Genomic DNA, 57,671 nt, shown 5'->3' on the forward strand with positions numbered 1-57,671 from the left:
GATAAGTAAATAAGTGCCTAATGTAATCATTGCATAATTTGATTGCATGTAACGTGATAGAATATAGGAAACAACAGAGCCAAACGGTATTGCAGAATAAATAATCACGTAAGATGCCGAAATAACACTCACCACTTCGTCTTGGTGATAATTAGTCTGTCGTTCAGTATAAAAAACAATTAAGTTGATAGCACTCAACAACATAACAACGCTCCACGCTATTGATGCAATATAGATGTTATTAGCTATAGGTATGCAAATTAAACACAGAGCACATATTACCCCTGTAATAGAAATCAAATGCCATTTGTTAACATTGTTTTTATAAATAATCCTGCCGATCCTTATTCCTATAATTAACCCGACCGTGGATATAGCAAAGAACAATCCTAATTGTATATCCGTTAAATTGAATCTTTCGATTAAAAAATATGTCAGTATAGATTGAAACCCATGTAACGCTATGTTTGAAAAGAAAAAACGCCTCAATAAATAATTAACAAATAAATTATCTTTAATAAGTCTAAAACCTTTGATGGTTTTTAAGATGAAATGCTCACCGTTGGTTTTTATTCTTAATTCTATATTCATTTTAGTTAAAACAATCATAGAAATCACATATATGACACCGATAATAAGAAATACATTATTATAACCTAAATAACTTAATATGGTTGCTCCGATCATTGGCCCTATAGCAGGAAACAGGCTATCGACAAAAGCAATTTTCCTACTCATTCCTTCTACGTCTTCTTTATGTGGCAATATCTCTTTTAATGTACTGTGGATAATGGTTTGATATAAGATAAGAATGGATGATAACAAAAATACCACCATAAAGAAAACAAGGTTACTAAAATTAATCTCAAAGTAAGTATAGGAAAAAAAACATAAAAGCAAGCCAATTAAATTCAGTATTAATAGGCTTGCTTTTTTTGCAAGCCTGTTTTCGAGCAGATTAGCTATCGGAGGTGCAATGATGTTTGGTGTAAATAGCAATCCATAGCTAATCGTCATCATTTGCAATGATTTTGTTTCTGAATAAAGCACTAACGGAGCGATAAATTTAAAAACCCAATTATTCATCGAGTTGAGGATGTATGAAATTAAAAAATATAGTGATTGACTGCTTTTTAATTTAAACATTGGTCAACTCGTTCCTTCATTTCCTTGAATATCGCATAACCCCTTTCTGTTAGGTCACCATACTGTTCTATGATATTGTATGTTTCATTATACCGAGTTAATGCTCTTTCCAAGAACTTCGCATTGTTATTGAGATCGTTATTGGAAGAAACTTTAACAGCCTGTCTGAAATAAGACACGATATTGCCAAGCACATAATTGGCATGATAGATACCTGACATTGGCCTTTTATCTTTTCTAAATGGTGCTGTGTAGAGATTCTCTACCGGGTTGTAGACAAGCTGATCTTTAGTTTGCTCCAAAAATAATTTTGAGTGCGATGCCTCATGAACCAAATCTTCAATGTATTGGTTTATTGAACTAATCTCTTCCTTTGTATTGGGAGAAATGATGATACATCCCAACGTTTTTAATGTTGATCCCGATTTTATCCCCCCACGTTCAGTTTGACCAACCAAGACAATGTGCTTTATTAACGAATTGACAAAGTTGTAGTAATAGGGTGAAACAGATTTCATGAGATCCAATGATTGATGTATTTTGGTTATCTCTTCTTCTGAGTTCCCCATGAATGGGCCGAATGCATAAACACCATCGTCATTGACGTCATTATCCGGTTTGTCATAGATATCTTTTAAGGTTTTTGCTACCTCTTCTGAGATGTTAGCATCAGTAATAACTAATATTTCCGGTCTACCAGGAACCGTTGTATTAGGGCTGTGAGTAGACAAGTTATCCAATGCAGATTTTAAGAAAATTTCTGCATTTTTTTGGTCTTGCTCTTTTATCGCATCAACGCACAAAAAATAGTTGGCAAAAACTTTCCAATTATAATTGATTTTTAACTTATCACTGAAGGCTATATTGAAGTTTTCAGACAGGTATTTTAACGAAGATAACACTTCATCTTCAAAAAACGATTGATTCTTCTCAATGGCAGCAGTCATGACAAATTCCTCATTAATAAAGGTGTTAAAGTGTCCAGATATTTGGACACTTTAATCGCACTAGATGACGCTTACTTTCGATTGATGAGAACAACAGCTGTGTACAAATGACCTTTCGGGGTAAATAATTTAGAGAGATCGATATTGTTCATATTAACGTCTCCATTACTTAGATAAAACTCAGTTACGCTAAATATATGCCAACAAAATACATTGATTTAATTAACACTTTTCCAACACAAAAATATTTAACATTTTATTTTTTAAAAGTCAACTATTTTTTTATGATTCGCAAGTAAATGATACACTACGCCAGTAATTTCATTGAGTTGCAATTAAAAAACCAATAAATTACCAAGCAAAGTGCACCATCTAATATGACAACATCACCAGCAATTACAACGGATCAACCTTCAAACAAGACACTGCATGACGAAAACTTCCCTCCATCAATGGTCGTGTCTTAGCACATTCAGGATCTGCCATTGGGCAACGTGTACGGAAAACACAACCTGATGGCGGATTGATCGGTGACGGTAATTCACCTTCCAATAACTCAATTTGTTTATTGCGTTCTTTATCTGGATCAGGCACCGGTACTGCCGACATCAATGCTTTGGTATAAGGGTGCTGTGGATTATGATAAACCTCATCATAAGTGCCCAACTCCACCGCATGCCCAAGATACATCACCAATACACGGTCAGATATGTGTTTAACCACTGCAAGATCATGGGCGATAAAAATCAGCGATAACCCCATTTCCCGTTGTAATTCCTGCAACAGGTTCACTACCTGAGCCTGAATAGAGACATCAAGTGCCGAGACTGGCTCATCACAAATCACCAATTTAGGTTCAAGAATAAGCGCACGGGCAATCCCGATTCGTTGACACTGACCACCAGAGAATTCGTGCGGGTAACGGTTAATCAGATTCGGCAATAACCCAACCTTCATCATCATTGCTTTTACCCGTTCTTTGATTTCCAGCTCTTTCATCTTAGGATGATAAGTGCGCAGTGGCTCTGCGATAATATCGCCAATCGTCATTCGCGGGTTCAGAGACGCTAATGGATCCTGGAATATCATCTGGATATCACTACGAATATCCCGCCACTGTTTATCATTCATATCCAGCAGGCTTCTTCCCAACCAAGTTACTGAACCACCAGAAGACTTGACCAATCCGATAACTGCACGGGCAAAAGTCGATTTACCGCAACCAGATTCGCCAACCACACCCAAGGTTTCCCCTTCGTACAACCTCAATGTGACGCCATCAACCGCTTTCAGGGTTTTAGCTGGTTGCCAAAACCATTGTTTGCCATCTTTGATATCAAAGTGAACTTTCAGATCGGCCACTTCCAGCAGCACACGTCTTTCTTCAATCGGACTCATACCAATTCTCCCGGTGCTTTAAAACAAGCTCGCAAACGCCCATTGCCAAATGTCTCTAACTTTGGTTCACAATCTACGCAATGGTCTACTGCAAATTGACAGCGAGGCTGGAACGGACACCCTTTCGGCAACCGTAATAAATTGGGCGGATTCCCCGGAATTGTCGCCAATGACTCGTCATCACCATCAAGACGGGGAACAGCATTAAGAAGGCCAATAGAATAAGGATGCGTTGGTTGATAAAACACTTCACGAGCCGTGCCATATTCCATCGTTCTCCCCGCGTACATCACCAGCACTTTGTCACAAACACCGGCAATGACCCCCAAATCGTGAGTGATCATAATTATCGCGGTATTAAACTCCTGTTGCAGCTCATTCAACAAAATCATAATCTGTGCCTGAACCGTAACATCAAGTGCGGTTGTCGGTTCATCGGCAATCAGCAATTTTGGCCGGCATAATAATGCCATTGCAATCATCACGCGCTGACGCATACCACCAGAAAACTCATGAGGGTACATGCTCATACGTTTACGCGCTTCCGGCATCTTGACGGCATCCAGCATCCGAATCGATTCGAGGTATGCCTCACTTTTACTCATACGTTTATGCAGCATCAATACTTCTGTGAGCTGGTCACCAATGCGCATATAAGGATTGAGAGAAGTCATTGGGTCTTGAAATATCATGGATATTTCTTCCGCCCTCATGCGGTTAAGTTCTTTCTCTTGCAAGTTAAGAATTTCCCTGCCATTAAAAATGGTAGAGCCGCCAATTGTGCCGTTTCTGGCAAGCAATCCCATCAGAGCAAAAGCGGTCTGTGATTTCCCAGAACCAGATTCACCGACAATTCCCAGTGTCTCCCCTGCCCGTAAATCAAAATTCAGCTTGTTCACCGCAGTAACATTCCCATCCGGGGTACTAAAAATCACATTCAAATCTTTAACAATTAACAACGGCTCAGAACTTTTCTGGTTTTTAACGCTGTTCATGTTACCTCCTTAACGATCTTTCGGATCGAGGGCATCACGCAGGCCATCGCCGATAAAGTTAAAACAAAACAGTGTCACCACCAGAAAACCGGCAGGAAACATCAGTAACCACGGGGAAACTTCCATTGAATTCGCACCATCACTTAGCAATGCCCCCCAACTGCTTAATGGCTCTTGAGTTCCCAATCCCAGAAAGCTAAGAAATGATTCGAACAGAATCATGCTTGGAACTAATAAAGACGCATAAACCACCACCACGCCCAATACGTTAGGGACAATATGGCGTAACACGATGTAACGGGTTGGCACCCCACATACCAGCGCCGCTTCAATAAATTCCTTACGTCTCAGGCTCAGTGTCTGACCACGGACAATACGCGCCATATCCAGCCATGACACCATGCCAATCGCGACAAATATCAGCAAAATATTCTGTCCAAAGACCGTCACCAGCAGGATCACAAAGAACATGAATGGGAATGAGTTCAGAATTTCCAACAGACGCATCATCACTGAGTCTATTTTTCCGCCCAGATAACCGGATAATGACCCATACAAAGTTCCAACAACGACAGCAACCAAGGCTGCAGCAATCCCAACCATCAATGAAATACGCCCACCAATAGCAACACGTACCAGTAAATCACGACCAGAAGAATCAGTACCGAAATAGTGACCTGATTCAAAATCAGGTGGCATAGACATCATGGCCCAATCAGTATCATCGTAAGTAAACTGGGCCAGCATTGGTGCCAGGATCACAAACAAAGTAATCAACGATAGCAAGCACAAACTGGCAATCGCTGCCCGGTTGTGAATAAAACGACGTCGTGCATCCTGCCACAAACTGCGGCCTTCAATTTCCAGTTGCTCAGAGAAATTTTCCAGAGCTTCGCTGTTTTGTTTATTGACTATCATTGCGCGCTCCAGTCTTAATAACGGATCTTCGGATCGATGACGGCATACAACACATCAACAATCGCATTGAACAGAATAGTCAGGCCACCAACCAAAATCGTCAGGCTTAACACCAATGAATAGTCACGGTTCAATGCTCCGTTAACAAATAACTGCCCTATTCCCGGTAAACCGAAGATTGTTTCAATCACCATTGAGCCGGTGATAATACCGACAAAAGCAGGCCCCATATAAGAGATGACGGGCAGCAATGCGGGTTTTAAGGCATGGCGGAATATAATGATACGTAATGGCAACCCTTTGGCACGTGCAGTACGGATAAAATTAGAGTGCAGCACTTCTATCATTGAACCACGGGTGATACGCGAGATACTGGCGATATAGGCCAAAGACAATGCGACCATGGGTAAGATCATAAATTTTGGCGCTCCGCCATTCCAGCCCCCTCCTGGTAGCCATTTAAGGTGAATAGCGAACACCAGCACCAATAACGGTGCGACAACAAAACTTGGGATAACAACCCCCGTCATGGCGAATCCCATAACCGTATAATCCCACTTTGTGTTTTGGTTAAGTGCAGCAATAACCCCAGCGCTGACCCCTAAGATAACCGCCATCATAAATGCCGATGCACCCAATTTAGCCGACACCGGAAATGCCGTCGCGACCAGATCATTAACTGTGTAGTCCTTATATTTAAAAGACGGCCCAAAATCCCCCTTGGAAAGCTGGACTAAGTAATCAAAATATTGTTTATACATGGGATCATTCAGATGATATTTCGCTTCAATATTTGCCATAACTTCTGGCGGCAATTTCCGCTCACCGGTAAATGGGCTACCTGGCGCCAGCCGCATCATGAAAAACGAAATAGTGATAAGAATAAAAAGTGTCGGGATCGCCTCTAAACAACGACGTAAAATAAACTTAAGCATTGCCCGTTCCTATGTGTTGACCCTAAACCCTGGCCTTAAAATAATCTGACACTAAGGCAGCCCTTTCCGGGCTGCCCTACAACTATTTAGTGTTTGATAATATAAAAATCTTTGGTGTGTAGATTATCCAAAGGATCTTTCCCTGTATAGCCGCCAACATAGGGCTTCACTAACCGGGTATTCACATAGTAATAAAGTGGGACAATGACCGAATCTTTGTCTAGCTGCTCTTCTGCCTTTTGATAAACGACCGCACGCTCATCATCAGTTTTTACTTGCAGGGATTCTTTCATCAGCTTATCAAATTCACTGCTCTTATAATGAGAGGTGTTATTACTGCTGTAAGAAAGCAACATATTAAGGAATGAAGAAGGTTCATTGTAATCGGCGCACCAGCCAGCACGGGCGACATCGTAATTGCCCTGATGTCGGGTATCAAGGAAAGTTTTCCACTCCTGGTTTTCCAAACGAACATCAACACCTAAATTCTTCTTCCAGACAGAAGCTATTGCGATTGCAATTTTTTTATGCAAATCGGAGGTATTATAAAGCAAGTTAAACTTCAATGGATTATCTTTAGTATAACCCACTTCAGCCAGTAATTTTTTGGCTTCCTGGTTACGTTTTTCCTGGTTCCAGTCGGTAAACCAAGCGGGTTTCATCGCTTTCATGCCATCAGTAAACGGAGGCGTAAAACCGTAAGCCGGGATATCACCCTGCGCTTTTACTTTATTTGTCACAATGTCCTGATCCATAGCCAATTTCAATGCAGTACGGACACGAGGATCATTAAATGGCGGTTTTTCGTTATTAATTTCGTAATAATAAGTACATAGATGTGGGTTAATATGCAGCTCGTTAGGGATCTCTTTTTTCAGTTTCTGGAATAACTCAATCGGCAAATTGGTATAAGTCATATCAATTTCACCACTGCGATAACGGTTTACATCTGTTACTTCTGATGAAATTGGCAAGAAAGTAACCTGATCAATAACGGTATTTTTGTTATCCCAGTATGTCGGACTACGCTCCATCACAATACGTTCGTTGACTGTCCAATTTTTCAGTTTGTAAGCACCATTACCCACAAAACTCTGCGGTTGAGTCCATTTTTCGCTATATTTTTCTACCGTGGCTCTATGAACCGGCGACATTGAAGAGTGAGCCAAAAGCTTTGGCAGATAAGGAACCGCTTCACTCAATGTGAGCTGTAATGTATAGTCATCCAGTGCTTTTACACCCAGAGTATCCGGTTTCTTTTTGCCACTGATGATGTCATCAATATTCGTGATATGGGCATACTGGAGATAACTTTCATAAGGAGAAGCCGTATTAGGATCAGCCAAACGCTGCCAACTGTAAACAAAATCATGAGCAGTGACAGGGTCACCATTAGACCACTTAGCCTCTTTACGCATATGGAATGTCCAAACGGTAAAGTCTTTATTTTCCCAATGGGTTGCAGAACCCGGCAAGATTTCACCATGCGGGCCAACGATTACAACACCTTCAAACAGATCGCGGGCCAAATGTGATTCAGGCACCCCTTCAATTTTATGCGGGTCCAGCGATTGCGGTTCAGCCCCGTTATTACGGACTAAAACCTGTTTATCAGCTAATTGAACACCCTCAGGCACTTTTGCAGCAAATACCTGGCTCGCCACGACCATACTTAGGACAGCACTGATGCTGACAGTAAGTAATTTATTCTTAGTTGTGTTTATCATCTTTTTCTACTCCAATTTTATATCGTCAGACTTTTTATCAGTCGACGGCCCAGAAATACGGGTCGGATTATCACCTGCATTCAAAAGGAACGATTTTATTTGCAGGGCCAGTAACTCTTTTGAGTAAAACTAATGTCTAGTTTTTTATCATATACAGTTGCTTAATATCCATATAATCTAATGGGTCTTTCCCTGAAAACCCTCCCACTGATGGGCTAACAAGCCGTACACTCACCCGGTAATAAACGGGAATCAATACCGAGTCCTTATCAAGTTGAAATTCAGCTTGTTGGTATAACTTCTTACGCGCAGCCGCATCTTTAGCGACTAATGCCTGCTCCAGATAGCCATCGAAATTTTTATTCTGGTAGAAAGCCGTGTTATTACTGCTATGTGAAAGCAACGTATTTAAAAATGCCGTAGGTTCATTGTAATCCGCACACCAAGTTGCTCTGGTAACCTCATAATTCCCTTGGTGGCGACTTTCGAGAGAAGTTTTCCATTCCTGATTCTGTAAAATCACATCAGCTCCCAGATTCTTTTTCCACATGGAAGCGGCGGCAATAGCCTGCTGTTTATTTTGATCAGATGTGTTGTATAACAATGTGAACTTTAGCGGATTCGCCTGATTAAAACCCGCCTGCGCCAGTAATTCTCTGGCTCGCTTATTACGCTGTTCCTGTGTCCAGCTAGCCCACTCTGGTTTAGAAAAATCACTACCACCGATAAACGTTGGCGTAAAACCATAAGCCGGTACTTGCCCCTGTCCCATAATTTTTCCCGCAATAATCTCCCGGTCGAGAGTTAACTTAACGGCTTCACGGACTCTTACATCAGTAAACGGGGGTTTATTATTGTTAATTTCGTAATAGAACGTACAGAGATAAGGGCTGACGCGCATTTGATCAGGGATCTCTTTTTTCATTTTCCGATACAGATCCGGAGGGATAGCGCTGTTGGTGATATTTATTTCTCCACTACGGTAGCGGTTAACACTACTGGTTTCAGATTGAAGTGGTAAAAGCGTCGCTTGCTCAATAATCGTTTTGCCGTTATTCCAGTATTGTGGATTACGTTCAATCACAATCCGCTCATTCACCACCCACTCTTTCAGCCGATACGCCCCATTGCCCACATAATTTTCTGGCAGAGTCCATTTATTACCCAATTTTTCAACCAGATCCTTTTTCACCGGTTTCATTGCCGTATGACTGAGCATATTGATGAAATAAGGCACGGGATGCGTCAGAGTCACCTGCAAACGATGATCATCCAGCGCTTTAACCCCCAACTGGTCAGGAGATTTTTTACCTTTCAGAACATCATCAATGTTTTCAACGTAAGCATATTGAAGATAACTGGCATAAGGTGAACCCACATGAGGATCAGCCAAACGTTGCCAGCTATACACAAAATCATTGGCCGTGACGGGAGTTCCATCACTCCATTTAGCATTATCACGCAGATAAAAAGTCCAGACCTTGTAATCCTGGTTTTCCCAATGGCTGGCAACACCGGGAACAGTTTCTCCCTCGGAGCCCGTACTGACTAATCCTTCCAAGAGGTTAAGAATAATGTTGGTTTCTGGCACACCTTCGACTTTATGTGGATCAAGTGACGCAACTTCTGAGCCATTATTGATAATAATCTGCTGTTTATCCGCAAGCTTCACCCCCTCTGGGACCTCAGCGGCAAACACGGGCGTAACAGGAAATACCGATAATAAAAATATACAGGAAACAAACTTATGTAATTTTAATTGTTTGATCTTCATTTTTTACCTCCAGTTTGGTGAACCTGCTCATTCATTTCGCATATATCCTGTAAGGGCCAGTACCTTCACATTATTTAGCTCAAAGTAACGGATTAAATATTAAAGGAGACTTATCATATCAATTGTTAAAATACCCTTCCCATATTGTACAAACCATCCTTAACAAACAACTTAATGCAATCTATTACATTAATTGACAAAACATCCAAAATAACACCGTAACTAACTGATACACATCATTTTATTTACATTTAGCTTAACTAAAATAGTAAACAAAGGTAGACCAGAGATGAAAATAAACATAATTTTAACAAATTGCAATCAATGCAAATTAAAAACCTACATTCATCACAAAACTACGATGGAAGCAACCAGTTACAGATTGCACTAGCAGACAAAAATAGTTTAGAAAAATATTGGGTTATTTGTATAAAATTCAGGGAATACCAGTAAAATAAGTGAGAAAAACCTATAAGACAGGCTTTATAATAAAAATGACAAGAATATTATAATTTATAATTTGACTTGAGAAGAACCTAACACATTTTATCGTCAATCGTATCAGAGTAACCCTGGGAATAATGCTCTGATCCCTGCCACAATCAGTTCGATCCCCAAAGACATCAATAGCAGCCCCATAATTCGGGTGATAACGTTAATGCCTGTTTGCCCAAGATATTTGACGACCAAGGGAGCTGATCGGAATAACAACCAGCAGCAAAAAGCAAACAATGCACTGGTTATCACCAGCCCAATAAAATTCTGCCATCCCTGATAGCGGGAACTCCAAACAATACAAGAGCTGATCGCCCCGGGGCCAGCCATTAACGGCAATGCCAGCGGCACAACACCAACACTCTCTCTAATGGCGGTTTCTGATTTTTCTTGCTTATTCTGTTTGTCTTCCCCAAGTTTACCGTTAATCATCGACATAGCGATTGTCACAACAAGGATCCCCCCGGCAATACGGAAAGAGTCAATGGAAATGCCAAACATCCGCAGTATCGAATCACCCAGCAGCAAAGCTGTCCATAAAATGATGGCAACAGAAATATTGGCAACAAAATTAGTTCTATTGCGGACGGCCTGAGCCTGGTAGTGAGTCATGCTGATAAAAACCGGCAAAATACCAACAGGATTGACGAGTGCAAACAGCCCAACAAAAAACTTAATATAACCAGAAAGATCCAACAGTAAATCACCCACTAATAACCCCCCTTGAGTTACACAGTGTTAACGAAAATATTTTCATATGATTACTTACCCAAAAATCATAGAAAACTTAATTTTTTCTTTACTTTATACGGATGACGTTCCGCTTTCCATCGGCTGAGACTCATTTTTCAATTTAAAATGTCTTATATAACAAATTGTTAACCCAATTTTTTCATTAGGTTAAAAACTCAACCTTACTAACACTTTTATCACTCAACTAACGATAATAATCACTCACCCAAGCTGAAAGGAGTCAGCTTGGGATTTATGTGATTAAGATCAATATCTATTTAATACCGAATGGTAATCTGTAGCCATCATAAAATCACCAAGCTAAATAGTCTAAAAAACCCTTATCCATTGATATTTAAGTATTTTTAATATTTTCCAGGAGTACTTCTCTATGACTGTAACTCATATTACTGAACTGAACGAGCTGATTGCTCGGGTTAAAAAAGCACAACGTGAATTTGCCAACTTTTCTCAGGAGCAAGTTGACAAGATCTTCCGTGCCGCGGCCCTTGCAGCAGCAGATGCACGCATCCCTTTAGCAAAATTAGCCGTGGCGGAATCAGGGATGGGGATTGTCGAAGATAAAGTGATCAAAAACCATTTCGCTTCCGAATACATCTATAACGCTTATAAAGATGAGAAAACCTGTGGCATTTTGTCCGAAGACAAAACATTCGGCACCATCACTATCGCCGAACCTATTGGCTTAATCTGCGGTATCGTGCCAACAACTAACCCAACATCCACCGCGATTTTTAAGGCGCTGATCAGCCTGAAAACCCGTAACGGTATTATTTTTTCACCCCATCCACGCGCTAAAAAAGCAACAAATAAAGCAGCTGAATTGGTTCTGTGTGCTGCGGTGGAAGCCGGTGCACCAAAAGATATTATTGGCTGGATTGATGAACCGTCTGTTGAACTTTCCAATGCATTGATGCACCACCAAGATATCAACCTGATCCTGGCGACCGGTGGCCCTGGTATGGTAACAGCAGCATACAGCTCTGGTAAGCCGGCAATCGGCGTTGGTGCGGGGAACACACCGGTCGTCATCGACGAATCAGCTGATATTAAACGCGCAGTCGCCTCTATTCTGATGTCCAAAACTTTCGACAACGGTGTTATCTGTGCTTCAGAACAGTCCGTTATCGTGGTGGATTCTGTTTATGATCAGGTGCGTAAACGTTTCTTTACTCATGGTGGTTATTTGTTACAAGGTAAGGAACTGAAAGCAGTTCAAGATATCATCCTGAAAAACGGTAACCTGAATGCGGAAATTGTTGGTCAACCCGCAACGAAAATTGCCGAAATGGCCGGCTTTCATGTTCCGGAAAGAACCAAGATCCTAATCGGAGAAGTCAATCTGATTGATAAAGCAGAACCCTTCGCCCACGAAAAACTGTCTCCATTACTCGCAATGTATCGTGGTAACAATTTTGAAGACGCGGTAGAGAAAGCGGAAAAACTGGTTGAAATGGGGGGGATTGGTCACACATCCTGCCTGTATACCGACCAGGACAATCAAGCGGCACGCATCAAATACTTTGGCGACAAAATGAAAACAGCCCGTATTCTGGTGAATACACCCGCTTCCCAGGGGGGTATCGGTGATCTCTATAATTTCAAACTTGCCCCATCTCTGACACTGGGCTGCGGTTCATGGGGAGGAAACTCTATCTCTGAAAACGTAGGGCCAAAACATCTCATCAACACCAAAACTGTGGCGAAAAGGGCAGAAAATATGCTGTGGCATAAACTTCCAAAATCAATTTACTTCCGCCGCGGTTCACTGCCTATCGCATTAGAGGAAGTCGCAACTGATGGCGCAAAACGTGCCTTCATCGTAACAGACCGTTTCTTATTCAATAATGGCTATGCTGACCAGGTCACTGATGTGCTGAAATCCCACGGGATAGAAACCGAAGTTTTCTTTGAAGTTGAAGCAGACCCTACCCTAAGCATTGTTCGTAAGGGTGCGGAACAAATGCACTCATTCAAACCAGATATCATTATTGCCTTGGGTGGTGGTTCTCCAATGGATGCCGCCAAAATTATGTGGGTGATGTATGAACACCCTGAAACGCATTTCGAAGAATTAGCCCTGCGGTTTATGGATATCCGTAAACGTATCTACCGATTCCCCAAAATGGGGATTAAAGCGAAAATGGTAGCGATTACCACAACTTCCGGTACAGGCTCTGAAGTGACACCCTTCGCCGTTGTCACTGATGATGCAACCGGTCAGAAATATCCACTGGCTGATTATGCTCTGACGCCGGATATGGCTATCGTTGATGCCAACCTGGTGATGAATCTGCCAAAATCACTGTGTGCTTTTGGTGGACTAGACGCAATCACCCATTCCCTGGAAGCTTACGTATCGGTCCTGGCAAACGAATACTCTGACGGACAAGCACTGCAAGCGCTAAAACTATTGAAAGAGTTCCTCCCAGCCAGCTATCACGAAGGCGCCACTAACCCAATCGCCCGTGAACGGGTTCATAATGCTGCAACTATTGCGGGTATTGCATTTGCTAATGCTTTCCTGGGAGTATGTCACTCTATGGCACATAAATTGGGTTCGGAGTTCCATATTCCACATGGCCTTGCTAACGCACTGCTGATTTGTAACGTTATCCGTTATAACGCTAACGATAACCCAACCAAACAGACTGCATTCAGCCAATATGACCGCCCGCAAGCCCGCCGTCGTTATGCTGAAATTGCGGATCATCTTGGTTTATCTGCGACCGGCGACCATACAGCAGCAAAAATCGAAAAACTGCTGGCATGGCTGGAAGAGATGAAATCGACACTGGGTATCCCAACATCTATCCGCGAAGCCGGTGTTCAGGAAGCTGACTTCCTGGCAAAAATTGATAAGTTGTCTGAAGATGCCTTCGACGACCAATGCACTGGCGCTAACCCACGCTACCCCCTGATTTCTGAGCTGAAACAATTACTGCTAGATTCATTCTATGGCCGTGAATTCACAGAAACAGAGGTAACGCCAGAACCTCCGGAAAAAACAGGCTGTTAACTGATGTAAACCACTTAAAAGGGGCAAATATAAGCCCCTTTAACTTTACCTCTGCCCCATTTTCCTCACGGTTAATCCAAGCTCTCAAACGGCCTCAGGAAGCTTTACAACAGACAACAGAATTATAAATTGTATACTTATCTTCGTCTTTCCTTAGCCTTACTGATAGCATCCATATAGTGCTTACGGCAAACAGACACATATTTCTCATTACCACCAATATCAACCTGTTCGCCATCATAAACGACCATACCTTCGCCATCAAAACGTAATACACGGCTTGCCTTGCGCCCACAATGGCAGATAGTTTTCAGCTCAACTAGCTTATCAGCCCACGCCAAAAGATACTGACTACCACTAAAAAGCTCTCCGCTGAAATCCGTTCTCAGCCCATAGCAAAGAACCGGAATATCATCGTAGTCAGTCACTTTACATAGCTGTTCAACCTGTGCTTTCGTGAGAAACTGACACTCATCAATCAGCACACAATGCACTTTTTCCCGCATATTTTCATTTCTAATTAACTCACCAATATCTGTCTGTTGGCTAAACAAAAGTGCATCAGCAGATAATCCAATCCGAGAACTGACTTTTCCTTTTTCAAACCGGGTGTCAATTTCTGCGGTAAAAATCAGCGTTCTCATCCCTCTCTCATTATAGTTATAAGAGGATTGCAACAGTGATGTCGATTTTCCGGCGTTCATTGCGGAGTAATAAAAATAAAGTTGAGCCATTGGCCCTGCCTCTTAACAAAATTTATAAAGCCATATAGTCAGATGAGTTTACCATAAACTTTAGTGGTGATTATCCATCTCAGTAAGCTTTACCGATTGATATACAGAAATATTTAGCTTAATGATGTCTTAATGATTCATGACCTTGATCACATCAAATGAGTAATAAAGCGCATTTAAACGACAAATGTTCATGTTTAAATTAAGAAATGAAAGCCAGACTGATTTGTTGCATATTGTATACAAATTAATAATGCGCGTGACTTACTCCCAGAAAATAGTCACAGAAAATCGACGATAACTCATGGATTAGTCATAAGTTTTTTTTAACTTAGTATTATTCTGCCTTAGCAGGTATGATAAGAAACAGTTAAAATTACTTACCGATTTAGTATATGCTTGGTTTATAAATTAGAGAGATAATCATGACCCCCTTTGTTAAAGGTACCCTGAACATGTTATTGTGGAATGACAATCGAAATAGCTGTATAAAAAGCGCTATATAACTTTTGTAAAGAAATTACGTTTAAAAAAAAGAGTCATTTTATCCGAATATGAGAAAATGACTATTGCAGAAAATAAAATAGCATTCTATTATTATATCCACATCAGCCATCATCATTATAATTTGAGACCAGGACAATGAGCGATTTAAAAACCCTAAATAACATCCGTACTTTACGAGCTCAAGCAAGAGAATGTGAACTTGAGTTCTTAGAAGAAATACTTGAAAAACTGACCGTCGCTGTTGAAGAGCGTCGTGAAGAAGAAAGTCAGGTACAAGCTGAATTAGAGGAACGTACACGCAAATTGGAAGAAGTTCGTAAAATGATTCTTGATCAAGGAATTGATCCAAGTGAATTGCTTCAGACAATGAGCGCCGGCAAATCTGCTGGTAAAACAAAACGTCCTGCGCGTCCAGCTAAATACCAATACGTTGATACAAACGGTGAAACTAAAACCTGGACAGGTCAAGGGCGTACACCAGCTGTTATCAAAAAAGCAATTGAAGACGAAGGAAAAACTCTGGAAAGCTTCTTGCTCTAACATGTTGTTTTTAAATTGATTTAATTATAAAAATACCCTCTCACAAGGGTATTTTTATTATATAAACGGTTTAACTGACAAACGTATTAATGCCTGTTATATGAGCTTAAACATCATTGGCAGGCATTTAATCAAGTAACAACCTGTAGGTGTCATTTCTTTGTTGTGAAGCAACGCTAGCTAGTGACTAACTTAGCCAATGCTAAGGCAAATTAATAACCAATCAGGTACAGTTATTTACTTCTCTTGGATCGCTGTCAGTGATTCAATAGAAAAGGAGCCAATGGCTCCTTTTTCTTATTTGGATTGATGATAGAAATTCAAATACCACTCTACAAACTGCTTCACGCCATGCTTTAGCGGCGTATTGGGGGCAAATCCTATTTTTTGAAAAAGGTCACTTGAATCAGCACAGGTCGATAGAACATCACCATCTTGCATGGGCATAAAATTTTTCTTAGCCTGAATGCCTAATGACTCTTCTATCGCCTCAATAAAATCACCTAGTCTAGTTGGTTGACCATTACCAATATTATAAATACAGTAAGGAGCAGAACTGGCAGATATTTGCCCATCCTCAACCATCCAGCGCTCATTTGATGCAGGAATGATGTCTTGCAACTTGATTATTGATTCGACGATATCATCGATATAAGTAAAGTCTCTAACCATGTTACCGTGGTTATAAACCTCAATAGGCTGCCCTAATAACATCGCTTTAGTGAACTTAAATAAAGCCATATCAGGACGCCCCCACGGGCCATATACGGTGAAAAATCGCAAGCCTGTCGTTGGCAACTGATAAAGATGAGAGTAACAATGAGACATTAATTCATCTGATTTTTTAGTTGCCGCATATAGTGAAATTGGGTGATCAACTGAATCGTTTGTCGAAAACGGTTGCTTTCTATTTAACCCATAAACAGAACTGGAAGAAGAATATAATAAATGCTCAACATTATTATGGCGACAACCCTCCAGGATATTGATATGCCCAACTATATTCGAATCAATGTAAGCCATTGGGTTTTGCAACGAATAGCGAACACCCGCCTGAGCGCCCAGATGGATAACCCGCTGGAATTGATGCCGCACAAAAAGATCAAAAATGGCTATTCTGTCAGCTAAATCCAGCTTTTCAAATTTAAAACCCGGTTTATCAAATAATAAATCTAACCGTGCTTGTTTAAGATTCACATCATAATAGTCATTAAGGTTGTCAATACCCACAACCTCATGCCCCATTTTTAATAATCGCTGGCTCACATGAAAACCAATAAAACCAGCAGCACCTGTCACTAAGAATTTCATCGTATTACTCAGATAACCGGGTTAATGGATGCGCCACGACCAATCCCATAATAAGTAAAACCACGGGATTGCAGGCGTTCAGGATCATAGAGATTCCGCCCGTCAAAGATAACGGGCGTCCTGAGAGACCCTTTGATGATATCAAAATCTGGCGCACGGAAACTTTGCCATTCAGTACAGATAATCAGGGCATCCGCCCCATTCAGCGCCGCTTCCTTGGTACCCATCAATGATAAATCATCACGCTGACCATAAATACGTTGAGCTTCCTGCATCGCCTCAGGATCATAAGCCTGTATTTTGGCACCTGCCTGCCACAAGACTTCCATCAAAACACGGCTGGATGCTTCACGCATATCATCGGTATTCGGTTTGAACGATAACCCCCAAACTGCAAATGTCTTGCCGGATAAATTTTCACCGAAATGGCGTTTAACAAAAGAAGGTAATTTACTCTTTTGCTGTTCATTCACTTGTTCTACCGCATGAAGGATCCTGGGTTGATAGCCAATTTGCTCTGCGGTACGAATTAACGCCTGCACATCTTTCGGAAAACATGAGCCACCATAACCACAGCCCGGATAGATAAAATGATAGCCAATACGGGAATCAGAACCTATTCCCTGACGAACATGCTCAATATCCGCCCCCAGCATTTCAGCTAAGTTCGCGATCTCATTCATGAAACTGATTTTCGTTGCCAACATACAGTTCGCGGCATATTTCGTCAGTTCTGCACTGCGGATATCCATCACAATCATACGATCATGATTACGATTAAATGGCTCATACAATTCACGAATCAGGTCAACGACTCTGTCGTTGTCACACCCAATAATAATCCGCTCAGGACGCATACAATCTGCAACAGCGGCCCCTTCTTTAAGGAACTCAGGGTTAGAAACCACATCAAACGGGATATCAATATTGCGTTTACGCAGAGTCTCATTAACAACCGCATTAACTTTATCTGCTGTACCAACAGGAACCGTAGATTTATCAATAATAACTTTATAGCTATCCATGTACTCGGCAATAGTACGGGCAACGGCGGAGACATACTTCAAATCCGCTGAACCATCTTCATCCGGGGGCGTACCTACTGCAATAAACTGTAATTTACCGTGAGCAACACCGGCCTTTGCATCAGTGCTGAAATTCAGGCGGCCTTCTTCATAATTCTTCTTAACCAGTGGCGCTAAACCCGGCTCAAAAATGGGGACTTGACCATTTTTCAGATTTTCAACTTTATTTTCATCTACATCAATGCAAAGGACATCATGCCCTACTTCAGCTAAAACCGTAGCCTGAACCAAGCCAACATAGCCAATACCAAATACCGTAACTTTCATATGATACCTAACAATTTCCACAAGATTATTCTTTAGCTTGATCCTGCAAAGCCACTAACCAATCAGTAAACTCTTTGCCTAACGCATGATGTTTCATGCCATATTGGACAAACGCCTGCATATAACCGAGCTTATTACCACAATCATGACTTACCCCCCGCAAGTGATAGGCTTCCACGGATTCCTTTTCCATTAACATAGCAATAGCATCGGTAAGTTGAATCTCATCTCCGGCACCCGGCGCTGTTTTTGCCAATAATGGCCAAATTTTTTCAGACAACACATAACGGCCAACAATAGAAAGGTTTGACGGCGCTTCTTTTGGTTCAGGTTTTTCGACCACACACCTGATAGGTTTGCTGTCACCGGGTTGCAGATTTTCTCCCCGACAATCGACAATACCATAACTGGAAACATCTTCATGAGGTACAGGTTCTACTAATATCTGGCTGGCTCCCGTTTCATTATAACGAACCAACATCTCACTCAGATTATATTTAGTCAGGTCTGTACTGTACTCATCAAGAATAACATCAGGGAGTATCACCGCAAAAGGCTCATCGCCAATTAAGGGTTTGGCACATAACACCGCATGGCCTAATCCTTTAGCAATTCCCTGGCGAGTTTGCATAATAGTGACGTGACTTGGACAAATAGATTGAACTTCATCCAGTAGCTGACGTTTCACCCTTTGCTCAAGGATAGCCTCCAGCTCAAAACTGGTATCGAAATGGTTTTCAATTGAATTTTTTGATGAATGAGTCACCAGAATAATTTCATTAATGCCAGCGGCAATACATTCATTAACAACATACTGAATAAGAGGTTTATCCACTAAGGGCAGCATCTCTTTAGGAATTGCTTTCGTAGCAGGTAACATCCTTGTTCCCAATCCGGCGACGGGAATAACGGCTTTCTTTACTATTTTACTTACTGATGGCATTAATCTTTTCTCCTGATGTTTTTTGGCTGAAACAAACCCGTCTTCAACTCAAAATCAGTGCTGGCTCTTTAAGAACCTATTCCAATAAGGCGTCATTATTGCAGACCATTCTTATCAATAAATCGAGAGTGCGGACAACATACAAAAACCGACGCATACACAGAACACATCGCTTTGTCCGCCTTTCTGGTCACATTAATAGTACACTCAAAAGTTATCGCTTTTATCTGCGCCGTGCTAAATTCGCTCTTTGCACTAAAGAGCGACAAATAAAATAGCCTGGTAGATTCCAAGCAGAATGAACTGAGTATACCAGCTAATTCTATCCGATAAACAGCGCCATTCTGTCTAATTACATCACCGTGACTTGATGTTTAATATCTGCTTTAAACAAAATCCCACCTTGGTAATATTCACCCGGAATATATAGAAGAAAGCATCAATTTTATTTGACTATCTGTATTCCAAATCCGACATTGCCATTCAGCACTATGAGAACAAACCTGGTTCGAACAAATTGTTCTCAACGTCCCAAGAGGAACACCACTATCTAATTGGATTTGGTGATTACCCGACTTAATACTGGCATGTAACCCTGCTGAAGTAAGCAGAACCGTTTTGTTAATTGTATGATAATAGCCAAGCAGCAATGGAAATTGCCCTTGTAATCCTGCATCTTCCAACAAATTATTAATCCTGTTTAGAATACCTGACATACTGGGTAAACGCCGGGAATGATGGGTGATATGCTCTTGTAACAAACTGTTAAATGCAACTCTGAGTAATAATGCTGAAATCACACCGTACTCTGTTGAACGGCTGATATCCAGACAATAAAAAGCTAATTCATTGTCAGATAACGCAGCCATATCGAGAATTAACCCTGGTTTATCAATCATATTTAATTTTCGATAATTGACTTTACAGTGAGCAATCACCTGAGAAACCGGGGGTTGTAACTGCTTAAACATATTTAATGCTTCATCTGAATTATGTTTCAGCGTTAACCAATCTTTATTCAAGTTATTCTGTTCAATTGCACCAGACATAAAAACAGTTGGATGTAAATAGGCCAGTACTGCTTTTTTTATCTCATTTAGATCTGCAACAGGTTTTAATAAAACATCTTTTGCACCTAAACGAAGCACTTCATCAACTTCTGCCATCTTGTTAGTTGCTGAAATAATGATAACTGGAATATTAATGCCCTCATTAGTTAATTTCGCAACAAATTCAATGCCATTCATCACCGGCATATCTAAATCACATAAAATAAGTTCAATATGAGCTTCACGTCCCAAAACCTGTAGTGCAATAGCGCCATTAGATGCGACCAATACCTTAGCGCCCAACGTTCGCAAATACCCAGCCAGCAAAGAACTAAAAACAGGTTCATCCTCTACAACCAGAATCTGTTTGCCTGCCAGTGCTTTTTCCATAAACACGCTCCCTTAGCTTAATATTGCGACTTTCACCTGTTCTTAGGTACTATCAATCATATTAGTTCAATAAAGTGACTATCATTTGTTCTCTTACGTTTCTTTGCAATAGAAAGCGCATAAAATGGTATTTCACCCTTTACAATTGGAGTTATTTTGACAGAGTTATGCCCTTGCGGCAGTGGAATAGATTTTGCGGATTGCTGTTCTGCTTATCTCAAAAACACAAAACCTGCCCCAAACGCCGAATCATTGATGCGTTCCAGATACAGTGCCTATGTAAAACATAATGCTGATTACCTTATTGCCAGTTGGCATCCTGACTGCCAGGCTGAAAAGTGGCGTTCAGATATAGAGCAGAGTTTTATTGCTACCCAATGGCTCGGATTAAATATTATCGCAACTGAAAAAGGTAAAAACGATAACGAAGCCTATGTTGAATTTTCAACTTGCTTTCTTGATCAAAAAGCCCAGGATAAACAACTTATTCATGAACGTTCACGTTTTCTTCGCATAGACCAGCGGTGGTATTATATTGACGGCGTTAAACCTCAAACTGGCCGTAATAGCCCCTGTCCATGTGGTTCAGGTAAAAAATACAAAAAATGTTGTGGTTAAACACCACAGACAAAAAGTGAAAAAGATTTAAGGATCACCCTATTCATGCAACACCAACATGTACAAAAGAAAATTCTGCGCACTATTTGCCCTGATGCAAAAGGATTAATCGCCAAAATTACTAACATCTGCTACAAGCACCAACTGAATATCGTTCAGAATAATGAATTCGTCGATCATCACACCAGCCGCTTTTTCATGCGTACTGAGCTTGAAGGGATCTTCAACGATGAAACATTTCTTGCTGACTTAGATGACGCGCTACCGGTGGGTTCGCAGCGGGAATTAAACACTGCTGGGCGGCGGCGTATTGTTATTATGGTGACAAAAGAAGCGCATTGCCTTGGGGATTTACTCATGAAAAGCGCTTACGATGGGCTTGATGTTGAAATTGCTGCGGTTATCGGCAACCACGCAACATTACAATCATTAGTTGAACAATTTGGTATCCCTTTCCATTTAATCAGCCATGAAGGTTTAACCCGTGAGCAACATGATGAAAAACTGATTACCCAGATCGACCAGTACAAACCTGATTACGTAGTACTTGCCAAATACATGCGGGTACTGACACCGGAATTTGTCCAGCATTACCCAAATCAGATTATTAATATTCACCACTCCTTCTTACCTGCATTTATCGGGGCCCGACCTTATCATCAGGCATATGAAAGAGGCGTAAAAATCATAGGAGCGACAGCCCACTACGTGAATGATAATCTGGATGAAGGTCCAATCATTACTCAGAATGTCATTAATATAGACCATACATACACAGCTGAAGACATGATGAGAGCTGGCCGGGATGTTGAAAAAAATGTCCTGAGCCATGCTTTATACTGGGTACTTGCCCAACGGGTTTTTGTTTATGGAAACCGTACAGTCATTCTTTAGCAGAAAAAAACCCTTGCTTATTGCTTACAACTGACTCGCTCGGAGCAAAAAAACAGCATACGGTAACTTATTTTCAAATATAGACTTTACAGGGGCGGTTCATTTGATATGATTCCGCCCGCTGTAAGCAACAATGATACTTTTCAAAATTTGGTGGGGTTCCCGAGCGGCCAAAGGGAGCAGACTGTAAATCTGCCGTCACAGACTTCGAAGGTTCGAATCCTTCCCCCACCACCATCACAAACATGTTATTCCTGAATATCCAATACCAGCCATCTATGTTTAAAGTGGTGATAGCATATTTATATCTGAGATATGATGTCATCATGTCTGAACAAACACACTCATGCGAGGTATACCCGTGCTGACAGAGGTGGCTGGTGGAGAAAGCTGAAGGAATAACGCGCTTCACCCCGCTTGCACTACTGTATTGTGAAGGCGTTAAAAGCACTCAACGAAATTCGCTTACCCGATCTTAAATGTATCCATAGTCATATTCTTCATCACACCTTTATGTGAAAGTTAACATTTCACAACAATCCAACATAAACGTTATAAATCAAATAATTACTAGAAAAATAAACTTCGCGCATAGGATGCGCGAATGTGATAACAGTCGTATATTTGTGAAATAGCGTGTGAAATAATCATAAAAAATAAGAATTATAGGATTGGGGCTATGGTAATGGGAATCGCCTGTTCATTAATACGTGCAGACATTCCTACATATGGGTTTGATTTAAACTCACTTTGCCGGAGAGAAAATAATGACCATTAAATTGGGCGTTATTGCCGATGACTTTACCGGCGCAACCGATATCGCAGGTTTTATGGTGCAAAGTGGCTGGCAAGTCGTTCAGCTTCTTGATACGCCTGACGAAAATACCATCATTTCACAGGACATTGATGCCCAAGAGATTGATGCGATTATTATCAGCCTGAAAAGCCGTTCCTGTCCGGTAGATGAGGCAGTGAATAACGCGCTGAAATCCTGTCGCTGGCTACGCCAGAAGGCAGGCTGCCAGCAAATATTCTTCAAATACTGCTCAACTTTTGACTCCACCAGCAAAGGCAATATCGGGCCGGTCACTGATGCTCTGATGGATGAATTAAAAACAGATATCACGCTAATCTCCCCCGCCCTCCCTATCAACGGTCGGACAGTTATTCATGGGCATCTGTTTGTCAACGGTCAGCTACTTAACGAAAGTGGTATGCAGCACCATCCCGTAACCCCCATGACAAATGCCAATCTGATACGCCTGATGGAGCAACAAGCCCAAGGAAAAGCAGATTTGGTGGATCTGACATGTATTCATCAGGGGGAACAAGCAATCCGCGATCGGCTAAATAATTTACAACAACAAGGCATACGTTACGCGGTAACAGACGCCATGACCATGAATGACCTGCTACCTACTGCCAGAGCCGCCTTAGAACTGAAATTAATCACCGGTGGTTCCGGTCTTGGTGCTGCACTTGCCAGCCTAGATACCGGAAAACCATTGATGCCACCCCAGCCGGAAGGCGCAACACCACCAGCCCAGAATAGGCGCACCGTAATCTTCTCCGGCAGTTGCTCCGCTATGACTAACCAACAAGTTGCTCAATACCAAAAACGGGCTCCTGCCAAAGCCCTGGATATTAGTTCATGCATTAATGATCCTCACTATGCCGAACGACTGGTAACGTGGGCTATTCAACAACCTGAAAACAGCCTGGCGCCAATGTTATACACGACTCAACCCCCGGAAACATTGCAGAAAATCCAACAACAATATGGCGCAACCATTGCCAGTGAAGCAATAGAAAACATATTCTCCAGCGTTGTAAAAAGCCTGCATCAACAAGGGTTCAATACATTTATTGTCGCAGGCGGCGAAACTGCCGGTAAAATAGTACAAAGTCTGAACATCCGACAATTCAGTATCGGTGCACCTATTGCCCCTGGCGTACCCTGGGTACACGATCTACAACACAATTATTGGCTGGCATTGAAATCAGGTAACTTCGGCGATATTGATTTCTTCCTGCGTGCACAGGAGATGTTTCATGTGTGAACCCGCACTACGGACAGAACTCGTCAAATGGGCCCGTTCAATGTTTTACCGGGGTTATAACCGGGGTTATAGTCGTGGCGGTACAGGTAATACCAGCGCTAAGTTGGCAGATGGCACGATCATCATTACGCCGACTAACCCACAAAAGAAGTTTCCATGCACCTGACAATGTACCGCAACCGTCCCAAATATCAGGCGGTGGTACACCTGCACTCCCCTTGGTTAACTACCGCTGGTGAAATATCTACCACCAGGAGATAAAAGAATCGGTGAAGAAATTGCGAAGCTGGCCGCAAAACATAACGCAATTCTGCTATCGAACTACGGACCAGTTGTCGGTGGCGAAACTTTACGGCAAGCTTTTTTCAACGCGGAAGAATTGGAAGATACCGCACGGCTCTATCTGACATTATTACCACACGGTTTCACGGCGCTAAATAAAGAACAAGTACAGGAATTTGAAACTCGTTACCCAAAAAACTGAATAAACCAACAAGGAATGCATCATGGCTAAATTTGCGGCAAACTTGAGCATGATGTTCAAAGACGAGCCTTTTACAGAACGTTTTGCCCGCGCAGCCAAAGCCGGATTTAAAGGCGTTGAATATCTGTTTCCTTACGAAGCAGCAGCAGAAGACCTTGCTGCCCTGCTAAAACAGCATCAATTAACACAGGTCTTATTCAACATGCCAGCCGGAAACTGGGCGGCGGGTGAAAGAGGAACAGCCTCTATTCCCGGACGTGAAAAAGAATTTGCGGAAGGTGTACAAACTGCCCTGAAATACGCGTTAGCACTGGATTGCAACCAGATTCATGCTATGGCGGGAAAGCTGAATAAACCGTTTACACCGGAACAACAGCGTGAGTGTTATATTAGAAATATTCAACATTCCGCAGATGTGATGGCAGAACATAATATCAATATATTAATTGAACCGATTAATACCCGTGATATGCCGGGTTATTTTCTGACAACTCAACGCCAGGCCGAAGTATTGCTCAAAGAGATTGATCGTCCAAACGTTTTTATCCAGTTGGATCTATACCACTGCCAGATTATGGAAGGGGATTTACTGCGCACGATTGAACGCCTATGGGGAAAATTCAGCCACATCCAAATTGCCTCTGTGCCGGAGCGTCATGAACCCGATAGTGGCGAGGTAAACTACCCGTGGCTGTTTAATAAACTAGATGAAATGGGTTATCAAGGGTGGCTGGGTTGCGAATATCACCCCGCCGGCCACACTGAAAACGGTCTGGGTTGGCTTCTCAAAGCACAGAAATAACAGGAGAATCACAATGAAAGTGATAATCACTGGCAGCGCAGGTTTTCTGGGCCAGCAACTCGCCTGTGCTTTGCTAAGAAACAACCAAGAATTAGATTTTGAGCAGTTGATACTGACCGATATTCAACGCCCTGTTTCACCGGTCAATGATCCTCGCGTTCAGTGTCTGGCACTGGATTTGACTCAGGCAAATGCTGCGGAAAAGCTGATTGATGAAAACAGCACCGTATTATTCCATTTAGCCGCCATTGTCAGTAGCCATGCTGAAAATGATTTCGATCTGGGTTTACAAGTTAACTTCGATGTTACCCGAAACTTATTGGAAATCGCCCGGGCCAGAAATCCAAAATTGAAGTTTATTTTCACCAGTTCCCTTGCGGTATTTGCAGGGGTTCGGTGGAAGGGAAACTGTGTGCATGGTGGAGAATTACCGGCGACTATCACCGATCAGTGTGCGGTTAATCCTCAATCATCCTATGGCACCCAGAAAGCCATGTGTGAATTGCTGATTAACGACTATTCCCGTAGAGGGTATGTGGATGGCCGGGTACTCCGCTTGCCGACAATCAGTGTTCGCCCCGGAAAACCAAACAAAGCCGCATCTTCTTTTGCCAGTGGCATTATCCGTGAACCTTTGCATGGAGAAAGCAGCATCTGCCCGGTTTCCCGCGATCTCACCTTATGGCTTTCCAGCCCTGAAACGGTGATCCGCAACTTTATTCATGCCGCTCAAATTCCAGCAGAGAAATTTGGCCTTTCCCGCACAGTTAATTTACCCGGTATCAGTGTCACCGTTCAGGGCATGATTGACGCACTGGCAGAAGTTGCCGGGCAAAAAGTTGTAGATCTGATCCGCTTCGAACCGGACGAAAACATTAACCACATTGTCGCCAATTGGCCGGGTAATTTTGATATCAACCGTGGGCTGTCGCTCGGTTTCCAGGTTGATGGCGCTTTCAGTGATGCAATCCATGCTTTTATCGCCAATAACCTGTCCCTAGATGGAGGCTGATTATGGAACTCTACATTCCGGTCATTGGTCTGGGTGTAGCCGTATTTACCCTGATCTTTCTGGTACTGCATACCCGTGTTCATGCGTTACTGGCAATGCTGATTGCAGCAGTGATCGCCGGGATCTCCGGTGGTTTAACCGCAGCGAATACCATCGATATCATTACTAAAGGTTTCGGCTCTACACTGGGCAGTATTGGTATCGTTATCGGTTTGGGGGTCATGATGGGACGGGTGCTAGAAGTTTCCGGCGCAGCTGAACAGATAGCCTACAGCTTTATCAAATGGTTAGGTAAAAAACGCGAAGAGTGGGCATTAGCAATTACCGGTTATATCGTCAGCATTCCGATTTTTGTCGATTCTGCTTTCGTTATCCTCTATCCACTGGCTAAGGCCCTGGCGAAAAAAGGCAAACGCAATCTGCTGACGCTTGGCGTCGCATTGGCCGGCGGATTGGTTGTTACCCACAGTGCCGTCCCGCCGACACCGGGGCCACTCGGTGTTGCAGCTATCTTTGGCGTAGATATCGGCGCCATGATGCTGGCCGGTATGGTTTTGGCCGTTCCTTGTGTTATCGGCATCGTGTTTTATGCCAAATGGTTAGCCATAAAATACCCAGAGTTTCAGCCAATTGATAAAACAGAAGAAAATGAGGACCTGAAAGAAATCCATCAGCGCTATATAGAAGAAAAAGTGAATAAACCCTTGCCTGGTCTATTTCTCTCTCTGATGCCAATTATCGTTCCTATCGCATTGATCTTCATGAAAGCCATTAATGGACTGCTATTGAGCACCAAAACTTTTTTTGGGCAAGAAAGCAACTTATATTTTCAGACATTTGATTTCCTTGGTGCGCCAGTTATTGCCCTGGCGATAAGTGTATTGCTGGCAGTTTATACCCTGATGCCAAAAGTCAATAAACATGAAGTAGTGGACCGTCTGGAAGAAGGTTTACAGACTGCCGGTATTATTTTGCTGGTAACAGGAGCTGGCGGTGCATTAGGGGCGGTATTGCGCGAAAGTGGAACCGGCTCTATTTTGGCACAACACATAGCGAATTTACCCCTGACACCTGTGTTGATCCCATTTATTATCGCAACGCTGGTTCGACTGATCCAAGGCTCCGGTACCGTAGCAATGATTACAGCGGCTTCCATTTCCGCACCGGTTATTAGTCAAATTCCGGGGATCAATATGCTGGTTGCTGCACAAGCGGCAGCCATGGGATCCCTATTCTTCAGTTACTTTAATGACAGCCTATTCTGGGTGGTTAACAGAATGATAGGAATTAAAGATGTCAAACAACAAATGATCGTCTGGTCAATGCCAACCACTATCGCCTGGGTAATTGGCTTGTGTGGCATCATTATCCTTAATCTGGTGTTATAAATATCAACTCTATAAAGCGATATTAATTCAGCCTCTCTTACATGGGAGGCCGAATCAATGCATTAATAATCCAATGATTTCTCTGCTGAGTTTTATCTCCCGGTCATCGGAATATTGACTCTGGCAGTAAAACATTACCCCAATCCTCTTGTTACCCCTTTTTCCGAAACAGCACTAAATAAAAACTCCCTGCCCTTCCATAATATAATCCTCTAATTGAATTTATGTTAAAAACAAACCTTATTCTTATTGTAAAAACCAAATTACTTAATAACAAGTATTTATTTTTCTTGATTTCAAATAAGAAAAATCCATTAATTATAAATGAGGTGTAAATGTACATATAATTGTTATTCTGCCAGATCATATTGATATAGTATACAATGGAGTTTTATCTCTACCATCGTATTATACAAGGATTATATTATGAAAGAAAAATTACTTATCACTCTAGTTTTTATCAGCACACTCTCATACTCATTAATGGCAAACAGCGCCATAGAATTAGATATAATAAATGGTCAACCTGCCGAACCGGGTGAATTCCCATTTTATTCCGCACTTAACACAAAAGATGGAAACATTGAAGGGCACCGTTGTGGCTCGGTATTAATCAATAAACGTTGGGTTTTAACAGCAGCTCACTGTGTTGAAGATAATAATATCAAATCTACAATCTATGTAGGATTAGAAAAGTATAAACCTACGCCAATTTATAAAGATAAAGTTGATATTGAAAAAATTATTATTCATCCAAAATGGTTTGCACGAAAACGGGGGCAATATGATATAGCGCTGATTAAGCTCAACCGAGATGCAAACAGTGATGCTTTTGCAAAACTCAATGGAATAGATGAAGCTATTGATCTGCCAGTTGATACAGAGTTAACGGTTATTGGTTTTGGAAAAACAGAAAGTGTATCAACCCCGAATATATTAATGAAAACCGATGAATATATCCTTGATGATAAGAAATGTATCGAAGTTCCTCCGGGATACCCTGATACAAATTACGATCCGGAAATAAATATTTGTTCTGGTAATCAAAATGGAGGTGTCGGCGGCGGGGACTCAGGAGGGCCATTGATGGTTAAAACAAGTCATAAAGATTATATCGTTTCTGGGCTGGTATCTCGTTCACTTTTAAAACCAGCAGAACAGTTTACAAAGGTCAGTTTCTTCAAAGATTGGATAATTGAAACGGTGAAGGAAAATTAACTCTTATTAGGTTTGCCGTGAAATTGCTCTTATCGAATTAATCTGATCTTAGCATAAAAAATAAGAAGGAAGCTCAATGCCTGAGGAGTGATAAAATCTTCTACGATGAAGTAACTCACATAATCCTCAGGCATAAATAACACACTACTCTTATCTACACATGTCTTAAACTAGAATGATCAAATGCTCTAATTTCCTCGTTAAAACCTGTCACTTGTTCAAAAATGAGCTTTGTAATTGAAGAAGGGCCCTGTCCTATTGCATTTTTCATTAAAATATTATAGGGAAGAAGACCCGCTCTATCGGCAGAAGAATAATTTTTACATGTATAAATCACTTGTTCCCCTCGTTTTTCTCGTTTATAGCCAAAATTGAGAAGACCTAATATTTCTCTTGCTGTAACTACATGGTAGCCATCTTCGTGATTCCATAAATTAGCAGGGGCTGCGGTTGACATTAGATGAAAGTCCGCATGCCTATGAATACCACCAAGTACCCAACAGTCATTTATTACACCAGACCATTTGTCTACTACCAGCATATTTCCTTGGGCATTTTGGTTCCATAAATTCTCATTTATTCCTTTACCAAGTCCAAGTGGCTTAAGAAATTTGTCTTGCCAAAGATCATTGGCTCTACCAATTAACATTGGCCCCGTTGATAAAAGGGCTTTACGATAAACCAGCCAGCAATACTCTGCTAGATCATTAAGATGATTCTTTTTCCTTCGACTATTAGGGAACTGATTGGAAAGACTTTCATGAACAGCATCCTTATTTTGTTCCCATAAAAATGGGTTGTTCTTTTTTCTATAACCTAGTGACTCGAGATCTCGCCTTAACGTCAACATTTCATATTTTTTCATATTTCATACCAACCATTTATGATAAAAAAATTATAGGCGTTATTTTTCTTTTGATTTTCACTTTATTAGCATTATATATTATCATCGTCAACTTAATCCGCCGTCAATAATTTATAATTATTCTTTAATAAATAACTCAAATAGTTAAAATAACACTTTTCCTCTAGAAGAATTTCAATAAACGTTTATATGTTCCAACTGTAATGAATAAATTCAATTTTCGAAGATATGAGTCATTCCAACTTCTATTTATTGATTAAATCGTACAATCATTATTATATTTTCAATTCCGAAAAAACAAAACATAACCCATGCTCATTATTAAAAACATAAAATAATGGCACCTCATTCTTAAAATAAAGCACCATGACAAATAGCTCATTTGATAAAATACTATTTTATATTGGTGATTCTTGTGATTTCTTATATCGAGATAATGTTGATGAAAAATTACTGCCCGCACTTTCCACCTTACCAGTAATAACATTAGCTGGCGCTGACAATATTCCAGAGCAATTATGGCAAGCAGCAAAATCATCTCCAGCTTGTTTTGTTGTTAATCGCTGTGTAAAAATAGATGATTTCAGCATATCCCGCATATATTCGCCTATTTTTCGGCCTCCAATAGCTTTCCCGGCCCTTTCATCTTCTAAAATAAATAAACGGTTAAGTGCTTGTACCTCTGCATGCAGACCAGCAATACCTGCCATCATGGGTAATACATAGTCATTGTTAATAACATGATTTCTGATCAGGGATTCTGTTATTGAATGTAAAGATGTACCTGCTTCACGATACATATTACTTATCCCTAAAATAAAAGAATCAATATCACTAACCTTATAAGCACCTACCTCTATTTGTTTTATTTCCCATTCATTTGTTTCTTTGTTTTTTTCTATTAATGGCCTCCTAATCAAGTTAATTCCAGGAAATAGCTTACCCTCTGCTAAATTTCTATCATTATCCTTAAAATTGACAAATTCATCTTCATAATGACCGTTATGCTCATATCCCGCATGAGCAGCGAAATTCGACAAAGCGTTTTTTGAATAAATAAACTTTCCGTCAGAAACACCATCCGCTTTTAAACCAGATTCAGAGAAAGCACGTTGCTTTGCCGGTTTTAGCTGACCAAATTTCTTTGAAGAACTGAGGATTAATTGCGTCTTTTCATTGAAGTCAGGTAAATTAGGCGTCTTTTTCTTATAAGCAGACATGACTGCTCTAGCATTAGGGATTTCCAGATATAATGCATCCAATAGCATTCCATCTGGAGTTTTACCTTTACCAGATTTAACTGTTTTTTCATAAACATCATTTTTGAACATTTATAAACCCTCTATAATCGCTGAACTTGTTGCATTTGAAATTACCACCACAATGATTTAACATTTAAACCACAAAGATTAAAATAAATAACAACTCATAACAATTTTCTCATTATCCTGAATAACACATTTAAATACCGCTATATTTATACCTTTTTTTCCTTTTTGAACCATATTATCTACCTTTTTGTTATTATCGAAAATAAATCAAGAAATTTCTGACAAGTCAGATAGCGAAGAATATTGCCAGATAAATACACAAATATTTAAAATGTATCTGAGATTATCCAGATAACCTGACGTACCGAATATAAGCATTTAAACAACGCATCTGTGTGTTGGAAAATAACAAATATTCTCCATATTTACAATGAAATCATTAATATCATATTCTCTTGAGTTCAATTAGTTTATCAAAATTTTCTTTAGCAACAAAGATACCTATACCATTTATATTAACTACGGCATTCTGACTATTTTTCCATGTTAAAATAATATTTTTTATCTTAGATAAATAATCCGAAAAAATAACGCCAGAAACCTTAATAATAACCTTTTCATTTTCCTGATTTTCATTATCCTCTGTAGTAAATTCAGTTTTAAGATTCACTTTAGCAAGAGCAAAACGTACATCTTCTGTACCACCTAAATCAACACATAATTTTTCCGACAAAGCCTGGTTTATTTGTGCGCTAACCAAATTTGATTTCTGCACTACAGAATGGGAAATATCCCTAACCGGTTCTACAATATTTCTAACATCTTGAAGTTTTACAGGTGCGGTAACTGAATACAATAAAGACAAACGTGGACGATTACCAAGAGCCTGCCAAAAGTTACCCAAGCTATTTAAATTTTCCTGCGGCGGGATCACTCTGGTATATGCGCCGGGAATTTTAGACAATTGACGGTTATTAATCAATGCGTTCAAAACACCAGTCATTATTTTTGCAGCCTGATTATCCGGCTGACTATCTGGACTACAACCATCACCTGATGGTTTATTCGAATGCCAGTAGGTAATTAAATAATTATAATTAATATTAACCCATCCCGGTAATAATAAATTAGTTGCAGGGCTATAACGCCTTGGTTCAGCAGAACGTAATTGTAAGTCTTCATGTATATCATAAAGAAATACACTTATTGTCGGCTTCGATGGAATTAAATCCATTTCTGGCAGGTCAAAACGAACATCAATATTCGTTAAATACTGAAATAGAATATCTTTTAATGCGTTATTAACTTCCACAATAGCATTATCAGGTTCGATGATACTTTTCATATCGACTCCAAAATTAACAAATATTTAAAAAACCAATCGCCCAACTTTATTCAATTCAAGTATAATTGCTCGTTCGATATACTTATTCTCAATTTGTTCATTATTATCATTTGCTGCTAATATTGATGATAATAAAGCAATATTCCTGATATTAGCGCCGGTTATATCGGCACGTTTAGCCAAATATTCAAAATTAATCTCATCCGATAATCTCAATTGTTCAGGCCAAATTGCCCACCACATTTTTTTACGTAGCTCTTCATCGGGATAAGTAAAATGGGTAATAAAGCTAAAACGACGATTAAAAGCGCTATCCAGATGGCTACGATTATTAGTGGCTAAAATAACTAATCCTGGATAATCCTCCAGCCGTTGTAACAGATAAGAAACCTCAATATTAGCATGTCTGTCCTGGGCATCTTTAGTTTCACTGCGCTTGCCAAATAGTGCATCAGCTTCATCGAAAAACAGTACCCCGGAATCCGCTTCGGCTAAATCGAAAATGCGGGAGATATTTTTTTCAGTTTCACCGATATATTTATTTACCACCGTAGAAAGATCGACCTTAATCAGATCAACCCCCAGATACCCGGCAATAATCTCTGCGGCCATCGTTTTACCCGTCCCTGATTCACCATAAAATAAGGCACTAATACCTGTACCATAGCTTATTTTTTCCTGAAAACCGGCACCTAATATTTGATCACGATAATTAATAGCGGCAATAATTTCTTTCAATTGTTGAATTAATTCATCAGAAACCACTAAGTCATTAAAACTACGTTTTGGGGTTATCCGCTGCGCTAATTTACCTAAGTTCTGTTGAGCACGGAAACTTAATGCCTGACGCAGATCGATCTCTTCCAATTGGCCTTCCGGCTGTCGGAGTATTTGATATTGACACGCTTCTTCAAGGATTAGTGGCAATGTTTCCACGGTAAATGAAAAACGCTGACATAATTGAGTAATATTAATTTCATCCGAAGCATGACTTGGTAAGCTTCTTTCTAGCATAGTTTTTTTCTCTATCAGTGTTGTTATAGGCATATCGACTTGCACCATAGGCAGATGTTTAATCCACACTAATGAGTCTCGCGGTTCCATTAAACACACTACGCGTAATTTTGGCTGATTCAGTAAAGCAGATAACTCGCTATTCAATATTTTCTTTTCCTCTGCAAGTAAAGAAAAATTGCGAATTAATAAACAGGCATCGTGTAACCGGGCTTCCCGTATTGCATCTGTTAGTAAGTTAGATATTACCGTAAGATTCTCTTCGTCTGGCAGGCGGACTAAATCAAGGGTTAAAGTACTGATACCATGAAACGCCATAATATTATTCACGGCTAACTCTCTGGCGCTCCCCTCTTTTCCTCTTAATATCACCAGCGGACGTATTTCATTCGTTTCATTCAATAATATCTTTTCAAATAAATGATAAAGGGCTTGTGGATACCCAATCTGTGAGGCAGGAGTATTCCAATAAGCACAAGTTATTAGTGGCGGTAAAACAACCCGTTGCCCTGATAGGAAATGCCAAACAGCGCTGTGAGTTAAAAACTGCGTTTGTAACCAAATAGGTTCCTCATCGTTATTGATCCGTAATAAATGGTTACGAATTAACGGTGTTTGCGGTAAAAAGCTGTTTTGCAGTAATTGCCGATCACTTTGACGCTCACTAAATAGTTCAATCGCTAAAGCAAAACTGGGCCACTGTTTTTTATTGTTACCGTGCAAAGCCGCAAATAACGCATGATAACGGTTGTCGAAATGGGGTAATAAACCTAACAATAAGGCATCACGCTCAAATTCAGTTAATTCGAAGCGTTCAATCAATAAGGATAATATATCAAAGGATGGGTTTTCTCCGATTTCAGGTAGGTTAATAATATCATCCTCTTTAATTATCCAATGGGGAATACCTAATGGTGTCAGCAAACGTTGTTTTATTTCATCTTCGGTAAGTAAAAAACTCTCTGGTAAGGAATCGTATTTGTCTCTGTTTTGATAATAGTAATGCTGTAACCGCAGATCAATACGCTCCAGATGGGGATAAATCCAGTATAATTCAGCTACCCTATAGTGGCTATTTTTAAGTAAAGAGTTCATATAAACCTTTTAAATGTTTTGCCAGTCAATCTGTAAAGGACGATTTAGCCAGGGAAATTTTGCAATATTTAATGGCCACGGCCAGTTGGTTAATAGTAAATCAAATGGTTGATGCTGTACTGTGATTTTGATTTCCTGATCATCTATTAACAATTCACCCGGTCGTTGTAAAAACAGTTGGCGGGCATCATTACGGCTTAATTTTTTCCACGTGGGAAGTTGGTTGATAACAGCATCCAGCCATTGCTCTGTTATTAACCGTTCTTCTGGTTCAAGAGGCGCTAATTCAATAAATTCATCAGCCATTAATCCACACAGGATATTATTCAAGATCTTTCGTTCAATTTGTACTTCTTCGTTTCCCCAAATCAGGTAATCAAGGAGGCCCACAGCACTGAACTGAGCCTGACGGTGGATAAATTTCTGCGCATCAAGTAAACCAAACTGATTAAATAACGCAGGTAACATCGGCCATAGAACCAATATTCCAGCATTACTGACCTGACACGGAAAAATTTGTTTAATCAATGAAACCCGGTCAACATGTGATCTATTGATAATTCGTGGTTGCTTACGGCTATTATCTGTAATACTCAGGTTATCCAATGTCGATAATGGTTGTCGATCTTCGGTAATTAATTTTTTATCTGTATTATTTAGAATAAAACGTTGTGAGAGATCTTGGTATTCTTTAGCAGAAAGATGTTTCTTACATACCTGTGAAACAGAAACTAATTGCCATAGCGGCGCTAACCAAGTTGTACCTGCTTGGTTATATAATGCCAGATGTTGAAATAGCTGGAGAATATTTTGGGTTTTGACCTCTCCTTTTTGAATCGCTGTAGCTATTAATGAAAATTGGTGCTGATTTAATGGCGGTAAATTTTGCTGCGGCTCTGTCGCTAATGACTGTAATAATTCAGTTAGTAACGGATTAATTTCGGTTATTTTCTGTATAACTTGTTTTCTAAAACTCTGGCTTTCACAGCCAAAACGGTTAACTAAATTTTCATATTCCTGAACAGAGAAATGTTTTTTACAAAGTTGTGGAATCAATTCTATTTGCCAAAGTGGCTTCAACCATTCATTTAATAAGACATTTTCAGTTACTATATTCTGGCGAAATAACCTAATAATAGACACAACATCCAGCATACTGCGCTCAAGTTTAGTCGTGATATATGAGATCACTTTCACATCTGGTTTGGGTATTTCCTGCGTATCATGCCGCTGTATATATCCTAGTGCATTCAATACCAGTTGCCAGAAGTAAACCTCCTTTCCTTGATGCTGAGAGATATCGGCATCCTCTGATAACTTGCGATTAATAGCGGTTAATAAAGCAGGTTGACTGATAGATAAAAGCCGCTGCAAGCTGTGCTCAGATAGACAGCTTTTTGCCAGTAATAATGTTAATTTATTTCCTATTTTCATTAATTGTTTAATTAAAATATTGATATTAACATCAATATTATCCTTCATTTCCTTTTCAGGATTTAATTTATCACTTTTTTTATATAAATACTGAATAAACTCCTCAATATTGGACAAATAACCACTATGTAATAAAGAGGGCTGGCGAGTATTTTCGGGTATTATTGAATTTTCTGTAAGAATTTCCACCTTATTACTTGTCTGATATTGATTTAACGCTTTACTTAGAGCAACATTAAGCCTAATAGGGAACAATGAATTTAAGTCACGGAAATTTATTTCATCAAGCTCCAGAGTTAATGTTTCAAAATATACATTCCGATTAGAATTATATTTATCAAAGTATAAATTTAATAATTTATGTATGTTTTTCCGGTCAAATAAGGCGCTGTGCAATACTTTCTTAGCCACTTGTTGATTATTGGTTTCAATAGTAATGGTAATCCTATTTAACAGATTTGGCTCCGAAATCATCTCAATACATCCTTGGTAATTAGAAAATTATAGATAATTTAAATCTTTATTTATGGAATGGAATTAAAGTTTCATAATAAATGCCAGAATATAATAAGGGGGAATAATATTAGCACTCGCATCAACAGCGTGGGTGTGTTCTTCTCCATTCCCAGTGTCAGATGTGTAAAGGTAATGAGGATTAACATCATTTCCAGAAAAAAGGTTTCTATACCCACCTAATGTAGAACTCATAAAGTCAAGTTTACCAGGGTTATTATCAATTTGTTTGCTTTCTTCTGTCTCTTTAATATCGCCATATCTTGAGCCTGTGCCATTATAGTAAGCCATTCCCCCTAGATGGTTATGTTTTGGCATTTGATTCAAAGAAAGTTTTGTACCTTTTATTGTAATTGTGAGTTTTTTATTTGTCGTACTTATTCTGAATTCTTTAACATTAGCACTACCTGACGTTTTGTCATTACTCTGCCCATTAACACCAGCAAAATCTCCCCCTAAAATAAATCGATCGATTAAATTAGGTGTACCATTATTACCATCACACAGCGCCCATCCTGTAGGAGCACGACTACCAGAGAACATCACAATCATTCCTCTGGGGAGTACTTTGTCAGGATCAATACTGACACCTTTATCATCAACCTTAATACCATTACCCGCTTTAACATGAAGTGGAGTACCTTTAGAATCACATTGCAGACCATCGCCAAGATAAATGCCCAGCCCTTTATCGGTTATCATCATGCCTGTTTCGGTATTCTCAATTATATTTACACCACTGCTATCAACTCTAATACCGCGATTTGCTTTAACAGAAACGCCTTTGTCATTAACGGTAATACCATTGCCAGCTATCACTGACAATGGAGAATTATAACATTTAAGACCACTGATATTATTTCCAGAACTGTCTTTTAATATATTAACATCAATATTTCCTGAACCACCTAATGCCACGCCTGCACCTAACTTGACTTCTAACCCTGAAGAGGACAGATTAATCCCTTTGCTTGTATTAGGAATCGCCGCTAACCCATCTTTATCTTTCTTTAAGCCACCGTTGGGATTAACTTTTATCCCTAACCAACCGTCACTATTTAGTTCCAAGCCCGAACTCGGATTATCGGTTTGGCCAGGAGCTTGCCCGGTTGCTTTGCGGCCAATATCAGCAATATCAATTAAGTGTTCATAATCAGTTTGTAATGGAATGCTGCCTGCTTTAAAGCGTTTTTTTAAACCATCTGCTGAGAGATCTTCCTTATTATTATTTTCTGAACTAAGTTCTGAATTAGATATATTGTTTTTCTTTTCCATTTTTATCACCTTATATATTAGTCTATTCTATTGCCAATATCCTAAAATTATGACTAAATAATGACACAATAATAATTAAAGATAACGAATTTAATAGTACAATAAGTATCTTTTATTGTAATACTATATTAATCCACTTTTTACCTATAGATAAATTAATCTTTATCTTTATTATCCCAAGACTGAAATTGAGAATTTGCAATTGGTGTATTTCCTCTATCATCTTTACTACGATAAATATCTCCTTGAACTTTTGGTACATATAGCAACTGGTTACTCTCAATGAATTCAGAATGCCATTCTGTTTCAGATTTACCAACCACCTCATTTCTCTGTTGTTCAGTAGCAATCCTCATATTCCCTATGCCAGTTAATGCGGAAGGCAGACGTCCCAACGTTAACATTTCTAAAATAGAGTATGCTTCATCCCCTAAAGGCGTACCATTATTTTGCCAACGCTTATAGGTGCTGGCAAAATTCCTGAAATGTTCTGGGGATAACCAGTGAATAATCATGGAAACATGAGCAGGAAATTCAGCTAAAATCTCGGTTTTTACCCACGATTCCAGTTTGTGAGGATCAACATTTTTATTTTCAATTAACTGACGGTTAATCACTATGCTGACGACAAATGAAAAACGATCAGTATGAGCATATTCTGCACTGGAGAAATACCAGCGATAACGCCATGCATCTTCCTTTTGTGGAAAAGTAACTTTGGTATCTTTATTTTCTTTCTTTCGTGTAATTAATATCTTACCTTCAATACGATCGAATTTTTTTACCCAAGCTTTAAGCATATAGTCAGATGAAGATTTCGTGTTAGCTGATATTTTTTTGGCGGGTTCATAGGAAGTAATTTTATATTTTAGCGTGATTTCGTCACCTTCTTTGATCATAGCAGGAAAAGGACTTTGAGGACTGGAAGTGATCCAGCATTCATCTTCATCACCATTTTGATCTGCCTCTTTATCTTCCCCATCAGCATAAACCAGTTGATAATCCATATCCTCCAACCACACCGGGCTATCACACCAACGCAGATTACCATCCGTAAATGCCTTCTGCACTTCGTTCAACCGGTATTCCAAAACAACGCTGTTACGGGTGTCAAGATAAAATGATTTCTCTGTAATCTCAGTGATCACTTGGCCCCGCAACGTGAATCCATTATCGCCTTTGATAATCAGATCAATCATCTGCCCCTGCAATAACCGCCCCGCTGCACTTTGCTGGGTGATAATTAAGTGATGACTTTTAGAATCAGAATGATTTTCAATTTCCAATCCATCAGGCATTTGTTCACTGTCAAATGCGACATCAGGTTTCACGGGTAAAAGCAGACGGTGCTCAATCAAGTAAAAAGGCAGGTCAGCCAGATCCGGAATTTCATTGAAACATTTTCTTCCCAAACCCAACCGGGCCGCAATCCGTTTTTGCAGCGCTGATATTTTATCAATCCGAATATTATTACGCTGATAGGCCAGCTCTGGCTGTTGAGCCAAATAATCGCGCTGAGTGGACAGAAAATCCTGTCGGCTAAGTATAAGAGGTCTGGCTGCTCGATGAGCACCAAAATAGCCTAACAGATATTCAAGGATAGCCAGCTCTTTTGCATAGTTTCTCTCCTGAATAACGCCTTTATGAGAAATAGATGAATCATTATGAAGCTTTTCTACCAAATCAGATTCTATATTTTGATGAACTTTATGACTGACTGTATTCGCCTTAAAAGGCCATTGTGCGCCATATACCGTATCTCCCCGTTGTTTAAAAGCCAATAGTTTTGGCAATAAAGCGAGTTCGGCGCAGCTGTTAGCTAACATTTGTTCAAAAGGCAGTATAAATTGGTGTAACTGCACTTGTTGTAGGGTATGTCTATGAGTTTGCAATCCATAACAGGCAGGTAACTTATTACTCACCGGATAGTAATCCAAGGCCTTACGATACCTGCCCCAATTCAATAATTCTGGATGTATAGTAAATAGTGGCTCCGCAATGACCTTTTTCTCTATATCTTGTTTAGATACGGTGACATTAACTCCACCTTTGGCGGTAATAGTCAGTGGGCTGTTTGATGAGGTAATCAATTCTAAGGGGTCACTGCTCCATAGTCTGGGATAATATCCTTTAACAATTTCCCAAGACCAATTATCACCCGATAGCGGAGAAATAATGTTGACATCATACTTATCCTTATCTAATTCCAGCCGGGTAACGCCTTGAACACCTTTAATAGCCAATAATTGGTTAATCAGGGGGCTCAAATTTAATACCATAGAAGCGTCGTAGTCTCTAATCGGCGGTAATTTAGGTATCCAGCCGTAGTGTAAATAAGGGCCATCAAAGATTTCTTCATTACTGTAACCCATTTCTTTCATTGCTTGAGTGGTATAACGCGATGGTTTTTCAAATACGGTTTGTTCCACCATCATATAAATTTGCGCAAATATGTCAGCAATATCTTTAACGTCATTATCAAGCTGAATACCAATCTTCAATGGTAAATCAACGGGTTTTAACCAGATAACCTTACTAACCCATTCTCCCAAATTACGATTATCTTTCAGAAATGCTTTCAATCTATCTTCAGCCAGGGTTTTATTATTCTCACTTTCCCGACTCGGGAGTAAATAAAGCCAATAATTTCCTCTTAATGTTAACTGTTCACCCCCTGATTTTGGCATTTGAAAACTGTATTTTCGTTCCTTTTTGCTATACCAATATGTGTAGCGTTGATCTTTGGGTTCACATATCAGTAGTACATCATTAAATAAAAAATAGCCTTCGCCGGTGTCATCTATCAGGTCGCTGCTGTGCAAGTCCAGTAACGCCCGGCGATAATCCTCCGCGGTGATAGGTCCACAAGTCAGCATTTGTTGCGGGCCAAACTCCTTGGGGAAAATACCGTCGTCGGGTGTCTGTTCCTCTTTTCCGGGTGTAAGAAGATCCAAAAGCGGCAACGAATGGCGGTAAGCCAAATCTGATGCACCATAACAACAAGCTTCTAATAAGGTGATACCGGGATCACTTTCACCCATATCACTCCAGCAGTTACTGGACTGTTGTTCAATAACCGCCTTTGCCTGGTTAAGTAAGGTATCAAAGGCAATATCATCTTTGACGATGGGAAACAAAGCATCCTGATTACTCATGTGCTAACTCCTCTTTTGACCAGACTAAAACCAATACTTCATTATCGTCAGCCCAAATACTTTCACCCATTGCGCCTGCTGGTTTTCCATGTTTTTCCAAGGTTAAGTTCGTGACCCGTTCAACCAGAGAAAATTGCTGGATCGTGGCTAACAACTGGTAGTAATCAATGCAGTTACCGGTTGTTACACCGATAGCCGGATTTTCTCCCCACGGCATATAATTTCGGCTCAATTCCTGTTGTAGCTGATAATGGCCGTAATCAGGATTAATACCTGAGACAAACACCAGTTGATAACTGATCAGGACGTTAACGTAGGTAGGATTGTTAATTTCAATGGTTGCCCAAGGGCTGCTTAATCGACTTAACCATTTAACCATCTCTTCCCGCCGGGCCAAGTTCAGCTCTGGACGTAGCACATCATTATTATCTTTGTAACGATTGTCAGGGATCACAATTAATTGTTGCTTTTCCGGTGCCGGAATGGTGGTTAATTCACCGCCAGAATGGTATCTGACATCAAATAGGCTGACAAAATGATCTTTTAGTAAAGTGACCATGTTCTCCCAACTCAGTACCCGGTTACGATGGGAGAGCCGGACAGGAATTCGTTTTAGGAAGGCTTGCTCCGTTTCCTGAGGGCGACCGTTCCAGGAAGGCCAAGGTTGAGTGACGTTGCTAATTGCAACAACCGTGTTTACCGGTTGTTTAATGCTGCCAGCAGCCAATCCGTTAATAAAATGATCCTGCTCAACGGTTTCTGTGTTAGCTAAAGTTGCCGTGGTAGCGTTATATAACAAGCTCTTAATTCTCGGGTAATCCTGGGGCTCGGTCTTATCAGTTATCTCTGCTTTCAGCCAGTACCGCCCCGTCGGCATCAAGGCTGCCTGATTTGAAGCATCCTGCGGCAATAAAGCGCGCCAGCCCCCCCGGTCAAACAAGTTACGAGTTTGATCTTCAACTAATTTATCCAACTTAATCCAGGTATTGCTCTTATTGAGATAAGACCAGGATAAAGCGAGTGTTTTAATGCCTTCTAACTGCCAATAGAGAGATAACGTTTGCCCCGGCAGTACCCCCGTAAAGCCTAAATAGAATGCTTCATGGGCAAGTGCCGGCGTTTCTGCTGCTGCCTCGCCCCGGCCAAAAGGCGTCAGAGGATAAACAGTAAATTGCTCAGGTTTAGCTTTAGCGCTGAATTGAACCTGCAACGCACTGATTTGTGGCGTATAAGGTAAATTCTTCCCGGTAGGATCTTGCCAATATTGGGTGTGCATAAAATCTTGATCGGCCAGTTCTATGCGTATTGATGCAGGCCAGTCATTGGGCTTTGGGCTGTCTGCAAGAGGGTAATTCATTGCCGGTAAGGTAAATTTTAGGCTTTGCCCTTGTGGTGGATCATTGGGCTGTTTGTCTTTATATGGCGGAGCCTGAGTTTCAGTAAATAGCGATTGAACCTTACCTTCATTTAACTTAATTCTTTCCTGAGGTGTGGCTAAATAAGCCTGTATGTTAAATGCACTATTATCGGCAGGTTTAGGGCTATACTTTTCATACCACTTCGCAAAATTCTCTATAGGCAAACCAACCCATTGAGGAGTCATCGTGAGTATTGCACTTTCAGTACCATACCATTCCGGGGCAACCACATTAAAACCGGAGCCTAACGATGGCAATTGACCAAAGGGAAAACTGGCGGTATCTGTTTGTTCAATACCGCCGTCAGAGGCATAGTACACATTACGGTTGCCGTTAATGCTGATCTCAATATCTTTAATCTTGGGCAGCATAGGGTCCTGAGACGTACCCAATTTAAGTACCGGTGCACTAAATGTCATTCCATTAAGGTTGTCAGGAGGAGTGATAGGATCATCATTAGCTGATAAGCAAAGCATCAGATCATCGGTATCTTTTTCTTTTTTTACAGATAGAGAGAGCCAGTGGTCTCCCGAACTGATTTTAGCGGTGACGTAATCAGCATTACCTGCCCACTTGTCTGCCAGTGTCACTTTAATACTTCGTTCTCCTGCCAACATGGCAAATAGAGGCGAAGTGATCAGATAGCCGTACAGAACTGGAACACTATTAAGCTTTGGGCTAAAAAGTTGAATACCGTTTTCAGGGAATACAATGTCATCGGCAAGATTTAATGGTATTGCCGATTTCCAGCCATTCCCCTCTTTCCGACACCAACGTAAGTCAGTCAGCTCCCCTTGATTTGCCAATACATTCGATTCGGACACATACTGTAACGGATTTCCCGCACTATCATGTCCGGCATCAAAGCGGGTTCCTTTAGGAACAAGATATTCAATACGATCCGAACTCAGGGTAATACCTATCGCCACTTGATCCGCCTGGGCATCTCTCGGTTTCAAGCCCAATAATTCCCGATAATAAAGATCTCGATGCCGCGCCGGAAAGGTATTAAATAATGTTTTAGTCGTTTCTAATAGTTTTAAAAAAGCCAGTAAAAAAGCCTGATGAGCGGGTAAAAGGCCATTTGCTTTATTCGCATTCTGGTAAATATTCGCTAATTCCTGAGGGCTATTTTTTTGAAAAAAATAGAAACCACTCCAGAACTGTTTTTTCTCTTGATCGAAAGGGATTTTTTCAGCGTATTCTTTAAGCCAGTTTAAAATATCCAGTGTACTTCTTTCATCAAGTTTAAAATCAGTATCCGATACGATAGCGGCAAGTTTATTCGCTAATCCGGTCTGTCCCATATTTATACCACCTGTTATTTGAATATAACCTTAATATGTTTTCAGGAGATCGTTGTTATTTGAAAATAAGATTGGCGAGGTTATCTACCCGGCGCTGATAGTATATTGACTGGCAATAAAACGGCCTTTTCCCATACTCGGTACCGTTACATCCGGCCCGGTTGACGGATTATTTGCCGGTTGTGACGGCGTAAAACGGGCGATAAATTGCTGCCCAACCACAATCATCGTGACAGGGCTACGGCAAAAGTTTACCTGCTGGCTGGTATCTAATTGAGCAATGGTGACCATGCCCATGCCGGGTATCGGGTGACTGGGGGTAATATACTGCGCCTGAAACTGTACCTTTTTTTCATCCCCCACAATCACGATCTTTTTTCCCTGGATTTGCGCGTGCCCACTGCCCTTGATGGTTGCCAGCCCCAAAATAGTGACCTGCCGGTTACCGAATAAGGGTTCGAATAGCAGGATGTCGCCATCAATAACCAGTTGTTTACTCATAAGATCACCTGTATCGGCCCTTCACCAATCTCAAGAATACCTTCAATTTGCAAGCTGATTTCGCTGCCCCTTAGGGTATAAGTCACCTTAACATGTAAGGAATTAAGCAAATCTGTTCCCTGATTCACCTGAATTTCAGTCACTTCTGCACGGGGTTCATAACGTAATACGCGTTCTTCAATACGCGTTTGAATCCGTGCCATCAATTCGTCAGTGATATTTTCAAACATATAATCATTTAAGCCGCAACCGTAATCTTCACGCATAATCCGTTCACCAGGTTCAGTTAAAAAAAGAATTTTCATATTCTGGCGAACATGTTCTGCTCCTTCCGCCATGATTACGCCAGATTGTGTTTCAGGATGCGCATTATCTTTGATAGAAAATTGAGGCGGGAATGCCCAACCCCGACCATAAATATCAGCTAATATTTTATCTGCCATCTCACTACCCTATTATTGTGTTAAATTAATTTTTGCCCCTTTAATATCGACCCCAGATTTTCCGGCAGCTGACAGGGATTTATCGGCCTGGAGATTAATTTCCTGTGCATGAGTGATGAGATTTTTAGCGGAACTAATGGTGATATCTTTATCCTGCTGCAAAGATAATGTATTTTTTCCACTATTAAATGCGAGCGTCTTATCTTTATTATCGAATATGAGTGCTTGCTGATTTTCTTCTTGCTTAATCACTAACGTTTTCACCAAATTTTTTTCACTCGGTTCCAACGGCGATTTATTTTTAGGGTTGTGCATAGAGCCTAATATCACCGGAAAACGGGGATCACATTCAAAGAAACCGATAATCACCTCATCCCCCGGTTCTGGGTAGAAGCAGAATCCACTTTCATGGCTGGCATAAGGTTTACCTAAGCGGGCAAAAAGAGTGCCGTTGGTTAAGTTCAAAGCCGGTATTTTGACCGGAATACGGCCCAGCGATTGGCTGTCTTGGTGGTATTTTTCTACGATCCCGATATGCAGCTCTTTAACCTGAGGCACAACGTGTTCTACGTCTGATTGCATACCTAAAGTTAACCGGGTACGCCAGCCTTGCCGCTGAGTGATGGTCTGCTTTACACCGGTAATAATCGCCTGACCATCCATCCCCTGACCAAAGCCAGTTAATGCCAAAACATCACCCGGCTTATAGCGATCATCACCTTTAACCTCAAAATTACCGGATATATTATGGCTTCGTCGGTTGCCTATGATGCTTTGAGCAAACTGCTTGGTTTGTTCATTATCCAATGGGTAGCTTAAAATCCATTGCCACTCTTGGCCGGTAAGCGGTTTCAGCGTGTCCGCCGCAAGCTGACCGAGGCCAAACCCGCTGTGCTTCGCCTGAATCGCCTGAGACAACTTTTGTTGGGTAATATCCCAGGACTGCACACTTATCGTTTTGGGGCTGCGCTGATTATCCCATTGCAGATTAGCTTCAAACAACACCACATCCTGGTGGTTGCCGCGCTGACGGAGGGTGTGTACAGTTGATTGATTCAGCGACTCCGGCGTTACCAACGTAATGGCATCATTGCCCGGGAGTAGCCAGGTATTGGTAGCACTAAGCCGGCTTTTTAGAAAAGTCCAGTCATTACAGCGAAACTGCACCATCTGTTCATGCACCGTCTTAAGCTGAGGCGCTTGTTTTATCGCGACAGGCACACCAGCCTGGCTGAATAGCTGCTTGATAATCGCCTCATCGCTCTGTTTACTGAATAGTTGCGAGTGGAAACTATGCGTTAATTTTTGCAGTGGATGTTTTGCCGTCAGAATCATCAGACTGTCCTGATCTTTAAGCCCCAAGGTCTGCCGAACGATGATCCCTTTAAACAACACATTTTTTTGGATCTGCACAATAAGCTCATGATTCGGACGACAACTTGCCAGTTCAGCCTGCGCCTTGGCATCAAAAATATGGCTGATATCACCGATGATACCCAAAGTGATGTTAGCTGAAGGAATGCCATTGATAGGATAATTTACTGACAGACTGATGACAGTAAACTGATTGAGTATCTTGCCACCTATCTTAATCGCTATTGCAGGTATCTTCATACCTCCCTCCGTGCTTGTAGCGTTTGTCCCGGAGTGAAATCATCAAGATTATCCAGACCGTTTTGCCAGGCGAGGGTGAGATAATCGATACCGCCCGCCAGAGCAGCGCCAGCGCCCAGTGCAATCAATGGCAGGGAGAGCATATCAGTTACGTTAACCGCGGTAACCGGTGGTGATCTTAACTGTTGCTCGGTAGTCTGAATAACAAAGCTCTCATCTGCCACCAAAGATAAAGTGGCAGTTGCCCGCAGCGGGGTAGCATCCCGGTCAAATAAGGTGTAATGAATGCTGAGACCGTTGGCCCGGCAGGCAAAATAGCCTTTATTTTCCCAACGCATTTTTCCCCACTTGATTTTAAGAAAGTGAGAGACTTTGGTACTGGCATCGATGGCACAGAGCGTTTTCAGAATCGCCAGTTGGGTTTCTATCGGTGTAGCGTTGCCGGGCATGGATGCATCAAACAACAGATCTAATGACAAGCCGGCAGGTTGAGATGACACATAGTGGTTGCTTTGGTGGGTACTGGTAATACTTTCATCCTTTTTATAACTGGCTTGATAATCCAGTTGGATAGCATCAGGGTTATATATCACCTGTAAACTGCCCACCAAGATTTTACCTTCCCGATCTTTAAAAGCCGTCAGCGTGAGTTTGGACAAACTACGTTCAATTAAGCTCATAATGGCCTCCTGTTTCCCGTAATGCCTCTAACACCTCGTGCTTTATCCTCTCAATCAGGCGAGCGTCGTCCAACGCTTCCTGCACTAATGTTCGCGGAGATGACAAATCACTCGCAGAATCGGTAACTTTAGCCTGAATAATCAGTTCTTTAATTTCTACAGTCATGCTTGCACTCCTAACCAGAGCATATCTTGATAACGTAACTCCAGAGAATTCACTAAAACAGCATTGCTATTGGCATCAAAATTACCGGTAGACCAACGAACCGGTAACGCATTACTGATCGTCCAACTCGCTACGGGTAGAAAATTTTCATTCAGCAACATAATGACCACATCGGCATAAATCGCCTTTTCCCCGCGCAAGACATGATCAAATATCAGAGTGAGCGGTGTCACTGTCATCACACCACGTTCCAACACCAAACTACCGTGTTGGATCTTATCGGCCAGCCAGACATTTCTGGCATTTTCTCCGCCTTGATTGTGTTGGGTCGTTTGCAATTCACGGCTAAGGCCTGATATCTGCTGAAAGGCAATATCAAATGGACTGGGAATATTGTTAAAAAGAAAACTGGCGATAAAACGGTGTGATACTGACGGGGTGTAGAGGTTATGCATATTTTGCCCCTGTTTATTAACTTAATCGGATTGCGCCGGTACGAGTATCAAACGTTAAGTTCAGCTCAATAAATTCCGCCGGAATGAGCAGAGCCAGTTTGATTTTCATGATCATTTTCCCGGCCAGCACATCCGCTTCACTCATTGATTCGTCAACACCGAGCAATATGTCAAATGCCCGCTCTTCCTGGGTACCTAACAATCCACCTTTTAACCATAACTGATGCAGCCAGTTGTAGGTTTGGCCTTTAAGTTTCATCCAGGTAATCGGATTATTGGGTTCAAAAACAAAGGCCCGGCCCAGTCGGGTTATATGAGCTTCAATATAGGAGACCAGGCGGCGAATTTGGATATAGCGCCAAGGGGAGTCAGGTGTGTTGTCCAAGGTTCGGCATCCCCAGATTTTAATCCCTTTGCCAGGAAAACTGCGGATCAGATTCAGCGGGATATCGTCATCCCGATTAAAGAGTGCATCAGCTTCAATAAAAGAGCGTACCGGGCTAACCACTTTGGCTAAAACCACATTAGCAGGAGCGGTCCATATGCCTTTCTGATTATCGTGATTCTGGATGACAGCAGCGACCGCCGCAGTAGGCGAAAGGATGATATGTTTACCACTTTCTTGGTATGCACTTTTCAGTCCCGGCCAGTATACCGCTCCCCATTGCCGATCATTTGAAGAAAATTGCGCTAAACATTTAGCCGCCAATCCGGGGTCATCAGGCGCATCCAGCAATCCCATGATGCCACGCCGACTTTTACAAAGATCACACACTGACTGCCAGAACTGTAACCAAAGATCTATGGTGGCGTCAGGCTCCCCCTTTTGATTAAAGCGGACAATATCAGGGACCACAATCAGTGTGATAGTACTCTCTGCGGCAATAGCCTGTTTAATCCATTCCTGTTGTAGCGCAGTGATCAATGACTGAAAATCGTTTAACTGCTTATCAGGTCCCAGTGGCAGCACATAAGCTTGTTGACCACCATTTTCAAAAAAGTGACGCACAGAGTAGTACATTAATCCTGACTGCCGAAATTTCAGGGTAAAGTTAGTCAGGCTGTTTATTTCTACGGCGGTTTTATCACTGATATAGTTGTTTTTAGCCGGTTGGATACAACCAATAAAAACCGGTACACCGATAAATGCATCATCTTGCTTCTGGGATATCAGGTTTTCCGTTACTGTGACACCCGGCTGTTTAATCGCCATTGTCGTTTCCTCAACAGAACAGGCGCGGCAAACCGCGCCTCAGTATGGTTACTGTGCTAATTTTTGCGAAAATTGCAGGATGATAAATTCAGCCGGACGTACTGCCGCCATACCCACTTTGACGATCATTTTTCCTTGCTTAATATCGTCGTCGGACATGGTGACACCTTGACCAATTTGGACAAAATAGGCTTCTTGGGGACGACTGCCGACCAGCGCCCCTTGTTGCCAGAGTTGATGGAGATAGTTGTCAATGGCTGACCGCACCCGCTCCCAGGTTGGTTGGCTATTGGGTTCAAAAACAGCAAATCGCATGGCCTGTTTGATATCCCGTTCTGCCGCATTAAATAAACGCCGTACCGGAATATAGCGCCAGTTGTCATCATCTTTCAGGGTACGTGCGCCCCAAATCAGTGTGCCTTTGCCGGTAAAGTGACGAATAGCATTAATGCCCGCTTTATTCATCGTGCTTTGATCGTTGTCGGTAATTACCGCAGCAGGTTTCGCATTATTTAATGCTACATTGGCTGACGCTTTCCAAACCCCCCGGCTGGCATCAGTTGCCGCATAAGCACCCGCAACTGCGGCACTTGGGGGTAAGATGATTTTAGTCGCTTTAAATACATCATCGACAGCTTTTTTAGCTTTAACATATTCCTCTGGTGAAGCTGTTTTCAATGTTTCCAGATTAGCTGATGGATCCTCATAACCACGCAGGACAATATCAGCATCTGCTGGCTGGTTATAAGTAAAAGAGGTCTCTAAATCAGGATAATAAACAGCGGTTTTATCCGGCTGTGTAGTGGGTTTATCTTCCCCACCTGTACTATCAGCAATCAGGAAATAACCCACTTTGTCTTTTAACAGAGAATTTACTCCACTGTAAACTTCCTGTTTTTGACTAGGCGCTAATGTTTCATCCGTTTCAGGGCAGAGCAGTAAGGTGATCTCCTGTTGTTTTTCTATCAAGTCCGGCAGAGTTGCCAATTCATATTTTACCGCCTCAATAGTCTTTGCTGCTGTAGCAGCTTTTACTTTCGGAACATCAGTTTTCACTGGCGCTACCAATGGCAGCAGATAACAAGCACCACCACCATTACTAAAATAATGCTGCACAGCAAAAGCACCGAAAGCAGTTGCTGTGATAGTGGCAACATAGGTATAGGTTTTTTTAACTTCCTTATCCACTGAGATACCACTACCAATTTTAGCATTTTTCTGACTGTTTTTCAGCGGTTTAGAAACAATCTCTGCGCTTATTTCTGTCTTTTCTTCTGCCTTTTCCTCTGTTTTTTCCTCCGTCTTTTCCTCTTCCTTTTCTTCCGTCTTTTCTTCTATAGCCTGTATTGACACTTTAAAAGATGAAGATAATGAAAACTGCGAGATAAAATCTAACCAACTAGTGATTTTAATACAGCTACCCTGTTCTATTTGGCTACCGTCTTTTCTGAAAAACTTACCAATGAAAACTGGAATAGCCGTTGGACTGGTGCTAATTGATAACGATAGCGAAGCATCTTCCTCAATATAAACACCGGGTGTAGTATATGCGACAGACGGCATTATGACTTCCTCATTCAATTTAGATGATTAGCAACTATTAAGCAGGCCACAATGATTTACCGGGCTTGCCCAATTGACTGGCTAAACTGCAAAATAATAAATTCGGCTGGACGAACAGCAGCCATACCAATTTTGACGATCATTTTGCCCTGTTTAATATCGTCATCAGTCATGGTGGTACCTTTACCGATTTGAACAAAATAAGCCTGTTCAGCTTTATTTCCCACCAATCCGCCTTGTTGCCAAAGAGAATAAAGATAATTATCAATAGCCCGACGCACCACTTCCCAAGTGGGTTGGCTGTTAGGTTCAAAGACCGCAAAACTCATGGCATTTTTAATGTCCCGCTCTGCGCTGTTAAACAGACGGCGAACCGGGATATAACGCCAATTATCACTATCCTCAAGCGTACGAGCCCCCCAAACCAATATGCCGCTCTTAGGAAAGGTGCGGATCATATTCAGCGCTTTACCTCGGTTATATTCCCCTTGCAGATCGTCAGTCACCAGATATTTAGGTTGTAATCCACCTTGAATAGCCACGTTAGCCGGTGCTTGCCAAACACCGCGGCTATTATCGACACTGGCATAAATACCCGCCATCACTGCACTGGGAGGAATATCAACTTTGGCTTTTTTATCTCCCCATTCAGCGGTCAGCCAAGGATAATAAACCGCGCCATAAGGAGTAGAGGAATAAGATTTGAGGAGTTCGTCTGGTTTTTGCTCCGAAGTGATTTGATCTTCTGGGCCATCAAAAATGGCGAATAATCCTTTGCCCGGTTTACACAGTTTTCCCGCAACCTCATTGATCTCTTCTCCGGCGGCAACCAACAATGTGACATCGTCGAGCTTTGGAACTTGTTTTTCTAAATCTGTGGTTTTGACGAGATAGCAATACCCACCACCGTTAATAAAATAGGCGCGCAGTGAAATATCAAGCTTATCACCAGAATCAAATGGTCTGCCTTTTAGTGTCAGATATTCCAACCAGCTATTAACTCGAAGAGAGGTACTAGATGATACAAATGAATTGTGATCTTCGACAGCAAAGACAGGTACCGCCGTTGCACTTGAACGAATAGAGAGTGCCAATGAGGCATCTTCTTCAATATAGACACCCGGATAAGTTGTAACAGTTGTCATAATATTAGCCTTTAAAAACCACTGAATTGACATGCCAAGCTATTCGTGGCACTAAACAGTGTATTAATGGAATTCAACAGTAACCCGATCGGCTTTTAAACTGATTTCCTGCACCGCAACTTCATTACTGGAAGCATCAAAACTGGGCGCAGTCAATTTTTCTGGAAAAGCATTAGCAATATTCCAGGTAATCAGCAGACTTGAACCGGTTTCATCGGTCAGGCTAATAGAAATATCTTTCTTTTCTATCTGATTAAGAGAAATAGAATTAATCCAATCGTATAATTTAGATTGCCCTTTAAAAATACCGCGTTTCAAGGTAATCGTTGGTCTCTGACGCTGACCCGGCATTTGTAACCAGTTACCAATTCCATCACGATATTCAATTGTGTCATAGCTGATATCTAATCCCGATACGCTTTGAAAAGACATTTGTTCATCACCAACAGTAACAACAAAACGGTAAGTGGGAATGGGGTATTGAACAGCAATTTGCTCGGCAGTTGTAGACATTGTTATTTCCTTCTAAGGAGTTTATTACATTTATAAGCTGGGTTAGAATACTCATCATTATCATTTCAGGTACGCTACCGCCCTTAGGTATCATGCCCAATTCTGGTATATCCGCCTGGCTTTATATTCATATATCCACACCCTCGTTAAAGAATGAGGCGATCTAACGACTACTGACCAATGACTAACTCAGTTAATACGTAATAAATATCACGTTGGAGTTATTCATGGACCAATAATCGCTCAATCACACTTAAATAAAAGTTAAAAATAAAAATTAATTATTTTAATTTATACTTTTACCTATTAATTCAACACCATAGACAAACACCATTCAATTGATTGGGTTATTACTCATGATGATTTATTCACTCATTAACCCCTAAAAAGTTCTTATCTATAATTATGAATTATGAAGATCTCCTCTGTTTCCAAAGTAAATAGACAACTCATCATAAATATAAATAAAGCTTATAAATAATTATCATTAATTTTATTTCTTAATAAGAAACAGAAAAATAACCCACATGACAAAATAAAATAAAATAAAAAATTTTAAATCATTTATTTTCTTGCATTACTCATGCAGAAATTATATAAATTTTAACAGGCATAAGCCTATTTGAGCTCTCCTAGCTATGACGAATAGACAAACACTAAACAGAGGCAGAGAATGCGTTATGCTGAAAATAACTAGAGATGTTTATTTAGACTGTGACTCAAACAAAATAATCCATGGTAAAAACATATTTGTCATTACGGAAAAAGAGAAACGCCTGCTACTCGCCCTGTGGGAACATGCATCGCAAGGGAATACGTTAAACCGGGAGCAACTCATCCCTTTGGTTTGGCCTGAGCGCAAAAATGGTGTAGCAGAAACCAATCTACTGCAATTGATCTGTAAATTACGCCGAACACTACGCTATTGTGACCTGGGTGAAGCAATCCACACCGTATACCGACAAGGCTATCGTTTTATCCTGCCATTTCAGGATAATGAACAAAATGATAATCAGTCAAAAAATACCCAATTACCCACTGATACAACCCCAAAGCCGTCTTATTGGCGTTTCACTAGGCTTATTATTATGTTCATCACGGCAAGCATCTGGCTATCGACTATCCTATATACCGCCCCTTTTCTGGCTAAGAAATAATGATGACTTTTATTTGCAGATCGGCTAATTCTCCGTCAATGGCGGTAAATTAAAGTTATCAACTCTCCTGCGCGGCTCACTCCAGTAATTGATGGGCCGCTTTAATAAAAAAAGATCATGACTCATAACGATGAGAAAACATTCCCACCATTAATAGCATTGAGGTTATTTGTTTTTTCATCAATGTAATTCCTTCGTCATTAAATAGAGTACTGCGCTACCCTCAGGTAATTGATTAATGACGATATGGTCGCTATTTGTCAGGTGAATTGCTTCTGTCAGCATGGCTGATGTCAAAAAAACAGACAGTGGCCCGGGCTGACCAAAAGAGTGATCGATTAAATGAATCGGGTTCTCCGGGGAGAAACTGAGCGAATTATCATAACTGTAAATCATCAGCTCAGTCCGCACCTTGTTAGTGATACCCGTTACCCAAAGGTGTTTCATGTTATTTTTATCAATGCGGTTATATTCAAACAATACATGCAAATCTTTTATTATTTCTCCCGGTAACGAAGGTAAAGGACGCACCATACCAGCAAGAATGTTTAACTTCTTTTGAGTAGCAAATTTTGTGGATGAGAATAGTTGAGCAGACACAAATTCACTGTACGCCTCTCTATCATCCTTAGCAGGCCAAAGCTGCAAGGCGATAACCATTATTAGCCCTTCAAAAGTCGCCTCATTATATAACTTATCGATCTCATCCCGGTTCGCTATGTTTACCCGTTGTACTTTCCAGCGTTGGCTGATCAATTCCTGATAGCGAGACAAATCGATAGAAGGGGATTCTGCGAGATAAACCTTACGCAGAAGGTAGCGATAACCCGGGCATTGTTTTTCAAAATCCTGATCAATTTTATCCAACAATTGCGGGATATCTCTTAATGGCGAAAATAATGCACGCCCTCGATGAGGACAAGCAGGAATATCTTTCGAATCACCTAATAATGATGCCATGCCTTGCTGTTCAGGCGTCAAAATAATATTACCAACCACAGCCAGTTGTTTTCTGCTCCATTGCTGCCATTGGAAACGGGTTTCAGCACTGGCCTCTTCCCAGGCATACGCTGCCATGCAATATTGCTCATAGCGATTTAACACTGCGCCAAATAACATCAGCCATACCAGGAAGGAGGGTAAGCTGCTATAAAGCGCCGCGTGAACGAAATCGGTCGTGTCTTTTAGAAAAGCATAAACGAGTGTGCCGGCAACCAGTATTAAAAGCAAAATGATAAACCATAATTTATAGCGCAAAGGCGCTACTGGTTTAAGTTCAGGTATTTCAGGAATAGGCCAGCTCATGATAATGACTCGATATGGTTATGGAACGCAGGACTTAAAATATAGCAAAAGCAATCACCCATCATAACCGGATTAATGCCCTGCTTCTTTTTAGGGCAAGAAATAAATTCAATCATATTCAACCTCTGATTAGTTCATTACTTTTAAAAATACCTGACCTTTTACCGACAGAATAATAGCCATAATAGGCAGTAAAACATTTAATTTAAAACGTGTTTTTATTGCTATTAGAAAGCACCCGGCCTTTTACGAAAGGTACTCGTTACCGTATCCCAAAATGTAATCAGCTCATCTCCAGTATAAGGCGTCGGAGGTAACTGATAATTCATTAACATAATACTAACATAGGGGTTTTTATAATCTCCTGCGGTTTCATTTGCAATAAGATCAAATTGATATCGAGGATTATTGTCAAAAGGTTGCAGACCAATTGCTAATAATTCTTCCCCATGAATACCGTTTACTTCCCGTTTTCCCTTCCTAGCTATTCCGCCACGGTTAGCATGCAAATCCTTTTCAATTTTACCAATACGTTCAAGCAACGTATTTTCCCCCGTAAGGTCATTAATGATTTCAATACTGAACGTGAAATGATCATCCTTGTTTCCTTGATAAACAAAGGTCATGTTCTCTTTCTCATTCCAATTACCGGCAATAAACCCATCAGGAATACAGGTTCCAGCAACAGTCGGGATTTCTGTATCTTTTCTGCCACTGATTCGGGAAAGCAGTCTTCTCATTTCCTCCAGGGTTCTATCTGTAGTATTCAGCTCTCTTTCAGGAACCTCCGCTTTAATAAAATCTTCCTTGTCACTGGCATATTTAGCATCAGACAAATCCAACATTTCCATTACAATTTTAAATGCAACGCCATTATTGTATAAATGCGCTTCCAACACTCTACCGAAACCTGGCTCATCAATGTTCTCATTTCTATCAAAAATTACACCATTCAGATTCCCTTGTAAGCGATGAACTTTTTTTAGAAAAGGCATGTCTTTCGGATCGATAGTTTTCGCCGTCTTCAACTCTTGCTCTCTTGCTTCTATCCGATATGCAAATTCAGGTGGATACAAACGTTCCGTTTCTATTTTCGCATCACCAATAAATATCCCATCATGGATAACATTGCCAAATACTGCGGGGATATCAATCAGATAACGGCCTACACAACGGGTTTGCCTATTTGCTAACATTTCTGTTGTCACTTGCTTTTCCTTCTCGGTTAAACTGGGATGATAAGGATCAGGGAAATACCATCGCCACAGGGCATAAATAGCTAATACAAACAATAAAATAAGGAAGATATTTTTCTTATTCAATCTTCACCGCCTGAACCACATTCACAACTGAACATTAAGGTACATATTCGTGTTTACTTGTCTCTCCACCCCAATTTCTAACCCTTATATCCCTATAAGCGTTTTCACTTAAAACGTGTTTTTATTGCTATTAGAACGCACCCGGCCTTTTACGAAAGGTACTCGTTACCGTATCCCAAAATGTAATCAGCTCATCTCCAGTATAAGGCGTCGGAGGTAACTGATAATTCATTAACATAATACTAACATAGGGGTTTTTATAATCTCCTGCGGTTTCATTTGCAATAAGATCAAATTGATACCGGGGATTATTGTCAAAAGGTTGCAAACCGATTGCTAATAATTCTTCCCCATGAATACCGTTTACTTCCCGTTTTCCCTTCCTGGCTATTCCGCCACGGTTAGCATGCAAATCCTTTTCAATTTTACCAATACGTTCAAGCAACGTATTTTCCCCCGTAAGGTCATTAATGACTTCAATACTGAACGTGAAATGATCATCCTTGTTTCCTTGATAAACAAAGGTCATGTTCTCTTTCTCATTCCAATTACCAGCAATAAACCCATCAGGAATACAGGTTCCAGCAACAGTTGGGATTTCTGTATCTTTTCTGCCGCTGATTCGGGAAAGCAGTCCTTTCATTTTTTCTAGGGTTTGATACAACTCATTGTATTTCCTTTCAGAAAATCCATTCCTTATATAAAAATCTCTATCTTCTTTATACTTATCATCTGATAACTCCATAAATTCCATTGTTACAGTAAAAGCAACACCATGACTATACAAATGCGCTTCTAATACTCGGGCAAAGCCAGGAACACCAGAACTTTTATTCCTGTCAAAAATCACACCGTCCATATTATCTTGCAGACGATAGACTTTTTTTAAAAAAGGCATATCTTTCGGCTTAACATATTGCATCGTCTTTAATTCCTGTTCTCTTGCTTCTATCCGATATGCAAATTCAGGTGGATACAAACGTTCCGTTTCTATTTTCGCATCACCAATAAATATCCCATCATGGATAACATTGCCAAATACTGCGGGGATATCAATCAGATAACGGCCTACACAACGGGTTTGCCTATTTACTAACATTTCTGTTGTCACTTGCTTTTCCTTCTCGGTTAAATTGGGATGATAAGGATCAGGGAAATACCATCGCCAGAGGGCATAAATAGCTAATACAAACAATAAAATAAGGAAGATATTTTTCTTATTCAATCTTCACCGCCTGAACTATCTTCACAATTGAACGCAGGGTAAATAACCGGGCTTTATCCTCGTTATATGCCCCTTCATGGTCAACATCCGTTGCTAACTGGCTGTGTAATTTTCTAGTTGGAATACGGCCAGCCTGTTCCGGCACGGTACCATCCCCTTTCTCCTCTGGAGGTGCCAGTTTAAAAGTTTTCGCGGCAATATCCTGAAAAGAAGGCCCGACAGAAAATTGAACCATACGTGTTGTGCCGGTTTCCAAATCAAAAGGATC

At 40.8% G+C, this 57,671-nt stretch carries 46 protein-coding genes, 1 tRNA gene and 1 pseudogene (2 of these 48 cut by a window edge); 12 read left to right on the top strand and 36 right to left on the bottom strand.

The features are described from left to right. From ACGF7G_RS06515 to ACGF7G_RS06555, 9 genes are all read right to left on the bottom strand, one after another. Window positions 1-1,146: the 5' portion of an MFS transporter gene (locus ACGF7G_RS06515; protein ID WP_387464297.1), read on the bottom strand. Its footprint begins 69 nt before the window's first position; 1,146 of the gene's 1,215 nt are visible here — the first part of the coding sequence; its start codon is at window positions 1,144-1,146; its stop codon lies beyond the left edge, outside the window. After that, window positions 1,134-2,093, bottom strand: coding sequence for an aKG-HExxH-type peptide beta-hydroxylase (locus tag ACGF7G_RS06520; protein WP_387464299.1), 960 nt, complete (start codon window positions 2,091-2,093; stop codon window positions 1,134-1,136). The genes ACGF7G_RS06515 and ACGF7G_RS06520 overlap by 13 nt, the downstream gene beginning before the upstream one ends. A 396-nt stretch (window positions 2,094-2,489) precedes the next feature. Continuing rightward, on the bottom strand, window positions 2,490-3,491 hold the full coding sequence (gene oppF, locus ACGF7G_RS06525) for a murein tripeptide/oligopeptide ABC transporter ATP binding protein OppF (RefSeq protein WP_387464301.1): 1,002 nt from the start codon (window positions 3,489-3,491) through the stop codon (window positions 2,490-2,492). Next, entirely contained in the window at window positions 3,488-4,486 is a 999-nt protein-coding gene (locus tag ACGF7G_RS06530) for an ABC transporter ATP-binding protein (protein WP_387464303.1), read from the bottom strand. The genes oppF and ACGF7G_RS06530 overlap by 4 nt, the downstream gene beginning before the upstream one ends. Window positions 4,487-4,495: 9 nt before the next feature. Beyond that, window positions 4,496-5,404, bottom strand: a complete 909-nt coding sequence (oppC, locus tag ACGF7G_RS06535; protein ID WP_036846881.1) for an oligopeptide ABC transporter permease OppC — start codon at window positions 5,402-5,404, stop codon at window positions 4,496-4,498. A 14-nt stretch (window positions 5,405-5,418) separates the two neighbouring features. Beyond that, window positions 5,419-6,339, bottom strand: a complete 921-nt coding sequence (oppB, locus tag ACGF7G_RS06540) for an oligopeptide ABC transporter permease OppB (RefSeq protein WP_133812930.1) — start codon at window positions 6,337-6,339, stop codon at window positions 5,419-5,421. A gap of 86 nt (window positions 6,340-6,425) precedes the next feature. Next, window positions 6,426-8,066, bottom strand: coding sequence for an oligopeptide ABC transporter substrate-binding protein OppA (oppA, locus tag ACGF7G_RS06545; RefSeq protein ID WP_387464306.1), 1,641 nt, complete (start codon window positions 8,064-8,066; stop codon window positions 6,426-6,428). 136 nt (window positions 8,067-8,202) lie between these two features. Beyond that, window positions 8,203-9,840 carry an ABC transporter substrate-binding protein gene (locus ACGF7G_RS06550; RefSeq protein WP_387464307.1) on the bottom strand — a complete coding sequence of 546 codons (1,638 nt, stop codon included), beginning with the start codon at window positions 9,838-9,840 and terminating at the stop codon, window positions 8,203-8,205. A 561-nt stretch (window positions 9,841-10,401) separates the two neighbouring features. Continuing rightward, window positions 10,402-11,046, bottom strand: coding sequence for a YchE family NAAT transporter (locus tag ACGF7G_RS06555; RefSeq protein WP_387464309.1), 645 nt, complete (start codon window positions 11,044-11,046; stop codon window positions 10,402-10,404). 412 nt (window positions 11,047-11,458) lie between these two features. Here ACGF7G_RS06555 and adhE point away from each other — a divergent pair, with 412 nt between their 5' ends. Then, window positions 11,459-14,107, top strand: coding sequence for a bifunctional acetaldehyde-CoA/alcohol dehydrogenase (gene adhE, locus ACGF7G_RS06560; protein ID WP_387464311.1), 2,649 nt, complete (start codon window positions 11,459-11,461; stop codon window positions 14,105-14,107). A gap of 137 nt (window positions 14,108-14,244) precedes the next feature. On the opposite strand, the gene ACGF7G_RS06565 is transcribed toward adhE, so the two are convergent. After that, a complete protein-coding gene (locus ACGF7G_RS06565) occupies window positions 14,245-14,841 on the bottom strand; it encodes a thymidine kinase (RefSeq protein ID WP_387464313.1) in 597 nt (198 codons plus the stop codon). A 642-nt stretch (window positions 14,842-15,483) separates the two neighbouring features. Between ACGF7G_RS06565 and hns the strand changes: the two genes are divergently transcribed. Further along, complete coding sequence (hns, locus tag ACGF7G_RS06570) at window positions 15,484-15,888, top strand: histone-like nucleoid-structuring protein H-NS (protein ID WP_133812925.1); 405 nt, start codon at window positions 15,484-15,486, stop codon at window positions 15,886-15,888. 297 nt (window positions 15,889-16,185) lie between these two features. Here the strand turns inward: hns and ACGF7G_RS06575 are convergent, their stop codons facing one another. The 4 genes from ACGF7G_RS06575 to rssB all read right to left on the bottom strand — a co-directional run bounded on the left by ACGF7G_RS06575 (window position 16,186) and on the right by rssB (window position 20,933). Beyond that, window positions 16,186-17,199, bottom strand: coding sequence for an NAD-dependent epimerase (locus tag ACGF7G_RS06575; protein WP_387464315.1), 1,014 nt, complete (start codon window positions 17,197-17,199; stop codon window positions 16,186-16,188). A gap of 8 nt (window positions 17,200-17,207) precedes the next feature. Further along, the gene (locus ACGF7G_RS06580; RefSeq protein ID WP_387464317.1) at window positions 17,208-18,551 is read right to left on the bottom strand and encodes a UDP-glucose dehydrogenase family protein; all 1,344 of its coding nucleotides are present in this window, start codon (window positions 18,549-18,551) and stop codon (window positions 17,208-17,210) included. 25 nt (window positions 18,552-18,576) lie between these two features. Then, window positions 18,577-19,494, bottom strand: a complete 918-nt coding sequence (gene galU, locus ACGF7G_RS06585) for a UTP--glucose-1-phosphate uridylyltransferase GalU (RefSeq protein WP_387464319.1) — start codon at window positions 19,492-19,494, stop codon at window positions 18,577-18,579. A 413-nt stretch (window positions 19,495-19,907) separates the two neighbouring features. Then, entirely contained in the window at window positions 19,908-20,933 is a 1,026-nt protein-coding gene (gene rssB, locus ACGF7G_RS06590; RefSeq protein ID WP_387464321.1) for a two-component system response regulator RssB, read from the bottom strand. Between the two features lie 156 nt (window positions 20,934-21,089). On the opposite strand from rssB, the gene ACGF7G_RS06595 reads away from it, so the two are divergent. The 9 genes and pseudogenes from ACGF7G_RS06595 to ACGF7G_RS06635 all read left to right on the top strand — a co-directional run bounded on the left by ACGF7G_RS06595 (window position 21,090) and on the right by ACGF7G_RS06635 (window position 29,409). Then, window positions 21,090-21,551: a YchJ family protein gene (locus ACGF7G_RS06595; protein ID WP_133812920.1), complete on the top strand. Its 462-nt coding sequence runs from the start codon at window positions 21,090-21,092 to the stop codon at window positions 21,549-21,551. A 45-nt stretch (window positions 21,552-21,596) separates the two neighbouring features. Then, window positions 21,597-22,445, top strand: a complete 849-nt coding sequence (gene purU / locus ACGF7G_RS06600; RefSeq protein ID WP_387464324.1) for a formyltetrahydrofolate deformylase — start codon at window positions 21,597-21,599, stop codon at window positions 22,443-22,445. A gap of 152 nt (window positions 22,446-22,597) precedes the next feature. Beyond that, window positions 22,598-22,682 (top strand) — tRNA-Tyr (locus ACGF7G_RS06605). 530 nt (window positions 22,683-23,212) lie between these two features. Then, window positions 23,213-24,505, top strand: coding sequence for a 3-oxo-tetronate kinase (gene otnK, locus ACGF7G_RS06610; protein WP_387464326.1), 1,293 nt, complete (start codon window positions 23,213-23,215; stop codon window positions 24,503-24,505). Continuing rightward, window positions 24,498-24,989: pseudogene (locus tag ACGF7G_RS06615) on the top strand (class II aldolase/adducin family protein). The gene otnK and the pseudogene ACGF7G_RS06615 overlap by 8 nt, the downstream one beginning before the upstream one ends. A 22-nt stretch (window positions 24,990-25,011) precedes the next feature. After that, window positions 25,012-25,791, top strand: a complete 780-nt coding sequence (otnI, locus tag ACGF7G_RS06620; protein WP_387464328.1) for a 2-oxo-tetronate isomerase — start codon at window positions 25,012-25,014, stop codon at window positions 25,789-25,791. Window positions 25,792-25,804: 13 nt separating this feature from the next. Continuing rightward, entirely contained in the window at window positions 25,805-26,803 is a 999-nt protein-coding gene (gene denD, locus ACGF7G_RS06625) for a D-erythronate dehydrogenase (protein WP_387464330.1), read from the top strand. A gap of 2 nt (window positions 26,804-26,805) precedes the next feature. Next, window positions 26,806-28,191: a GntP family permease gene (locus ACGF7G_RS06630; RefSeq protein WP_387464332.1), complete on the top strand. Its 1,386-nt coding sequence runs from the start codon at window positions 26,806-26,808 to the stop codon at window positions 28,189-28,191. A 426-nt stretch (window positions 28,192-28,617) separates the two neighbouring features. Then, window positions 28,618-29,409, top strand: coding sequence for a S1 family peptidase (locus tag ACGF7G_RS06635; RefSeq protein WP_387464333.1), 792 nt, complete (start codon window positions 28,618-28,620; stop codon window positions 29,407-29,409). 154 nt (window positions 29,410-29,563) lie between these two features. Here the strand turns inward: ACGF7G_RS06635 and ACGF7G_RS06640 are convergent, their stop codons facing one another. The 18 genes from ACGF7G_RS06640 to ACGF7G_RS06725 form a co-directional block, all read right to left on the bottom strand. Beyond that, window positions 29,564-30,274, bottom strand: coding sequence for a hypothetical protein (locus tag ACGF7G_RS06640; RefSeq protein WP_133812918.1), 711 nt, complete (start codon window positions 30,272-30,274; stop codon window positions 29,564-29,566). A gap of 398 nt (window positions 30,275-30,672) precedes the next feature. Next, complete coding sequence (locus ACGF7G_RS06645; RefSeq protein WP_387464335.1) at window positions 30,673-31,605, bottom strand: YwqJ-related putative deaminase; 933 nt, start codon at window positions 31,603-31,605, stop codon at window positions 30,673-30,675. A 385-nt stretch (window positions 31,606-31,990) separates the two neighbouring features. Then, a complete protein-coding gene (locus tag ACGF7G_RS06650) occupies window positions 31,991-32,890 on the bottom strand; it encodes a DUF4255 domain-containing protein (protein WP_387464336.1) in 900 nt (299 codons plus the stop codon). Window positions 32,891-32,914: 24 nt separating this feature from the next. Then, window positions 32,915-34,999 (bottom strand): ATP-binding protein, encoded by a 2,085-nt coding sequence (locus ACGF7G_RS06655; protein ID WP_387464338.1) that lies wholly within the window; start codon window positions 34,997-34,999, stop codon window positions 32,915-32,917. A gap of 9 nt (window positions 35,000-35,008) precedes the next feature. Further along, on the bottom strand, window positions 35,009-36,481 hold the full coding sequence (locus tag ACGF7G_RS06660; protein WP_387464339.1) for a contractile injection system tape measure protein: 1,473 nt from the start codon (window positions 36,479-36,481) through the stop codon (window positions 35,009-35,011). 489 nt (window positions 36,482-36,970) lie between these two features. Continuing rightward, window positions 36,971-38,221 carry a tail fiber protein gene (locus ACGF7G_RS06665; RefSeq protein WP_387464341.1) on the bottom strand — a complete coding sequence of 417 codons (1,251 nt, stop codon included), beginning with the start codon at window positions 38,219-38,221 and terminating at the stop codon, window positions 36,971-36,973. A gap of 155 nt (window positions 38,222-38,376) precedes the next feature. Continuing rightward, entirely contained in the window at window positions 38,377-41,376 is a 3,000-nt protein-coding gene (locus ACGF7G_RS06670; protein WP_387464342.1) for a hypothetical protein, read from the bottom strand. Beyond that, a complete protein-coding gene (locus ACGF7G_RS06675; RefSeq protein WP_387464343.1) occupies window positions 41,369-44,101 on the bottom strand; it encodes a hypothetical protein in 2,733 nt (910 codons plus the stop codon). Before ACGF7G_RS06675 ends, ACGF7G_RS06670 begins: the two co-directional genes overlap by 8 nt. A gap of 84 nt (window positions 44,102-44,185) precedes the next feature. Next, the gene (locus tag ACGF7G_RS06680) at window positions 44,186-44,602 is read right to left on the bottom strand and encodes a hypothetical protein (protein WP_133812910.1); all 417 of its coding nucleotides are present in this window, start codon (window positions 44,600-44,602) and stop codon (window positions 44,186-44,188) included. Further along, entirely contained in the window at window positions 44,599-45,045 is a 447-nt protein-coding gene (locus ACGF7G_RS06685) for a GPW/gp25 family protein (protein WP_387464345.1), read from the bottom strand. Before ACGF7G_RS06685 ends, ACGF7G_RS06680 begins: the two co-directional genes overlap by 4 nt. A gap of 12 nt (window positions 45,046-45,057) precedes the next feature. Continuing rightward, a complete protein-coding gene (locus ACGF7G_RS06690) occupies window positions 45,058-46,659 on the bottom strand; it encodes a phage baseplate assembly protein V (RefSeq protein ID WP_387464346.1) in 1,602 nt (533 codons plus the stop codon). Next, a complete protein-coding gene (locus ACGF7G_RS06695; RefSeq protein ID WP_387464348.1) occupies window positions 46,656-47,339 on the bottom strand; it encodes a hypothetical protein in 684 nt (227 codons plus the stop codon). Before ACGF7G_RS06695 ends, ACGF7G_RS06690 begins: the two co-directional genes overlap by 4 nt. Then, window positions 47,326-47,505, bottom strand: coding sequence for a DUF5908 family protein (locus tag ACGF7G_RS06700; RefSeq protein WP_021325530.1), 180 nt, complete (start codon window positions 47,503-47,505; stop codon window positions 47,326-47,328). Before ACGF7G_RS06700 ends, ACGF7G_RS06695 begins: the two co-directional genes overlap by 14 nt. Further along, window positions 47,502-47,960 (bottom strand): phage tail protein, encoded by a 459-nt coding sequence (locus ACGF7G_RS06705; RefSeq protein WP_133812906.1) that lies wholly within the window; start codon window positions 47,958-47,960, stop codon window positions 47,502-47,504. The genes ACGF7G_RS06700 and ACGF7G_RS06705 overlap by 4 nt, the downstream gene beginning before the upstream one ends. A 16-nt stretch (window positions 47,961-47,976) precedes the next feature. Then, window positions 47,977-49,173, bottom strand: a complete 1,197-nt coding sequence (locus tag ACGF7G_RS06710) for a phage tail sheath C-terminal domain-containing protein (protein WP_387464350.1) — start codon at window positions 49,171-49,173, stop codon at window positions 47,977-47,979. Between the two features lie 48 nt (window positions 49,174-49,221). Next, the gene (locus tag ACGF7G_RS06715; protein ID WP_387464352.1) at window positions 49,222-50,736 is read right to left on the bottom strand and encodes a phage tail sheath family protein; all 1,515 of its coding nucleotides are present in this window, start codon (window positions 50,734-50,736) and stop codon (window positions 49,222-49,224) included. A 56-nt stretch (window positions 50,737-50,792) separates the two neighbouring features. Further along, the gene (locus ACGF7G_RS06720) at window positions 50,793-51,881 is read right to left on the bottom strand and encodes a phage tail sheath family protein (protein WP_387464354.1); all 1,089 of its coding nucleotides are present in this window, start codon (window positions 51,879-51,881) and stop codon (window positions 50,793-50,795) included. A 63-nt stretch (window positions 51,882-51,944) separates the two neighbouring features. Beyond that, complete coding sequence (locus ACGF7G_RS06725) at window positions 51,945-52,394, bottom strand: phage tail protein (protein ID WP_133812902.1); 450 nt, start codon at window positions 52,392-52,394, stop codon at window positions 51,945-51,947. A gap of 680 nt (window positions 52,395-53,074) precedes the next feature. Here ACGF7G_RS06725 and ACGF7G_RS06730 point away from each other — a divergent pair. Further along, window positions 53,075-53,551 (top strand): winged helix-turn-helix domain-containing protein, encoded by a 477-nt coding sequence (locus tag ACGF7G_RS06730; RefSeq protein WP_242688681.1) that lies wholly within the window; start codon window positions 53,075-53,077, stop codon window positions 53,549-53,551. Between the two features lie 180 nt (window positions 53,552-53,731). Here the strand turns inward: ACGF7G_RS06730 and ACGF7G_RS06735 are convergent, their stop codons facing one another. From ACGF7G_RS06735 to ACGF7G_RS06750, 4 genes are all read right to left on the bottom strand, one after another. Further along, the gene (locus ACGF7G_RS06735; RefSeq protein WP_387464356.1) at window positions 53,732-54,856 is read right to left on the bottom strand and encodes a hypothetical protein; all 1,125 of its coding nucleotides are present in this window, start codon (window positions 54,854-54,856) and stop codon (window positions 53,732-53,734) included. A 227-nt stretch (window positions 54,857-55,083) separates the two neighbouring features. Beyond that, a complete protein-coding gene (locus ACGF7G_RS06740; protein WP_387464358.1) occupies window positions 55,084-56,178 on the bottom strand; it encodes a T6SS immunity protein Tli4 family protein in 1,095 nt (364 codons plus the stop codon). Between the two features lie 130 nt (window positions 56,179-56,308). Further along, on the bottom strand, window positions 56,309-57,403 hold the full coding sequence (locus ACGF7G_RS06745; RefSeq protein WP_387464359.1) for a T6SS immunity protein Tli4 family protein: 1,095 nt from the start codon (window positions 57,401-57,403) through the stop codon (window positions 56,309-56,311). Next, window positions 57,396-57,671, bottom strand: the 3' end of a protein-coding gene (locus ACGF7G_RS06750; protein ID WP_387464361.1) for an esterase/lipase family protein. The gene runs 1,329 nt beyond the window's last position; the window shows 276 of its 1,605 coding nt (coding positions 1,330-1,605); its start codon lies off the right edge, out of view — the gene reads right to left on this strand; it ends in the stop codon at window positions 57,396-57,398. The genes ACGF7G_RS06745 and ACGF7G_RS06750 overlap by 8 nt, the downstream gene beginning before the upstream one ends.

This window comes from Photorhabdus sp. RM323S (assembly GCF_042879375.1).
Classification (GTDB): domain Bacteria; phylum Pseudomonadota; class Gammaproteobacteria; order Enterobacterales; family Enterobacteriaceae; genus Photorhabdus; species Photorhabdus tasmaniensis.

Bases quoted from the DNA above. Each gene is read 5' to 3' on its own strand.
- ACGF7G_RS06660 (WP_387464339.1), bottom strand. From the start codon at position 36,481: ATGAAGGATAATATTGATGTTAATATCAATATTTTAATTAAACAATTA.
- hns (WP_133812925.1), top strand. From the start codon at position 15,484: ATGAGCGATTTAAAAACCCTAAATAACATCCGTACTTTACGAGCTCAA.
- rssB (WP_387464321.1), bottom strand. From the start codon at position 20,933: ATGGAAAAAGCACTGGCAGGCAAACAGATTCTGGTTGTAGAGGATGAA.
- ACGF7G_RS06670 (WP_387464342.1), bottom strand. From the start codon at position 41,376: ATGAGTAATCAGGATGCTTTGTTTCCCATCGTCAAAGATGATATTGCC.
- ACGF7G_RS06665 (WP_387464341.1), bottom strand. From the start codon at position 38,221: ATGGAAAAGAAAAACAATATATCTAATTCAGAACTTAGTTCAGAAAAT.
- ACGF7G_RS06690 (WP_387464346.1), bottom strand. From the start codon at position 46,659: ATGAAGATACCTGCAATAGCGATTAAGATAGGTGGCAAGATACTCAAT.
- ACGF7G_RS06680 (WP_133812910.1), bottom strand. From the start codon at position 44,602: ATGAGTAAACAACTGGTTATTGATGGCGACATCCTGCTATTCGAACCC.
- ACGF7G_RS06725 (WP_133812902.1), bottom strand. From the start codon at position 52,394: ATGTCTACAACTGCCGAGCAAATTGCTGTTCAATACCCCATTCCCACT.
- ACGF7G_RS06715 (WP_387464352.1), bottom strand. From the start codon at position 50,736: ATGCCGTCTGTCGCATATACTACACCCGGTGTTTATATTGAGGAAGAT.
- denD (WP_387464330.1), top strand. From the start codon at position 25,805: ATGAAAGTGATAATCACTGGCAGCGCAGGTTTTCTGGGCCAGCAACTC.
- ACGF7G_RS06695 (WP_387464348.1), bottom strand. From the start codon at position 47,339: ATGAGCTTAATTGAACGTAGTTTGTCCAAACTCACGCTGACGGCTTTT.
- otnI (WP_387464328.1), top strand. From the start codon at position 25,012: ATGGCTAAATTTGCGGCAAACTTGAGCATGATGTTCAAAGACGAGCCT.
- ACGF7G_RS06675 (WP_387464343.1), bottom strand. From the start codon at position 44,101: ATGGGACAGACCGGATTAGCGAATAAACTTGCCGCTATCGTATCGGAT.
- ACGF7G_RS06550 (WP_387464307.1), bottom strand. From the start codon at position 9,840: ATGAAGATCAAACAATTAAAATTACATAAGTTTGTTTCCTGTATATTT.
- ACGF7G_RS06700 (WP_021325530.1), bottom strand. From the start codon at position 47,505: ATGACTGTAGAAATTAAAGAACTGATTATTCAGGCTAAAGTTACCGAT.
- oppB (WP_133812930.1), bottom strand. From the start codon at position 6,339: ATGCTTAAGTTTATTTTACGTCGTTGTTTAGAGGCGATCCCGACACTT.
- oppA (WP_387464306.1), bottom strand. From the start codon at position 8,066: ATGATAAACACAACTAAGAATAAATTACTTACTGTCAGCATCAGTGCT.
- adhE (WP_387464311.1), top strand. From the start codon at position 11,459: ATGACTGTAACTCATATTACTGAACTGAACGAGCTGATTGCTCGGGTT.
- ACGF7G_RS06710 (WP_387464350.1), bottom strand. From the start codon at position 49,173: ATGGCGATTAAACAGCCGGGTGTCACAGTAACGGAAAACCTGATATCC.
- ACGF7G_RS06575 (WP_387464315.1), bottom strand. From the start codon at position 17,199: ATGAAATTCTTAGTGACAGGTGCTGCTGGTTTTATTGGTTTTCATGTG.
- ACGF7G_RS06720 (WP_387464354.1), bottom strand. From the start codon at position 51,881: ATGACAACTGTTACAACTTATCCGGGTGTCTATATTGAAGAAGATGCC.
- ACGF7G_RS06580 (WP_387464317.1), bottom strand. From the start codon at position 18,551: ATGAAAGTTACGGTATTTGGTATTGGCTATGTTGGCTTGGTTCAGGCT.
- ACGF7G_RS06655 (WP_387464338.1), bottom strand. From the start codon at position 34,999: ATGAACTCTTTACTTAAAAATAGCCACTATAGGGTAGCTGAATTATAC.
- ACGF7G_RS06565 (WP_387464313.1), bottom strand. From the start codon at position 14,841: ATGGCTCAACTTTATTTTTATTACTCCGCAATGAACGCCGGAAAATCG.
- ACGF7G_RS06730 (WP_242688681.1), top strand. From the start codon at position 53,075: ATGCTGAAAATAACTAGAGATGTTTATTTAGACTGTGACTCAAACAAA.
- ACGF7G_RS06530 (WP_387464303.1), bottom strand. From the start codon at position 4,486: ATGAACAGCGTTAAAAACCAGAAAAGTTCTGAGCCGTTGTTAATTGTT.
- ACGF7G_RS06520 (WP_387464299.1), bottom strand. From the start codon at position 2,093: ATGACTGCTGCCATTGAGAAGAATCAATCGTTTTTTGAAGATGAAGTG.
- ACGF7G_RS06635 (WP_387464333.1), top strand. From the start codon at position 28,618: ATGAAAGAAAAATTACTTATCACTCTAGTTTTTATCAGCACACTCTCA.
- purU (WP_387464324.1), top strand. From the start codon at position 21,597: ATGCAACACCAACATGTACAAAAGAAAATTCTGCGCACTATTTGCCCT.
- ACGF7G_RS06640 (WP_133812918.1), bottom strand. From the start codon at position 30,274: ATGAAAAAATATGAAATGTTGACGTTAAGGCGAGATCTCGAGTCACTA.
- ACGF7G_RS06645 (WP_387464335.1), bottom strand. From the start codon at position 31,605: ATGTTCAAAAATGATGTTTATGAAAAAACAGTTAAATCTGGTAAAGGT.
- ACGF7G_RS06650 (WP_387464336.1), bottom strand. From the start codon at position 32,890: ATGAAAAGTATCATCGAACCTGATAATGCTATTGTGGAAGTTAATAAC.
- galU (WP_387464319.1), bottom strand. From the start codon at position 19,494: ATGCCATCAGTAAGTAAAATAGTAAAGAAAGCCGTTATTCCCGTCGCC.
- ACGF7G_RS06630 (WP_387464332.1), top strand. From the start codon at position 26,806: ATGGAACTCTACATTCCGGTCATTGGTCTGGGTGTAGCCGTATTTACC.
- ACGF7G_RS06735 (WP_387464356.1), bottom strand. From the start codon at position 54,856: ATGAGCTGGCCTATTCCTGAAATACCTGAACTTAAACCAGTAGCGCCT.
- otnK (WP_387464326.1), top strand. From the start codon at position 23,213: ATGACCATTAAATTGGGCGTTATTGCCGATGACTTTACCGGCGCAACC.
- oppF (WP_387464301.1), bottom strand. From the start codon at position 3,491: ATGAGTCCGATTGAAGAAAGACGTGTGCTGCTGGAAGTGGCCGATCTG.
- ACGF7G_RS06685 (WP_387464345.1), bottom strand. From the start codon at position 45,045: ATGGCAGATAAAATATTAGCTGATATTTATGGTCGGGGTTGGGCATTC.
- ACGF7G_RS06705 (WP_133812906.1), bottom strand. From the start codon at position 47,960: ATGCATAACCTCTACACCCCGTCAGTATCACACCGTTTTATCGCCAGT.
- oppC (WP_036846881.1), bottom strand. From the start codon at position 5,404: ATGATAGTCAATAAACAAAACAGCGAAGCTCTGGAAAATTTCTCTGAG.